The organism is Streptomyces sp. NPDC001770 (genome assembly GCF_053596135.1).
The window spans coordinates 173,015-219,939 of the sequence record NZ_JBSFFN010000009.1 but is presented as its reverse complement, the minus strand read 5'-3'; the positions used below and the strand labels follow the sequence as shown (position 1 = coordinate 219,939).

General features: G+C 72.1%; 33 protein-coding genes and 1 pseudogene (1 of these 34 cut by a window edge). 20 read left to right on the top strand and 14 right to left on the bottom strand.

Features of this window, described 5'->3' with window-relative positions; all coding sequences use genetic code 11:
• Positions 1-304, bottom strand: a pseudogene (locus tag ACWCSV_RS11310) (hypothetical protein); the annotation flags it as partial.
• Between ACWCSV_RS11310 and ACWCSV_RS11305 the strand changes: the two are divergent.
• The 3 genes from ACWCSV_RS11305 to ACWCSV_RS11295 all read left to right on the top strand — a co-directional run bounded on the left by ACWCSV_RS11305 (position 279) and on the right by ACWCSV_RS11295 (position 2,597).
• Entirely contained in the window at positions 279-1,646 is a 1,368-nt protein-coding gene (locus tag ACWCSV_RS11305) for an FAD-binding oxidoreductase (RefSeq protein WP_451140822.1), read from the top strand. The pseudogene ACWCSV_RS11310 and the gene ACWCSV_RS11305 sit on opposite strands and share 26 nt — an antisense overlap.
• A gap of 134 nt (positions 1,647-1,780) precedes the next feature.
• The gene (locus ACWCSV_RS11300) at positions 1,781-2,275 is read left to right on the top strand and encodes a hypothetical protein (RefSeq protein WP_451140820.1); all 495 of its coding nucleotides are present in this window, start codon (positions 1,781-1,783) and stop codon (positions 2,273-2,275) included.
• 94 nt (positions 2,276-2,369) lie between these two features.
• Positions 2,370-2,597: a hypothetical protein gene (locus ACWCSV_RS11295; RefSeq protein ID WP_327179840.1), complete on the top strand. Its 228-nt coding sequence runs from the start codon at positions 2,370-2,372 to the stop codon at positions 2,595-2,597.
• 78 nt (positions 2,598-2,675) lie between these two features.
• On the opposite strand, the gene ACWCSV_RS11290 is transcribed toward ACWCSV_RS11295, so the two are convergent.
• Positions 2,676-3,737, bottom strand: a complete 1,062-nt coding sequence (locus ACWCSV_RS11290; protein ID WP_451140818.1) for an enoyl-CoA hydratase/isomerase family protein — start codon at positions 3,735-3,737, stop codon at positions 2,676-2,678.
• 225 nt (positions 3,738-3,962) lie between these two features.
• Between ACWCSV_RS11290 and ACWCSV_RS11285 the strand changes: the two genes are divergently transcribed.
• Positions 3,963-6,101 (top strand): SpoIIE family protein phosphatase, encoded by a 2,139-nt coding sequence (locus ACWCSV_RS11285; protein ID WP_451140816.1) that lies wholly within the window; start codon positions 3,963-3,965, stop codon positions 6,099-6,101.
• A gap of 138 nt (positions 6,102-6,239) precedes the next feature.
• Here ACWCSV_RS11285 and ACWCSV_RS11280 read toward each other — a convergent pair whose 3' ends face one another.
• On the bottom strand, positions 6,240-6,644 hold the full coding sequence (locus ACWCSV_RS11280) for a roadblock/LC7 domain-containing protein (protein ID WP_390963823.1): 405 nt from the start codon (positions 6,642-6,644) through the stop codon (positions 6,240-6,242).
• Positions 6,645-6,783: 139 nt separating this feature from the next.
• Here ACWCSV_RS11280 and ACWCSV_RS11275 point away from each other — a divergent pair, with 139 nt between their 5' ends.
• Positions 6,784-7,212: a PPOX class F420-dependent oxidoreductase gene (locus ACWCSV_RS11275; RefSeq protein ID WP_327179836.1), complete on the top strand. Its 429-nt coding sequence runs from the start codon at positions 6,784-6,786 to the stop codon at positions 7,210-7,212.
• A 49-nt stretch (positions 7,213-7,261) separates the two neighbouring features.
• Here ACWCSV_RS11275 and ACWCSV_RS11270 read toward each other — a convergent pair whose 3' ends face one another.
• Together ACWCSV_RS11270 and ACWCSV_RS11265 are read right to left on the bottom strand one after the other, a co-directional pair.
• Positions 7,262-7,924 carry a GTP-binding protein gene (locus ACWCSV_RS11270; RefSeq protein ID WP_451140813.1) on the bottom strand — a complete coding sequence of 221 codons (663 nt, stop codon included), beginning with the start codon at positions 7,922-7,924 and terminating at the stop codon, positions 7,262-7,264.
• A 282-nt stretch (positions 7,925-8,206) separates the two neighbouring features.
• Positions 8,207-10,330 (bottom strand): MMPL family transporter, encoded by a 2,124-nt coding sequence (locus ACWCSV_RS11265; RefSeq protein WP_451140811.1) that lies wholly within the window; start codon positions 10,328-10,330, stop codon positions 8,207-8,209.
• Between the two features lie 222 nt (positions 10,331-10,552).
• Between ACWCSV_RS11265 and ACWCSV_RS11260 the strand changes: the two genes are divergently transcribed.
• Positions 10,553-11,056: a MarR family winged helix-turn-helix transcriptional regulator gene (locus tag ACWCSV_RS11260; protein WP_451140809.1), complete on the top strand. Its 504-nt coding sequence runs from the start codon at positions 10,553-10,555 to the stop codon at positions 11,054-11,056.
• Between the two features lie 203 nt (positions 11,057-11,259).
• Here the strand turns inward: ACWCSV_RS11260 and ACWCSV_RS11255 are convergent, their stop codons facing one another.
• From ACWCSV_RS11255 to ACWCSV_RS11235, 5 genes are all read right to left on the bottom strand, one after another.
• The gene (locus ACWCSV_RS11255) at positions 11,260-11,661 is read right to left on the bottom strand and encodes a DUF742 domain-containing protein (RefSeq protein WP_451140842.1); all 402 of its coding nucleotides are present in this window, start codon (positions 11,659-11,661) and stop codon (positions 11,260-11,262) included.
• 97 nt (positions 11,662-11,758) lie between these two features.
• Positions 11,759-12,193 carry a roadblock/LC7 domain-containing protein gene (locus tag ACWCSV_RS11250; RefSeq protein ID WP_451140807.1) on the bottom strand — a complete coding sequence of 145 codons (435 nt, stop codon included), beginning with the start codon at positions 12,191-12,193 and terminating at the stop codon, positions 11,759-11,761.
• Positions 12,190-14,916, bottom strand: coding sequence for a nitrate- and nitrite sensing domain-containing protein (locus ACWCSV_RS11245; protein WP_451140805.1), 2,727 nt, complete (start codon positions 14,914-14,916; stop codon positions 12,190-12,192). The genes ACWCSV_RS11250 and ACWCSV_RS11245 overlap by 4 nt, the downstream gene beginning before the upstream one ends.
• A gap of 55 nt (positions 14,917-14,971) precedes the next feature.
• Positions 14,972-15,799, bottom strand: a complete 828-nt coding sequence (locus tag ACWCSV_RS11240; protein ID WP_451140803.1) for an MHYT domain-containing protein — start codon at positions 15,797-15,799, stop codon at positions 14,972-14,974.
• 329 nt (positions 15,800-16,128) lie between these two features.
• Positions 16,129-17,034 (bottom strand): oxygenase MpaB family protein, encoded by a 906-nt coding sequence (locus ACWCSV_RS11235; protein ID WP_451140801.1) that lies wholly within the window; start codon positions 17,032-17,034, stop codon positions 16,129-16,131.
• A gap of 193 nt (positions 17,035-17,227) precedes the next feature.
• On the opposite strand from ACWCSV_RS11235, the gene ACWCSV_RS11230 reads away from it, so the two are divergent.
• Entirely contained in the window at positions 17,228-18,073 is an 846-nt protein-coding gene (locus ACWCSV_RS11230) for a hypothetical protein (RefSeq protein WP_451140799.1), read from the top strand.
• Between the two features lie 38 nt (positions 18,074-18,111).
• Here ACWCSV_RS11230 and ACWCSV_RS11225 read toward each other — a convergent pair whose 3' ends face one another.
• The 3 genes from ACWCSV_RS11225 to ACWCSV_RS11215 all read right to left on the bottom strand — a co-directional run bounded on the left by ACWCSV_RS11225 (position 18,112) and on the right by ACWCSV_RS11215 (position 20,087).
• Entirely contained in the window at positions 18,112-18,654 is a 543-nt protein-coding gene (locus ACWCSV_RS11225; RefSeq protein ID WP_451140840.1) for an MOSC domain-containing protein, read from the bottom strand.
• On the bottom strand, positions 18,651-18,833 hold the full coding sequence (locus ACWCSV_RS11220; RefSeq protein ID WP_451140797.1) for a hypothetical protein: 183 nt from the start codon (positions 18,831-18,833) through the stop codon (positions 18,651-18,653). Before ACWCSV_RS11220 ends, ACWCSV_RS11225 begins: the two co-directional genes overlap by 4 nt.
• 99 nt (positions 18,834-18,932) lie before the next feature.
• Positions 18,933-20,087: a fatty acid desaturase family protein gene (locus ACWCSV_RS11215; protein ID WP_451140795.1), complete on the bottom strand. Its 1,155-nt coding sequence runs from the start codon at positions 20,085-20,087 to the stop codon at positions 18,933-18,935.
• 295 nt (positions 20,088-20,382) lie between these two features.
• On the opposite strand from ACWCSV_RS11215, the gene ACWCSV_RS11210 reads away from it, so the two are divergent.
• On the top strand, positions 20,383-20,964 hold the full coding sequence (locus ACWCSV_RS11210; RefSeq protein WP_451140793.1) for an N-acetylmuramoyl-L-alanine amidase: 582 nt from the start codon (positions 20,383-20,385) through the stop codon (positions 20,962-20,964).
• A gap of 84 nt (positions 20,965-21,048) precedes the next feature.
• On the opposite strand, the gene proP is transcribed toward ACWCSV_RS11210, so the two are convergent.
• The gene (gene proP, locus ACWCSV_RS11205; RefSeq protein ID WP_451140838.1) at positions 21,049-22,542 is read right to left on the bottom strand and encodes a glycine betaine/L-proline transporter ProP; all 1,494 of its coding nucleotides are present in this window, start codon (positions 22,540-22,542) and stop codon (positions 21,049-21,051) included.
• A gap of 844 nt (positions 22,543-23,386) precedes the next feature.
• On the opposite strand from proP, the gene ACWCSV_RS11200 reads away from it, so the two are divergent.
• From ACWCSV_RS11200 to ku, 12 genes are all read left to right on the top strand, one after another.
• The gene (locus tag ACWCSV_RS11200) at positions 23,387-24,205 is read left to right on the top strand and encodes a sterol desaturase family protein (RefSeq protein ID WP_451140836.1); all 819 of its coding nucleotides are present in this window, start codon (positions 23,387-23,389) and stop codon (positions 24,203-24,205) included.
• 77 nt (positions 24,206-24,282) lie between these two features.
• Positions 24,283-33,684 (top strand): non-ribosomal peptide synthetase/type I polyketide synthase, encoded by a 9,402-nt coding sequence (locus ACWCSV_RS11195; RefSeq protein WP_451140791.1) that lies wholly within the window; start codon positions 24,283-24,285, stop codon positions 33,682-33,684.
• Positions 33,674-35,356, top strand: coding sequence for a phytoene desaturase family protein (locus ACWCSV_RS11190; RefSeq protein ID WP_451140789.1), 1,683 nt, complete (start codon positions 33,674-33,676; stop codon positions 35,354-35,356). The genes ACWCSV_RS11195 and ACWCSV_RS11190 overlap by 11 nt, the downstream gene beginning before the upstream one ends.
• A gap of 50 nt (positions 35,357-35,406) precedes the next feature.
• Positions 35,407-37,131, top strand: a complete 1,725-nt coding sequence (locus ACWCSV_RS11185) for a phytoene desaturase family protein (RefSeq protein WP_451140834.1) — start codon at positions 35,407-35,409, stop codon at positions 37,129-37,131.
• The gene (locus tag ACWCSV_RS11180; RefSeq protein ID WP_451140788.1) at positions 37,128-38,183 is read left to right on the top strand and encodes an MDR family NADP-dependent oxidoreductase; all 1,056 of its coding nucleotides are present in this window, start codon (positions 37,128-37,130) and stop codon (positions 38,181-38,183) included. Before ACWCSV_RS11185 ends, ACWCSV_RS11180 begins: the two co-directional genes overlap by 4 nt.
• Positions 38,184-38,262: 79 nt before the next feature.
• Positions 38,263-39,465, top strand: coding sequence for a cytochrome P450 (locus ACWCSV_RS11175; RefSeq protein ID WP_451140786.1), 1,203 nt, complete (start codon positions 38,263-38,265; stop codon positions 39,463-39,465).
• 94 nt (positions 39,466-39,559) lie between these two features.
• On the top strand, positions 39,560-40,186 hold the full coding sequence (locus tag ACWCSV_RS11170; protein ID WP_451140784.1) for a hypothetical protein: 627 nt from the start codon (positions 39,560-39,562) through the stop codon (positions 40,184-40,186).
• Between the two features lie 179 nt (positions 40,187-40,365).
• Positions 40,366-41,340: an alpha/beta hydrolase gene (locus tag ACWCSV_RS11165; RefSeq protein WP_451140782.1), complete on the top strand. Its 975-nt coding sequence runs from the start codon at positions 40,366-40,368 to the stop codon at positions 41,338-41,340.
• Positions 41,341-41,382: 42 nt separating this feature from the next.
• Positions 41,383-42,105, top strand: coding sequence for an alpha/beta fold hydrolase (locus ACWCSV_RS11160; RefSeq protein ID WP_451140780.1), 723 nt, complete (start codon positions 41,383-41,385; stop codon positions 42,103-42,105).
• Between the two features lie 565 nt (positions 42,106-42,670).
• Positions 42,671-44,929, top strand: a complete 2,259-nt coding sequence (locus ACWCSV_RS11155; protein WP_451140778.1) for an ATP-binding protein — start codon at positions 42,671-42,673, stop codon at positions 44,927-44,929.
• A 215-nt stretch (positions 44,930-45,144) separates the two neighbouring features.
• Positions 45,145-46,542 carry a histidine-type phosphatase gene (locus tag ACWCSV_RS11150; RefSeq protein WP_451140776.1) on the top strand — a complete coding sequence of 466 codons (1,398 nt, stop codon included), beginning with the start codon at positions 45,145-45,147 and terminating at the stop codon, positions 46,540-46,542.
• 177 nt (positions 46,543-46,719) lie between these two features.
• Positions 46,720-46,925, top strand: partial view of a non-homologous end joining protein Ku gene (gene ku, locus ACWCSV_RS11145; protein WP_451140775.1) — the 5' end (the start) only. It continues 757 nt past the right edge of the window; the window shows 206 of its 963 coding nt (coding positions 1-206); it begins with the start codon at positions 46,720-46,722; its stop codon lies off the right edge, out of view.

The window sequence follows — 46,925 nt, the reverse complement described above, 5'->3', positions numbered from 1 at the left end:
GGCGTCCGGACGCCGAGCGGCCGGCCACGGTGGCGCGGGCGAGGGCGCCGGCCTCGCGCAGCAGGGGCGCGACCGTCTCCCGGTGCGCCGTCACGTCGAGTCCGGCCAGCTCACCGGCGGGTTCCCGGGTGAGGCGCTGCGTGGCCTCGTGCGCCCGACGCAGCTCCCCGTGTATCGGCTCGGCGGCGGGGACGTGCACCGGGGTCCGCTTCCGCGCCCTCGATCCGCGCACGCCATGATGGGTGGCCCATACATCGTTGTAGGAGGTGGCCACCGAGATGGCGAACGCACCGGTCGACAGCATCCCGGCCAGGCGAGTGCTCACGGACCCGGCGGGTCTGGCCCGGTATCAGCACGACGAGGCCGAGTGGGCTCCGTACGGGATGCCCAGGGCGGTGGTCAGGCCGCAGAACACGGACGAGGTGCGCGCGGTGGTGCGCCACTGCGTCGAACACGGAATCCCGTTGGTGTCGCGCGGCGCGGGTACGGGCCTCTCGGGCGGGGCCAACGCGGTGGACGGTGCGATCGTGCTCTCCTTCGAGGACATGAACGCCGTGCTGCGGATCGATCCCGCCGAGCGCCTGGCGGTCGTCCAGCCGGGAGTCGTCAACGACGACCTTCGGGCCGCGTGCGCGGAGCACGGCCTCTGGTACCCGCCGGATCCGGCCAGTTCCCCGTGGTCCACCATCGGCGGGAACGTGGCCACCAACGCCGGCGGCATGTGCTGTGTGAAGTACGGCGTGACCCGTGACTACGTGCTCGGCCTGGAGGTCGTGAACGGCCTGGGCGAAACGGTCCGGCTGGGGCGGAGCACCGCCAAGGGCGTGGCCGGGTACGACCTGGCCGGGCTGATGGTCGGCTCCGAGGGCACCCTCGGCGTGATCACGGAGATCATCGTGCGGCTCCGGCCGCGGCGGCCCGCCGAGCGGACCGTCGCGGGGTACTTCTCCTCGGTCGTGGCGGCGGGCGAGGCGGTCAGTGCCGTGACGGCCTCGGGCGTCATTCCCTCGGCGCTGGAACTCGTCGACCGGCACTGTCTCGCCGCCGTCGACGCGTGGAAGAACATGGGGCTGTCCGCCGACGCCGAGGTGGTCCTGCTGGGCAGGGTGGACACTCCGGGAGCCGAGGGGGACGCGGAGGCGGAGCTCGTGCGGGACTGCTTCGAGCGCGCCGGGGCGACCTGGGCCGCCGTCTCCACCGACCAGCAGGAGGCCGACGCGCTCTTCGAGGCACGTCGCCTCGCCTACCCGGCGCTCGAGCGGCTGGGCCCGGTGCTCACCGAGGACGTGTGCGTGCCCCGGACGGCGGTGCCGGAAATGCTGGCGAGGATCGAGCGTACGGCCGCCCGGCACGACATCCTGGTGGCCAACATCGCGCACGCGGGCGACGGCAACCTGCACCCGCTGATCATCACGCCGCCCGGTGACGAGGCCGCCCGGGCCAGGGCGCAGCTGGCGTTCGAGGACATCCTCGACGACGCGATCGCGCTGGGCGGCACGGTGACGGGTGAACACGGCGTGGGGCTGCTGAAGATGGGGGGCCTGGGCAGGGAACTCGGTCCGGCCGTGCTCGCCATGCACCGGGCCGTGAAGTCCGCCCTGGACCCGCACGGCATCCTCAACCCCGGCAAGATTCTGGCCGGCTGACTCCTCGACGGCTGGTCCGCCGCCGGCGGCCGGGCGGCGGTGCGCACCGGGCGCCTCAGGACTGCCGGTGCCGGTGTCAGTGGGTCACGGCACACTGGTCCTACGGGGGACGGGACTTCGGAACGGGGCGACGGATGACGGCGACTGGGGACACGGGCTTCGAACCGGCAAGGGGGGACGGGCCTCCCCTCCCGGAGTCCGCCGCTGCGGCCCGCGCAGCCGCCGTGGCCACCGCCCTCGATGGCCTGTTGCAGATCCGGCGCCTGACCAACACGGAGCACCCCGCCCCGGAGTCGGTGCCCGCGGCCTGGGAACTCCTGCGGCCCGAGCGCGCGGTGGCGCTGGCGCTGGAGGCGGCCGGCGTCCGGCCGTCGGCCGTGCACGCCTCGGGCCTGCGGGCCTCGGCGGGCTACCTGGTGGACGCGGGCTCCGCATCCGGCACGGTCCGGGTGGAGTGGGTGGGCCCGGTGGGGAGCGGCGCCGCCCTGGACGAGGAGGAGTCGCTCACCCGGTGCGCGGGGGTCCTGCGCGGGCTGGGCTGGACGGCCCTGCTCTACCGGGGGCCGCGGCGGCGGCGCTTCCTCGAGGTGGAGGCCCCGTCCGGGCTCCGTCGGCCGGCCGGACGGTGACCCGGTTCGCCGTCGGCGGGACATGGGTTGCGGAGCGTTGTCAGACCCATGGGAGATGCTGATGGCCCGACACCTCTGACCAGGAGAAGCCGAGATGGAGAAGGACGAGCTCGCCGCTGCCCAGGCTTACGTCAGGCTGCTGGAGGCCACCCGGTCCGTGCTCACGGAACCGCAGGAAGCGCCGTTGTACCTGCCGTTGCTCACCGCGCCGATGGAGGAGGCGGACCGGGCGCTCCGGGACGCCGATCTCTCGGGGAACGAGGAACGGCTCTTCGCGCTCGTACGGGCGCTGCGGCCGAGCCTCTCCGCGAGCAGCCGGTGACCCCCGCGGCTCCCTGGCGCGGCGCGCGGGTCCGTCGGCGTACGTGAGGCACCGCGCACCGCCGGGGCCGGCCGGGGGTCAGGCCTGGGGTGCCAGTCCGAGTTCCCGGGCGCCGAGCGGTGCGAAGTACCGGGCCACGTCGGTCTCGCGCACGTCCTCGGTACGGGCCGGGGCCCATCGGGGCGCGTAGTCCTTGTCCACGATCCTGGCCCGCACGCCCTCGACGAAGTCGGGGTGGGCGAAGGCGCGGGTGGAGACGCGGAAGTCCTGGTCGAGCGATTCCTCCAGGCTCCCGGCCGTTCGTGCACGGCGTACGGCTGCCAGGGTCACCGCCAGTGCGGTGGGCGACAGGGTGAGGAGGGTCTCGGCGGTCTCCTTCGCGGCGGTGGCCCCGTGGTCGCGCAGCCGGTCCACGATCGCGCCCACGGTACCGGCGGTGTAGCAGCTGTCGATCCAGTCGCGCGCGGCGTCGAGTTCCCCGGCCTCCGGGTCGGTGGCGTGGCCGCGGACGGTGCGCGCCACGTCGGCGGGCGTCGTGCATCCGGCGAGCGCGGCCATGAGGGCAGGGAGGTCCTCGGAGGGGACGTGGTGGTCGGCGAGGCCGCACAGCAGCGCGTCCGCCGCGCCGACGGACCGGCCGGTGAGCGCGAGGTGGGTTCCGAGCTCTCCGGGCGCCCGGGACAGCAGGTATGTTCCGCCGACGTCCGGCACGAACCCGATGGCGGTCTCCGGCATCGCGACGCGCGAGCGTTCGGTCACGATCCGTACGCTGCCGTGCGCCGAGATCCCGACCCCTCCGCCCATCACGATGCCGTCCATGCAGGCGACGTACGGCTTCCGGTACCGGTGGATCCGCGCGTTCAGCCGGTACTCGTCGCGCCAGAAGTCCAGGGACGCGGTTCCGCCCGCCCGGGCGTCGTCACGCAGGGCGCGGATGTCACCGCCCGCGCACAGACCCCGCGTCCCGGCTCCCGAGACCACCACCGCCGTGACGGTGTCGTCGTGTTCCGCCGCCACGAGGGCCGCGTCGAGGGCGCGTACCGACGCGTGGTCGAGGGCGTTCAGCACGCGCGGCCTGTTGAGGGTGATGCGGCGGACATGGCCGTCGGTGTGCAGGAGGACAGGGGCGTCGTCGGTCATGGATCGCTCCGGTACGGTTCCGCGGCGGCGCCCGCAGGGTGTGCGGGCCTTCGGTTTCCGCCATTCTGCGATGCCGCGCGGCATCGCCCGCGGGCGGGGCGTCGCGATACGCGGCGGGCCCACCAGCATCTGTGGCACTCCCACCGGACCGGCTCGACAATTGGACGACCAGGGTCTTTCCTCGCAGCCCGTAGGGCCCGCCGCCGGACGACCTCCGGAGCCGCAATGAGCGATCACACCGAGTCCGTGGATCACCCGACCCCGCCGTCGCATCCGGATGCCCCGGCCCACGACAGCGGGATCGATACGGTCCAGCGGCTGGCGATGAACCGCACCGGGAGCTTCGACTGGGACCTGGAGACCCGGACCATGAACGTGGACGACGCGGGGCTGCTGGTGTTCGGGGTGGATCCCGAGACCTTCGACGCCAGCCGTCCGGGGACCCTGGTCGAGCTGCTGGAGCCCACGGAGCGTGAGCGTCTGAACCTGTCCGTCGACGAAGCCGTCACCAGTGGCGCGCATTCGTACAGCGTTCATTTCCAGGTGCCGATGCCGGACGGGGAGATCCAGTGGACGCACGCTCAGGCCCGCATCCTGCGTTTCCCGGACGGGCGGGCCCACCGGATCGTCGGAGTGGTCCGGGACGCGACGGCGGAGGTCACGCACTCGGAGTTCGTCCAGGAACTGGAGAAGCGCCGGCAGCGTCAGACCAGCATCGTCGAGCGGACGACCAGTGCCATGTCGCGTGCCGCCTCCGTGGACGACGTGACGGCGGCGCTGTCCGGGCCCGGGGGAACGGCGAGGCTGGGTTGTGACGGGGTGACGCTCGGGCTGGTGAAGAACGCGTCACTGAACGTCGTCGCGGTGAGCGGGCACACGCTGGAGGGGTTCGACGGACTGGGCTCGGGCGATCTCGGCCGGAAACTGCCGCTGGTCGACACCATCCTCAGCGGCCGTCCCCGGTTCATCACCTCCCCCGCGGACCTTGTCCGGCGCTATCCGGTGCTGAAGCCCTACGAGGACCGACTGGGCTTCACCTCCGCCGCCTATCTTCCGCTCGTCGCCCAGGCGCGTTCGCTCGGCGGGCTGGCGATGTTCTACGGCAACCGGATGTCGTTCAACGCGGACGAGCGGATTCTCTGCCTGGGCCTCGCCGCCATCCTCGCGCAGAGCCTGCAACGGGCGATGCTGTTCGACGAGGAACGGGAATTCGCGACCGGGCTCCAGGCGGCGATGCTGCCGCGACGCATCCAGGACGTCGAGGGCGGCGAGATCGCGGTGCGCTACCACGCGGCGCGGAACGGGCGCCAGGTCGGCGGCGACTGGTACGACATGATCGCGCTGCCCAACGGCCGGTACGGCCTGGTCGTGGGTGACGTGCAGGGACACGACACCCACGCGGCGGCAATCATGGGGCAGCTCCGGATCGCCCTGCGCGCCTACGCCGCCGAGGGGCACCCGCCGGCCACCGTGCTGGCCCGGGCCTCGCGCTTTCTCGCCGAACTGGACACCGACCGCTTCGCGACCTGCACCTACGCACAGGTCGATCTGGGATCGGGTGCCCTGCGCGTGGCGCGCGCGGGCCATTTCGAGCCGCTCATCCGGCACGCGGACGGGCGGGTCCGCAGCCCTCAGGTCAGGGGTGGCCTCCCGCTCGGGATCTCGACGTACTTCGAGTACGAGGAGTTTCCCGAGACCCGTCTCGATCTCGTACCGGGCGAGACCCTCGTACTCTTCAGCGACGGGCTGGTGGAGGAGCCGGGCGCCGACATCGACACCGGGCTGGCGGCGTTGGCGCAGGAGGTGCGGACCGGGCCCCCGGAGGCCCAGGCGCTTGCCGATCATCTCTCCGAGCGGCTCTGGGAGCGCTGGGGGGCGGGTGACGACGTCGCTCTGCTGGTGCTGCGGCGCAGTCCGGACATGGGGTCCTCCCTGGCGCCCCGGCTGCACCAGTACATTCACCAGGCCGACCCGGAGGGCCTCTCGGACGCCCGCTCGATCGTCCGGCAGGCGCTGGCCGACTGGGACATGGAGGAGTTCGCCGACGACGCCGAACTCGTCACCGGGGAACTCCTGGTCAATGTGCTGCTGCACACGGAGGGAGGGGCGGTGCTCACGATGGAGGTGCTTCCCGAGCCCCTACGCCGGATACGTCTCTCGGTCCAGGACCGCTCCAGCGTGTGGCCACGCCGACGCTCCCCCGGCGAGACCTCGACCTCGGGCCGCGGGCTGCTGCTGCTGGACGCGCTCGCCCTCCGCTGGGGCATCGAGCCCCAGGGCGAAGGGAAGGCCGTCTGGTGCGATCTCGGGCCGCCCGGCCCGTCCGCCGAGGACGACGCCCGCGCCGGAGGAGCAGGGACCTGACGACCGGGGGCGCCGCCCGCACGGCGGCGCCCCCGGTCGGCCCGAAATTGGCTCGAAGCGCTCGGTCGTGGGGATCACCGTCGCACTCCGGGAACGTTTCCGACGGGGTCGTGGAGGGGCACGGCAGGCCCTGCGGACTCAGAAGGGATAGGTGTCCTCCTGCCGGACGGCGACGCCGAGGTGTTCACCGACCCGGTTGACCAACAGCGTCATCTCGTACGCCACATGACCCACATCGGCTTCCGCCGCGGTGAGCACGCAGAGGCAGCTTCCGTCCCCGGCCGCGGTGACGAACAGCAGCGCCTCGTCGAACTCCACCATCGTCTGCCGTGCCCTGCCCGCCTTGAAGTGTCTGCCCGAGCCGCGTGCCAGGCTGTGCAGCCCGGAGGAGACCGCCGCCAGGTGTTCCGCGTCCTCCCGGGCGAGTCCCGTGCTGGCTCCTGTCACCAGTCCGTCGTTCGAGAGCACCAAGGCGTGCTGTATGTGCTCCACCCGGCTGGTGAGATCGTCGAGAAGCCAGTCGAGTCCCCGGTCCAACGCCATGCGTGCCCTCCCCGTTGCCACTTCCCCGTACCCCTCGTCGCGCGTAAGCCTTGCGCACACCTCTCCTGCGGGCAAGCGGCCCACGGGTTCCGGGGCGTCGCTTCGCGCCACTCGCGTTCCGGCGGCGCAGGATGGGCCCATGGCACACCACATGACCGAGGAAGAGTGGCGGGCGTTCCTCTCCGCCGGGACCCGCACCGGCAAGCTGTCCACCGTACGGGCCGACGGGAGTCCCCACGTCGCGCCCGTCTGGTTCCTGCTGGACGGGGAGGATCTGGTCTTCAACACCGGCAGGGACACGGTGAAGGGGCGCAACCTCGCCCGGGACGGCCGGGTGGCGTTGTGCGTGGACGACGAACGGCCGCCGTACTCGTTCGCCGTCGTCCAGGGACGGGCCGGGCTCAGCGAGGACCCCGACGAGCTGCTGACCTGGGCGACGCGGATCGCCGCCCGGTACGTGGGTGAGGAGGCGGCCGCGGAGTACGGCCGGCGCAACGCGGTTCCGGGCGAACTGGTCGTACGGGTGCGGATCGAGAAGGTGGTCTCGATGGCCGACATCGCCGGCTGAGGTCCCGCCCTGCCCGGTCCGGCCGTCCGGGTCGGGCCCGGTCGGGGCCCTATCCCACGGAGTCGAGCAGCCGGGCGGTGTGCATCCGCCCGGCGTACTCGACCATCCGGATCAGGACCTCCTTGCCGGAGGCGCGGTCCCGCGCGTCGCACAGGACGACGGGCGTCCCGGGGTCCAGGTCGAGCGCGCGCGACACGTCCTGCTCGCCGTAGGAGCGGGATCCTGAGAAGCAGTTGACGGCGACGACGAACGGGATGCGCCGGTGCTCGAAGTAGTCGACGGCGGGGAAGCAGTCCTCCAGCCGCCGGGTGTCGGCGAGGACGACCGCCCCGAGCGCCCCCTGTGACAGCTCGTCCCAGAGGAACCAGAAACGGTCCTGCCCGGGCGTCCCGAAGAGGTAGAGGGCGAGTCCGGACCGGATGGTGATCCTGCCGAAGTCCATCGCGACCGTGGTCGTGGTCTTGCGCTCCACGCCTTCGGTGTCGTCGACGGTCTGTCCGGCTTCGCTGAGCAGTTCCTCGGTGCGCAGCGGGCGGATCTCGCTGACGGCTCCGACCAGGGTGGTCTTGCCGACGCCGAATCCTCCGGCGACCAGGATCTTGAGGGCGAGGGCCGTGTTCTCGCCACCGGCCTCCCCCGGTGCGGCGCCCCCGTCCGCGTTCACCCCGTCACCGTCTTCACGGACCGCACCGCCTGCGTGCTCGGAGGACATCGATCACTTCTCTCACCCATGAGCCCTCGGGTGCGCCCCGGTGGAGCGGGCGCACCCCTTCGGGCTCGGTCGAGTAATTCCCGGCACGGTGCCGGTCAGGTCCAGAGCAGCATGACAAACCGGTCGGCCGATCGAGAGAAGCGAGCGCAATTTGATCGTTGCGGCCGGAAGGTGGCCGGACGGTGCGCGTATGACGCCCTCAATCGAGCACGTGGGTCCGAGGACGACGTTCCCTTCCGGCCAGAATGGTCCGTACCAACAGGATCCCTCTGGGCCCGCGGCTCAGGAGCGCGTATCCTCCCCGGCCGCCTCCGCGTCCCGCCGTCCCGCCGTCATGCGCCTGTTCGGCCACCACGACGCCGGGCCGATGTCCAGCACCAGCGCGGGCACCAGCAGCGATCGCACCACCAGGGTGTCGAGCAGCACGCCGAACGCGACGATGAAGGCGATCTGCACCAGGAAGGCCAGGGGGATGACGAGCAGCGCGGCGAAGGTCGCGGCCAGCACCACGCCCGCCGAGGTGATGACTCCACCGGTGGTGATCAGGCCACGCAGCACCCCCTCGCGGGTGCCGTGCAGCAGGGACTCCTCCCGGACCCGGGACATCAGGAAGATGTTGTAGTCCACGCCGAGGGCGACGAGGAAGACGAACCCGTACAGCGGGACGGAGGCGTCCGTACCGCTGAAGCCGAACGCGTGCTGGAAGACCAGGGCCGAGACGCCCAGTGTGGCGAGGTAGTTGAGCCCCACGGTGGCGACCAGCAGCACGGGCAGCAGGACCGAGCGGAGCAGGGCCATCAGGATGACCAGGATGATCGCGAGCACCACAGGCACGATGAGGGCGCGGTCCTGGGCCGCGGTGGTCTGGGTGTCGAGCCGCTGCGCGGAGTACCCGCCGACCGCGGCCTGCGCGCCGGGAACGGCGTGGACCGCCTCGCGCAGTCGCTTCACCGTCGTGTTGGCGGCGTCGCTGTCCGCCTCGGCCTTCAGCGTGGCGTCGATGCGTACCCGTCCGTCGACGACCACGGGGGCGCCGTCGCCGGGGCGCCCGGACGCGGTGACCGGGGTGACGGCCGCGACTCCTTCGGTGTTCCGGGCGGCGGCGACGACCTGGTCGGTACGGTCGGCCCGGGCGATGATCACGGCGGGGTTTCCGGACCCGCCCGGGAAGTGCTCACTGAGCGTGGCCTGCGCGGAGACGGACGGCGCGTCGTTGACGAAGGTCTCGTCCAGCGGCACGCCCTGCGACTTCAGGGTGGGGGCGAAGAGCGCGCACGCCACCAGGACGAGCAGAGTGCCTGCCCAGACCTTGCGCGGGGCGCGGTCCACGAAGGCGGCGACGCGCCGCCAGATGCCGTGCCCGCCCGTGGCGGCGTCGGCGGGGCGGGGCTTGGCCGGCCAGTAGGCGGCGCGTCCGGTCAGCACGAGGACCGCCGGGAGGAACGTCAGGGTGGAGAGCACGGCGCAGACGATCCCGATGGCGCCGACCGGGCCCAGCGCCCGGTTGTTCGTCAGATCGCTGAGCAGCAGCGCGAGGAGTCCGAGGGCCACGGTCGCCGCGCTGGCCGTGATCGCTCCGGCCGAGCGCCGGAGGGCGGCGAGTGCGGCTGTCGCGCGGTCGCCGCCCCGGGTGAGTTCTTCCCTGAACCGGGCGGTGAGCAGCAGCGCGTAGTCCGTGGAGGCGCCGATGACGAGGATCGAGAGGATGCCCTGCACCTGGCCGTCGACGCGTACGACCCCGTGGTCGGCGAGGACGTACACGATCGCGCAGGCGAGCCCCAGGGCGAACACGGCACTGATGATGATCAGGAAGGGGAGAAGCAGGCTGCGGTAGACCAGCAGCAGGATGACGAGGACGGCGATGAGGGCGACACCGAGGAGCAGGCCATCGATGCCGCCGAAGGCGTCCTTGAGGTCCGCCTGGGCCGCCGCGGGTCCCGCGATGCCCACTGTGGTGCCGGGCACGGACCGAGCGGCCTCGCGCACCCGGTCGAGTGCGCCGGGCAGGGCGTCACCGAGGCCGGAATCGAGCTGGACAATCCCTTCGAGTGCCTGGCCGTCCTCGGAGGCGAGCGCGGGGGTGGGCGTTCCCTCGACGCCGGGCGTGCCCCGGAGCGAGGCGAGCGCGCGGGTGGCGGTCCCGGCCGTGCCCGCCGGGAGCGCGCCGCCGTCGCCGGTCCAGACGACGATGGCGGGCACGGTGCCGGACTTCTGGAACGCCTTCTGGTCCTCGGAGACCTCGGTCGATTCGGCGCTGCGCGGCAGGAACGCCGCCTGGTCGTTGGTGGAGACCTCGCCGAGTTTCCCCGCGTAGGGGCCGAATACTCCCCCGATGCCGAGCCAGACGAGGACGAGTACTGCGGGCACCAGCCATCGGAGAGTGCGGTGCCGTGATGCGGACGTCATTGGTTCCCCAGGAGTCGACACGTTCGGAACGACGGGACGGGCTTGCGAGGTGACAGTGGTGCGGAGAGAGACAGTGGCCTACGAGGCAGCGCCGCGACGCGACGACGCCGAGAGGCGGGACACCTTCCCCGGATCGGGGCGCGTACGGCGGCCCGACACGCGGCCGAACATGTCTCTCAACGATCAACTATCTCAATCATCAAGAGATATTACCCTGGACCCATGCGCAGCACAGAGGGCGGCCCGGACAGAGGCACGGACGAGGACGCGGCCGGGCTCCAGAGTTTCGCCGTGCTGCTGCGGCGGATGAACAGTGAGTTCAACCGCATCGCACACGAATTCGCCCACGAGCAGGATCTCCACCCGACGGATGTGCAGGCGCTCATCGCGATCCTCGACGCGGACTACGGCGAGCCCGGCACCGCCATGACGCCGGGGCGGCTGCGGGAGCAGCTGGACCTGACCTCGGGCGCGGTGACGGCCTGTCTCGACCGGCTGGAGCGGACCGGTCACATCCGGCGCGTCCGGGACAGCGGCGACCGCAGGGTGGTGCACCTCCACTACGCGGCCGCGGCGATGGCGGTGGCCCGCGACTTCTTCCGGCCGCTGGCCGAGAGCACCCGGGCGGCGCGGGGTCAGTTCGACGCGGCGGAGCTGCGCACGGTCGCCCGTTTCCTCGAAGCGATGAACGACGAACTCGGCCAGGTCCGCCGGGCGCGGAAGTGACCGCAGGGGACGACTCCTGGACCCCGGCCGCGGGAAGAGAGCACCGGGACTGCCGAACCCCCGCGCGGAGGCGACCCTCCGGAAGTCCTGCGCTCCCGGGTGGCCCGGATCCGGCCGCAGGGCGCTGACGTCCTGCGGTCCGGACCGTGACGGGTCGCCGCGCCGGCGGGCTCCCCGGGATCTCCTCGCCCCCCGGGATTCCGTCAGAGCGCCCGCAGCCCGTCGATGACCTCGCGCAGGATGTGCTCGTCGGGCAGCTGCGCCGGCGGGACGGGGCGGCAGACCGACACGTGACCGCCCTCCAGCAGGTCTCCCAGCAGCACCCGCACCACGCCCACCGGGAGATCGGCGTCGGCGGCGAGCTCCGCGACCGACTGGGTCTCGTCCTGGCACAGGGCGAGCAGCGCCCGGTGCTCCGGGCCGAGCATCGTCTCGGCGTCGGGGTCGGCCGCTCCGTCGACGACGACGAGGGCGATCAGGTCGAACCGCACCCCGCTCGGGCCCGGTTTCGTACGTCCTCCGGTGACGGCGTACGGGCGCACCAGCGGTCCCGCGTCCGCGTCGTACCACTGGCTTCCGCGCAGGGCGTCCGCGCCGGTGCCCATCTCCCGGTCCCGGTAGGGATCGTGGAACCCGTAGAGGTCCCCGCCGCCGTACGCCGCGTCGGGGTCGTCGGACATCCGCACCGTTTCCTCCCCTCCCTCAGCCCGCGGCGGGGGGCTGTGCGAGCCGTGCCGGCGTCCCCAGATGCTCGCCGACCCGTGCGACGAGGCGTGCCATCTCGTACGCCACCAGGCCGATGTCCGCCACGGCGTCGCTCAGTACGGCCAGGCAGGAGCCGTCCCCGGCCGCGACGACGAACAGGAAGCCGTCGTCCATCTCCACCATGGTCTGGCGTACCCCGCCCGCCCCGAAATGGCGGCCGGCGCCCTTGGCCAGACTATGGAAACCGGAGGCTACGGCGGCCAGGTGTTCGGCGTCCTCGCGGCTGAGCACGCTGGAGGCGCCGACCGCCAGTCCGTCGCCGGAGAGGACGACGGCGTGCCGTACCTCCGCGACCCGCTTCACCAGGTCGTCCAGCAGCCAGTCGAGTTCGCCCGAGCGGTGGTTCAATTCCGTCCTTCCGTTCGCGGTCATCCGGGATCTCCTACGTCGATGGGGTGGGCCGCCGGGGCCGGTGCGGGGGGCGTTGCCAGTGGCGGGGGTACCGCCGCCGGGCCGGGTGTGTCGCCGCTGCCGCGCCGCCATCCGTCGCGGTAGGCGGTCATGCGGTCGCGGACCTGTTCGGGCGTGCGCCCGGCTGGTTCCCCGGCGCCCGTGATCCGCTGTTCCTGCGGCGTCCGGGCCTGTTCATCGCGGAGCTGGGGCACCAGGTGCGCCTGCCGGACGCGCCGGGGGAGCTCGTCGTCGCCCTCGGCCCGGGGCGCCCGCTCCGGCGGCTCGGCCGCGGCCTGCCTGAGCGGGGTGCGGGGATGGCCGCGCTCGGCTGTCCGGCCGGCCGACGGGGTGCGGGGCCGCCGCCGGAGTGCGGTGACCGGGGCGGTCGGCGCTTCGGGGGTGTGCCCCCCGCCCGTCGCGGGACCCGCCGGCCCCACGGGGTCCGCGCCGGAGCCGGGGTCGGTTACCGCGACGGGCGGCGGGAAGGCCGGCCGGGGCCCGCGGTCGCCGACCGCCGCTCGCGGCGGGAGCTTCTCGCCCCTGGCGGCCTGCGGCGGGAGAGCGGCCTGCGGGGAGTGGGCGGCGTGCGGGGGAAACGCGCCCGGCTCCGCGTTCTCCGGCGGCTCGTCGTGCAGCAGCGCGGTCGGCAGCAGGACCACGGCGGTGGTGCCGCCGTAGGGGGAGGCGCGGAGCCCCACCTTGATCCGATGGCGGTTGGAGAGGCGGCTCACCACGAAGAGCCCGAGCCGGTCGCTGTCGAAGAGGTCGAGCGCCTCGGACTGCTCGATGCGCTTGTTGGCCTGGGCGAGGAGCTCGACGCCCATGCCGAGGCCCCGGTCCTCGATCTCGATCGCGTACCCGTTGCCCACGGGTTCGCCGGTGATCCGCACCTTGGTGTGCGGGGGCGAGAACTGGGCCGCGTTCTCGACGAGTTCGGCGAGCAGGTGGGTGAGGTCGGCGACCGCGGCGCCCGCCACGGAGACGTCGGCGAGCCTGCGTACCTCCACGCGGGCGTAGTCCTCGATCTCCGAGACCGCCGCGCGGACCACCTGGGTGAGCGGTACGGGCCTGCGCCAGGCTCGCCCGGGGGCCGCGCCGGACAGGATGATCAGGCTTTCGGCGTGCCGGCGCATGCGGGTGGTCAGGTGATCGAGGCGGAAGAGGTCGGCGAGCTCGCTGGGGTCGTCGGCGCGCCGTTCCATGCCGTCCAGGAGGTTGAGCTGGCGGTGGACCAGGACCTGGCTGCGACGGGCGAGGTTGACGAAGACTCCGGCGATGCCGCTGGCGAGTTCGGCACGCTCCACCGCTGCGCTGAGCGCGGCGCGGTGCACGATGTCGAGTGCCTCGCCGACCTGGCCGATCTCGTCCGGCGACGGCCTGCGCGCCGGGGATTCGGCCTTCACGTCGATCTCCTCCCCCGCCCGCAGGCGCTCCATCGCGCGGGGCAGTTCGCGGCGGGCGATGGCCAGGGCGCTGTCGCGCAGGCTGACCAGCTCCGTGACGAGCCCGCTGCCGATGCGGACGGAGATGACGAGCGCGGCGGCCACGGCGGCGAACCCGAACAGGACCGCCGCGCCGTCGGGGCTCGTGAGCCCGCTCGTCAGCGGGTCCGAACGGCCCGCCACGCGCTCGGACGCGGCGGCCTCGACGGCGCGCAGCCGGGTGAGGACGGGGCCGCCCGCCAGGGACCAGGCGCCGGCCGGCACCGCGCGGGCGGCCTCGGCCCCGGGCCGCGCGGCGAGCACGGCGTCCTCGGCGCTCTCCACGGCGCGGTACGCGCTGTCCGCGGCGAGCTCCTGCCAGGCGTCGCGTTCGCCGGCGGGCAGGTCGGCGGCGGCCGTCTCCGTGAAGGAGCGCCGCGCCTCCACCGCTCCGGTGAACCGGAGCAGCGCCCGGCCGTCGAGCGTGCCGGTGCGGGCGGCCACGGCGAGGAGGACGTCCTCGCGGGCCAGCATCTCGTCCGCCCTGCCGAGTTCGAGCAGGACGCGTGCCTCGGGGCCGGCCTCGGCGTCCTGGATTCCGGTGAGTGCCCCGAGCACCCCGAAGGCGGCGCTGATGGCGTCGGTGTAGGCGAGGTAGGCGTTCTCCCGGTCGGTGTCGCTGTTCGTGACGGCGTCCGAGAAGACGCGGAGACGGCCGCGCAGAGCGCCGAGACCGTCGGCGCGGGAGAGGAAGACGTCCATGCGGGTGGCGAGGCCCACCGGGAGGTCTCCGGTGTCCGCCACCGTGTGCCCCTCGCCCATCCGCAGCCGGTCGAGGGCCGCGTCGGTACGGGCGGCACGGTTCTGCAGGGTCGCGGCGGCGCCCTCGCCCGGTGCGGCCGCCTGGACGAGCGCCGCCTTCCGTTCGGCCTGGAGCGCGTCGACGGCCTGCCGGACCGGCGTGCGGACCGTGGCGTCCACCCGCTCCGCCTGGCGCAGCCGTGCCACCTCCTGGGCGGTGGTGACGGTCGCGAGCCCCCACAGGGCGAGCAGGGACACCACCGGCACCATCAGCAGGGCGAGCACCTTGGCGCGTACGGTACGGGGTCGCGGGGACCAGCTGCTCCGGCGTCCGGACGGGTCCTGCGGGCGCCGTGAACGTGCGCCGAGCACGACACGCTCGTCGGCCGGGGGTCCCGCGTGCGCGCGCCGGCCTCGTACCGGGGGTATGGGCCGGTCGTCCTGGGCGCCGGGCGCCTGGGTCGTACGGAGTGGGCGCATGGCCTCCTCGTTCCGGTCGGGAAAGGGGTGGTCGGGGGACGGGTGCGGCGGCCGGTCAGCGGGTGGCGGCCGTGGAGGGGTCGCCGGGCGTGGTGAGCCGGTCGGTGTGCCGGGCGCGTTCGGCCGAGGCGGACATGTAGGCGTCGCTCTCGGTGTCGGCGTCCCGCGCCGTGGGAGAGAGCGCGACGAACGCCGAGGTGAGGAAGAGGTAGGAACCGAGCCCGACGGTGAGGGGGAAGATGAACTGCATGGCGGTGGCCCCGGTCAGGGGTGCGGCGGACGGGGCGACCACGACGCCGACCGCGAGCATGCCGGTGTAGTGCATGGAGCTGACGGCGGCGCCCATCACGAGGGAGGCGAGCGCCACGGCTCCGGGTGTGTGGATGTTGAGGGCCGCCCAGAGGGCCGCGGTGGCGGCGACGACGGCGATCACCACGGAGACCGCGACCATCGCGGGGTTGTAGTGGACCTCGCCGTGCAGGTGGATGGCGGCCATGCCGAGGTAGTGCATGCTCGCGACGCCGATCCCGGTGGTGAGCCCGCCGGTCAGCAGGGCTCGTTCGCGGTTGCGGCCGTGGCCCACCGCGAAGACCCCGAGCCCGACGACCACCATGGCCACGATCAGGCTGAACAGGGTGAGGCCCACGTCGTAGCGGATGTCGGTGCCGGTGACCCCGAAGCCGAGCATGGCGACGAAGTGCATCGTCCAGATGCCGGTGCCGAGGGCGGATGCCGAGGTGAGCAGCCAGTTGCGCCGCGAGCGGCCGGTGGTGTGCAGCGCGCGCACGGTGCACCGGAGTCCGAGCGCGGCGCCGGTCGATGCCATCGCGTACGACAGCACGGGTGTCAGCCAGCCGAAGGTTGCGTGGTCCAGGTGTCCCATAAACCGGGGACGCTAGCCCGGCGGGAGGTGCACGCCAGGGGCACACTTCGAAATTCATGGAATATGACGGATCGCCGTTCCGAACCGATCGGAGAGTGGCTGATTCTGTCGCCCAAAGTCAGCGAACGGAGGCGCGGATTGTCGCCATGGACCCGCCAAAACGGAGCGGACCGGGCGGAGCGTCCGCACTTCACGCGGTTCGGTGAAGTATTCCCGGCCCACCGGGAACTCACTCCTCCCGCAGCCCCGTTCCGGCCACCGAACCGCGGTCGTGTCCGTATGAGCGATGGGCGGACACGCGTACGCGGGCACCGCCCCCGTCCATGGGGTCACTCGGCGGCGGCAGCGTCCGGTGCGCGGCGGTGCGGCACCGGGCAGCCCCGGACTCCCGGTGTGGGGAAGGTGCCGAGCGCCGTCACCTCGTACCCGTCCGGGTAGCCCTTGATCTCCGGGTTCTGGCGGGCGAAGTGCGGCTCGGACCGCGGCGGGAACAGCCGGAGCGCCCGCGCCCGCAGGCGCAGCGCTCCCCTGGTCAGGCCGCGCGCGAAGGTGCCCGGACGCCGGTAGCGGAAGGCGTCGATCAGCGCGTCGTCGAGGAGTGCGAGGCTCGCCCGGCGCAGCAGCGGTGCCAGCGGCGCCGGATACCAGGAGGCCATCAGGCCCAGCGTGGCGTCGGAGACCCTCCTGGCGCCCTCGTCCCACCCGAAGTGGGCGCTCTCGTACGCGTCGAGGGTCTCCTCGAACTCCTCGTAGGTACGGGGCAGGTCCTTGATCCCCATGTGCGCGCCGAGCGTGCGGTAGTAGACCGCGCAGGCCTGGCGTTCGTGGGCGGACAGGGCGCGCCAGCCGTACGCGTCCAGCCAGCGCTTGGGGACCACGACGAAGGTGCAGAGCACGTAGCGCATGTCCTCGTTGCTGATGTCGTAGCCGCGGTGCATCGCGTTGATCCGCCGTAGGGCCGTACGGCCTTCCCCGGAGTCGAACCCGTGCTCCACGACGGTGTCCAGCAGGAGCACGGTGTCGTCGTAGCGCTTCTGGGAACGGTCCGTCAGTTCGGCTGTCGTCGCGAGGAGTCCGCCGATGCTGGGCACGGCGTAGGTACGGTAGAGGGCGAGTTCGAGGGCGCGGGTGACGTCCCAGGGGAATTCGAGTGTGACGGACAGCCGGTAGATCCGGAGGAAGTCCCGTTCGGGATCGAGACTCTGGATTTCCTTCAGCCGGTCGAACCTCTTCATGCCCGCGTCCCTCCGTCGGTCCGGAACTCCACTGTAGGGGTGAGGGAAGCGCCCGGCCCTGGCTCACGGGAGCGGCTGGGACCGCGTGACTCCGCGGTCACCTGCCGTGCGAGGTCTCGACGGCGGGGTTACCGGGTGGTTAGGGTGCGCCGACGCATCCCACGAACGAGTTCACAGGCAAGAGGAGGACACCGTGGCCGGGACGGACGACACGATCGCCGCCGACGACGACACGCTGTACGTGCTGACCGCGCTCCTGCTGACCCCCGCGCGTTTCCCCACCGTGCTGGGCGACGACTACCCGGCCGCGTGCCGGTCGCTCTCCCTCGAACCGTACGAGGAGGGGTACGGCCTCGTTCTGGGGCAGGACGGTGCGGGTGCCCGCTGGACCGTGGTGACCGAGGACGCCACCACGGTCGCCGGCGCCATCGCCGCCTGGGACTGCGGCATCGCGTACGAGCTCTCGCCCGACGACCGCACGGTCGTCTGCGCTTTGCCGGGCTGGCCCCTCGCCCTCGCTGTCGCCGCGCCCGGAGTGCCCGCGCCCCACGACCCGGAGCCCGTCGAGGACGGTTCTGGCAGGACGCTCCTGCTGACGCCCCCTTCGGAGAGCGGCTGGGGCCCGGAGCAGCGGCGGATGGGGGCGGACGAGATCGCCGCACGGTGGGGGTCATGGCGCGAACAGGTCGATGCGGCCGGCTCCGGTCCCGGAGCGCCCGCGACTCCGGGACCGGAGCCGGAGCCGGAGCCGGAGACTACGGGGACGCCGGGAAACCCCGGCGTGCGCCGGGCGTTGGAGGAGGCGCGCGACTACCTGGACTCGCCACCGCCGCCGGGACGCATCAGGTCCTCCTTCGCCTCCGCGGACGCCCGGACGCTGCGGGTCGACGGGCCCGGGTGGTCGCTGGTCGCCCGGACCGACGACATGGCCTTCGTCCTGCTGGACGACGAGCCGCGTGAGGTGTTGCAGGTGAGGCGGGGTACCCAGCTTCTCGGGCTCCTGGCCGCACTCGACGGGCTCGCCACCCGGCCCGCGTGAGGCCTCCTCGGCCCCCGCCTCACGGCAGGCCCCGGGGGTCAGACCCGGTCGAGGGCCTTGTGCGGCCCGACGGGGAGCTCGGCCCGGACGGTGTCTCCGGCTCGCACAGGTCCGCCGTCCACCACCACTCCCATGATCCCGGCCCGGCGGACCACGCGTCCCGCGTCGTCGCGCCCGACGACGCGTTTGAGCAGTCCGCTCCGGAAGGCGTCGATCTGGAGGCACGGGTTGCGCAGGCCGGTGACCTCGACGACGGCCCGGTCCCCCAGGTGCAGCAGGGTGCCCACGGGAAGGGCGAGCAGATCGAGGCCGCGCGTGGTGACGTTCTCCCCCAGGTCGCCGGGGGCCAGGTCGTAGCCGTCGGCGCGCAGTTCGTCGAAGAGTTCCTGCTGGATCAGGTGGACCTGGCGGAGGTTGGGCTGGGTGGGGTCCTGCGCGACCCTGCTGCGGTGCTTGACGGTGACGCCCGCGTGGATGTCGCCTTCGACCCCGTGTCCGGCCCGGAGCGTGATGCTCTCCCGGACCGGCTTGGTGAAGGTGTACTCACCGCTGCTGCTCACCGCGACGACTGTGCCGTTCAGCGTCCTGTCTCCTTGCGTCGTAGGCGCCGGATCCTCCGGCGCTGCGAGGGGTCGAGCAGCAGATAGCCCGCGGCAGGCACCCCGATCAGCACCACCAGAGCCCACCAGAACCCGATGAACGGGATCAGGACGGCTGCCACGACGACTCCCCCGATGGCGATCTTCGCACCGTTCGACATGATCGTGCCTCCTCCGCGGCACGCGGCCGCTTCACCTCTGACAACGCCTTCACGGCGCGTACGGTTCCCCGCCGGGCGCCGTCGTGGCCGGGTCCCGGATCACCGCAGCGGGGCGCCCACCTCGTGCATGTGGGTCAGGCCCTGGCGGTAGGACTCCACGAGCCCCGTCTCCGTGTACGGCATCCCGATCCGGCGGCAGTACTCCTTGACCAGCGGCTGGGCGAGGCGCAGGTGGGGGCGCGGCATGCTCGGGAAGAGGTGGTGCTCTATCTGGTAGTTCAGCCCGCCGAGGAACCAGTCGGTGAGGACGGCGCCCCGTACGTTGCGCGAGGTGAGGACCTGGCGCTGCAGATGGCCCCAGCGGTCGCCGTCCGGGTCGGGCATCTCCATTCCCTTGTGGTTCGGGGCGAAGGCCATCCCCAGGTGCAGCCCGAAGAGCGCGTGGAGCAGCAGCGCGAAGACGACCGCCTTTCCGGCCGGCATGGCGGTGAGGAGCAGCATCGCCCAGAGCGCGAGGTGGGCGACCATCAGCAGGCCGGACAGCACGCCCTCCCGGCCGGGCTGCCGGCGAAGGAACTGGAAGCCGGAGACCTTCAGCGCGATGCCCTCCAGCAGCAGCATGGGGAAGAAGAGGCGGGCCTGGTGGCGGGTGAGCCACCGGGCGAAGCCCTCCCGCCGGACCGCCTGCTTCTGGGTCCAGACCAGGGCCCCGACCCCGACATCGGGGTCCTTGTCGATGTGGTTGGGGTTGGCGTGGTGCCGGACGTGCTTGTCGTTCCACCACGCCTCGTTCATGCCGAGGAGAAGGTTCCCGTGGACGAGGCCGATGATCCGGCTCGCTCTGCGGTTCCCGGTGATCTGGGCGTGCCCCGCGTCGTGTCCGAGGAAGGCGGTACGGGTCCACAGGACGGCCAGCGGCACCGCGAGGAGCAGCGTCCACCAGGTGTCGCCGAGGAGTTCGATGCCGGTGGCGACCGCGGCCAGGCAGAGGGCGTTCACCGCGATGCCCGCCGCGTACCAGCCGGTGCGCCGGTCCAGCAGTCCCTGCCCCTTCACGGTCTTCAGGAGCGGTGCGAAATCGCTGCCGCCGGGGGCGCCTCCGGTGGGACCCCGCTGGGCGGGCACGGCCTCCGGGGCGGGCCGGGCGCCGGGTCCGGCCGGCCGGTCGCCGTCCGTGTCCGGCGAGGACGGGGCGACGGAGGTCGCGGCCCGTGCTCCGGACGGGTCGGTGGCGGTGGTGGTCGCCTGGGGCATGGCATCTCCAGCTCTCTGGACGGGTGCGCCTACCCGAAGAAACGTAATGAAGGGGGACATGCGGCAGCCATGGCGCCACCATCCCGATGAGCAGGGGGTATTCCCCCTGCTTCCGTGGTGGTGCTGCCCCCCGTACGGCCCGCACGGGGGATCCCCGGGCCGCCGGTCGACGACGTGACACCTCGCCGGGAACCGGACGGCCGTTCACCTCGTCGTTCGTGTCGGGGCCCGCCCGCCGGGAGACGGTTTCCGCGCGCCCCGCCCGTGATCCGCACCCGTCACCTGGAGAGCACCGATGCACCGCAGAAGGATTCTCCAGGCGGCGGCCGGCACCGCGGCGGGGCTTCTTCTGCCGGCGTCCGTGCGCGGGGTGGACGCGCCCTCGGCGGGGACGGACAGTACGCTGGCCCGCTGGGCACCCGCCTCGGCCGCCAACTACACCGCGTCCGGGGGTGCCTCGCCCCGGCGAGTCGACCGGGTGGTCGTCCACGTCACCCAGCAGACCTTCACACAGACGCTCGGCATCTTCAGCGACCCGGCGAAGAAGGTGTCGGTCCATTACGTGGTGCGGTCCGGCGACGGCTACACCGCCCAGTGCGTGCCGGAGCGGGACATCGCCTGGCACGCGGGGAACTGGGACCAGAACGTCCGCTCCGTCGGCATCGAGCACGAAGGCTGGGTGGACCGCCCGGAGTACTTCACCGCGGCGATGTACGAACGGTCCGCGCTGCTCACCGCCGACATCTGCGACCGTCACGACATCCCCAGGGACCGTACGCACATCATCGGCCACTACGAGGTGCCGGGGACGGACCACACCGATCCCGGTCCGCTCTGGGACTGGGACCGCTATCTGCGGCTCGTGCGCCGCGCCTGAGGGGATCAGGTCCCCGGCCGCTCGCCGGCCGGGCCCCGGCGCCGGACCGGGGACCGCCCGTGCCCCCTCGTCAGCCCCGTCGCGTCATCCCCGTCGCCGCCCGTGGCGCAGCCGGAACCAGACGTCGCGCGCCTGCCGGCCCGCGGTGGTGCGGCTGGCCGAGACCAGCCGGTGCGCCTGCTGGCGCGTCTCCACCATGGGCCCGGAGCCGCGCAGCGGGCGGCCGGCCGTCTCGTGCAGGAAGAGGGTGGAGATCAGCCCGATGACGCCCGCCACCATCAGGTAGTAGGCGGGCACCATGTCGTTGCCGGTGGCCTCCACGAGCCCGGCGGCGAACAGCGGTGTGGTTCCGCCGAAGAGCGATACGGAGATGTTGAAAGCGATCGAGAGCGCGCCGTACCGGATGCGGGTGGGGAAGAGCGCCGGAAGGGTGGAGGCCGAGGTCCCGGCGAAGCAGACGAGCAGCAGGCCGAGGATCGCGCAGCCGAAGGCCGGGAGCAGGATTCCGCCCTGCCGGATCAGCAGGAACGCGGGGATGGAGAGCGCCACCAGCGCCACGCTCCCCGCCATGAACACCGGCCTGCGGCCCCACCGGTCGGAGCTGCGGCCCACGGTGGTGATGGTCAGGACGACCAGCAGCATGGTGCCGAGAACGAGCAACTGCGCGGTGGTCTCGGGTTCGCCGAGAGTCTCGGACATGTAGGTCGGCAGGTAGGACGTGACCATGTAGTTGGTGACGTTGTACAGGAGCACCAGGCCCATGCAGATCAGCACGGCCTCCCAGTGCTCGGTGAAGATCTCCTTGAGCCGGCCCTTGCCCGACTGCCTGGCCTCTTCCACCGGGTCGGCCTCTGCCAGCGCCTCGGCCTGTTCCTCCTCCTGCCGCTGGAAGACGGGGGTCTCCTCCAGCTTCATGCGCATGTAGAGGCCGATCAGCCCCAGTGGTCCGGCGACGTAGAAGGGGATGCGCCAGCCCCAGTCCGTGAGCCCGTCGGTACCGAGGACGGCGGTGAGCACGGTGACCAGGCCGGAGCCCAGCGAGTATCCGACGAAGGTGCCGAAGTCCAGCCAGCTGCCCAGGAACCCTCGCCGCTTGTCGGGGGCGTATTCGGCGATGTACGTGGTCGCTCCGGCGTACTCCCCTCCCGTGGAGAAGCCCTGCACGAGCCGGCACACCAGGAGCAGCAGGGGGGCCGCGAAGCCGACGGCCGCGTAGGTGGGGAGGAAGCCGACGGCGAAGGTGCTCGCCGCCATCATGATCATGGTGAGTGCGAGGACCTTCTGCCGTCCCACCCGGTCCCCGAGCGGACCGAAGACGAGTCCGCCCAGCGGCCGTACCAGGAACGCGGCGGCGAAGGTGGCGAACGTCGACACCACCTGGGCCCCGGGCGAGCTGGACGGGAAGAACACCTTGCCCAGCGTTCCGGCCAGATAGGCGTAGACGCCGAAGTCGAACCACTCCATGGTGTTGCCGAGCGCTGCGGCCGTGACCGCCCGGCGCACCTTCGGCGGATCCGTGACGGTGACGTCCTCGGCCCGGACCGATTTCTTGCGGCGGCGTACGACCGTGCGCATCATGCGGTCCACGGCCTGGGTGTCGCGCCGGGGCCGCCCTCCCGGCTGTTTCCTGGTTCCGGCCATGCGTCCGCCCCTTTCCGAGGGCTCTCGGCGCCTCACCTTCCGCGGCCCGTCACCCGGACAGGGGACTGAAGATCATCGGTGCCTCCGAGTCTGGGGCAACCGCCCGCCGGAAGCCTCCCGGACGGCCCGCACGGGTGACGGCCGCGCGGGGACGTCCCCGGTCGCCCCACTCTCCGCACGACCGCGGGTGGCGGCATTCCCGGGACCGCCGCCGGGCGCGCGCATGATTCCCGGACGATCCATAAAAATGATCTTCCGAATACTGCACAAGAACGCCAAAATGACTAAGTCACTCACATCGGCGACAGAAGCCCGAACCCTATTCCGCGCCGACCGGAGTCCCTGTTCAATGACCGTGAGGCCGACTACGGCACTCCGGGGGACAAGCTCAATTCATCGTCGGTCGAGGATTGAATCCGCAGGAAGCGGAAAAGAATCAACCGAGCTCGCACAGGGTGGAAAAGGAGAGGCGACCACACCGGTCTCCGGCTCCGCGGGAATTCCTTTCCGTCGCCCGTGTCGCCGACTTCGCACGGGCGCCACCACAGACGACAGCGCACCCACTCGTACGCCCCCTGAGACTTCCGCATGCATTCGACGGCCCCATCCACCTGCAACGACGCAGGACCCGAGGCTGATTCCGCATTCCTACGGAGGATTTCAGGTGCACGAAAACGAATGGCCCACCGATGACACCGTCCGCTCCGCAGCGACTCCGCCGCAGCCCACCCCCCTTCCGCTCGGGCGGCGCGTTCTCAGCTCCCTCGCCTATCCCGTACTACTGACGGCCACCTTGCTGGTGGCTACGGCGGCACTTTCGCTGGACTGGAATCCCGAACGAGTGAGTCCACTTTTCCTCCTCGGCACCCTGGCCTATCTCACCGCACTCGAAAGACTGATTCCGCACCGGCGCGACTGGCACCCCGACGGAGCGGAATGGCGCTGGTACGGCGTTTATTTCCTGCTGACCATGGCCGGGAGCGCGCTGGCGCAGTTCTCGGTCACGACGGCGGTGGGAAGAATCGCGCCGGCCGATCCGGCGCTCCCGCTGGGCGCCGAGATCCCGGCCGCGCTGCTGAGCGGTTCGCTCGCCGGCTATCTGGTCCACCGGCTGGGGCACACCAACCCCGTTCTGTGGCGGTTGCACGGAGTCCACCACGTCCCGCAGAAGGTCAACGTCGCCAACAACGGCGTCAACCACGTCCTCGACATCGTCCTCGCCCAGGGCGTCGTGCAACTCACCCTGGCTCTCGCCGGATTCTCCCAGCGGTCCGTGCTCGCGACGGGGCTCTTCGTCGCCGCACAGGGCTACTTCGTCCACGCCAACATCGACGTGCGGATCGGCCGGCTCAACCACGTCCTGGCGAGCCCGGAACAACACCGCCTGCACCACAGCACGGACCTCGCGGAAGCGGGCCACTACGGCTCCGACCTGTCCTGCTGGGACCACCTCTTCGGAAGTTTCACCTGGCGTCCCGGCCGTGAGCCGGCCGCGGTCGGGCTCAGCGATCCCACCTCGTTTCCCGGGACCGGCGAGATCCTCGGCAGTCTCCTCCGTCCGTGGCGCCGCGCGAAGCGGCCCGGGGGCGGCATCGCCTGAAAGGGCCTTCGGGCCCCGCACCGCTGACTCGGGCGCCGCCCGTGGCAGCGCGACCACTTGATGAGGAGTGTGCGAACTTGGCTGACGCGACCAACGACGTTTCGACGGGCAAAATCGCGATCATCGGCATCGGCTGCCGCTTGCCCGGCGGAGCTTCGGACCACCGTGCTTTCTGGCAGAACCTGTTGGACGGCAAGGACTGCGTCACCCCCACGCCGCCGGACCGCTACGACGTCACGACCCACCGGAGCGGTCACCGGGACAAGCCCGGCCGGCTGGTGGGCGGCCGGGGCGGATACATCGACGGCTTCGACGAGTTCGAACCCGCCTTCTTCGGCATCAGCCGTCGCGAGGCCGACCACATGGACCCCCAGCAGCGCAAGCTCCTGGAGGTGGCCTGGGAGGCCCTCGAGGACGGCGGTCAGCGGCCGGCGGACCTGGCGGGCAGCAACACCGCCGTGTACGTCGGCGCGTTCACGCTCGACTACAAGATCCTGCAGTTCGCCGACCTGAGCTTCGAGACGCTCGCGGCCCACACCGCGACCGGCACCATGATGACGATGGTCTCCAACCGGATCTCGCACTCCTTCGACTTCCGGGGCCCCAGCCTCTCCGTCGACACCGCGTGCAGCTCCTCCCTGGTCGCCGTGCACCTGGCCTGCCAGAGCCTGAAGCGCGGGGAGAGCGATCTGGCGCTCGCGGGCGGGGTGCTGCTGCACATGGCGCCGCAGTACACCGTCGCGGAGTCCAAGGGCGGGTTCCTGTCACCCGAGGGCCGCTCCCGCACGTTCGACGCCCAGGCGGACGGATACGTGCGCGCCGAGGGGGTCGGCCTGGTCGCGCTGAAGCGACTGGAGGACGCGGTACGCGACGGGGACCCGGTCCATGCGGTGATCCTGGGGAGCGGGGTCAACCAGGACGGCCGGACCAATGGCATAACCGTCCCCAACGGGGATGCCCAGGTCTCCCTCGTGCGGCAGGTCTGCGCCGAGGCCGGCATCACCCCGGGCGATCTGCAGTACATGGAGGCGCACGGCACCTCCACGCCCGTGGGCGACCCGATCGAGGCCAACGCCCTCTCGCGCGCCCTCGCCATCGGGCGCGCCCCGGGAGCTCCTTGCTACGTCGGTTCCGTGAAGGCGAACATCGGGCACACCGAGTCGGCCGCCGGAATCGCCGGGCTGATCAAGACGGCCCTCTCGCTCAAGCACCGCACCATCCCGCCGCACATCAATCTCGAACGCGTCAACCCCGCCATCGACCGGGACTCCTCTCCGTACGAGATTCCCGACCGGGTCACGCCGTGGCCCGCCCACGAGGGACCGGCGCGGGCCGGTGTGAACTCCTTCGGCTTCGGCGGCACCAACGCGCACCTCGTCATGGAGGAGGCACCGGAGCGATCCCCCGCCCAACCGGTGTCCCCCGCGCCCGAGCGCGGCTGGAACATCCTCCCGCTGACCGCACGCCACCCCGACGCGCTCGTGCGGATCGCGGAGGGTGTGCGCGGCGAGCTCGCGGGCGAGCAGCGCCCGGCGGTCTCCCTCGCCGACCTCGGACACACCCTGGCGCACCGCCGCCAGCACCTGGAGTCCCGGCTCTCCGTGGTCCACTCCTCGCGGGAGTCGCTGGACCAGGCGCTGGCCGCGTACCTCCGGGGCGAAGCACACCCCCGGGTGGTCCAGTCGAAGCAGCTGGACCCCCAGGACGGCCGCCTGGTCCAGGTGTTCACCGGCATGGGCCCCCAGTGGTGGGGCATGGGACGCGGGCTGCTGGCGAGCGAGCCCGTGTTCCGGGACACGGTCGCCGCATGCGACAGGGAGATCAGAAGGATCGCGGGCTGGTCCCTCCTCGACGAGATGACGGCCGGTGAGGACCGGTCCCGGATGGCGGAGACCTGGCTGGCGCAGCCGGCCAACTTCGCGGTGCAGATCGGGCTGGCGGCCCTCTGGCGCTCGTACGGCGTGCGCCCCGACGCCGTCGTGGGGCACAGCACCGGCGAGATCGCGGCCTTCTACGAGGCGGGCGTCTACTCACTGGAGGACGCGGTCGCGATCGCCGTCCACCGCAGCCGCCTGCAGCACACCCTGGCCGGGGCGGGCACCATGCTCGCCCTCGGTATGCCCGAGGACGAGGCGGAACGGCGGGTGCGCCCCTTCGGCTCGCGTATCTCGGTGGCCGCCGTCAACAGCCCTGCCTCGGTCACCCTCGCCGGGGACGAGGAGGCGCTCACCGCACTGGCGGAGTCGCTCCGGGCCGAAGAGGTCTTCGTGAAGTTCCTGTCGGTCGAGGTCCCGTACCACAGCGCCGCGATGGACCGCATCAAGGACGAGCTGCTGGAGTCCCTCGCGGACATCACGCCCCGCCGGGCGCGCGTTCCCCTCTACCTCACCGGTCGGGACGGAGTCGCCGAGGGCACCGAGCTGGACGCGGGGTACTGGTGGAAGAACGTCCGCGACCGGGTGCGTTTCCGCGCCGCCGTGGACCGTCTCGCCGACGACGGCTACCGGCTCTTCCTGGAGGTGGGCCCGCACCCGGTCCTGGGGCACGCGATCCGCGAATGCCTGGAGGCCGGCGGCCGTACGGCCCTCTCCGTCCCCTCGGTCCGGCGCGCGGAGGACGAGAACGAGCGCTTCGCCCTCTCCCTCGCCACCCTGCACAACCTCGGCGTCCCCATCGCGTGGGACGTACTCCACCCCGCAGGCGAGACCGTCCCGCTGCCCCGTTATCCCTGGCGCCGCGACCGCCACTGGACGGAGCCGAGCTCCGTCGCCCAGGTCAGGCTCGGCCTGCTCGACCACCCGTTGCTGGGCCGCCGCACCAGCCACGCCCAACCCACCTGGCAGTCCCGGCTCGACACCGAGACCCTGCCGTACCTCGCCGACCACCGCATCCAGGACACCGTGGTCTTCCCCGCCGCCGGCTATCTGGAGATGGCGGTCCAGGCCGTACGGACCCTCACCGGGGGCACCCACGTGGTGCTCGCCGACATCGACCTGCGCAAGGCGCTCTTCCTCGCGGAGGACGAGGCGAGGACCGTCCAGCTCTCCGTGTCCCTGGAGAACGGGGACTTCACCATCGCCTCCGCGCCCGCCGGGCCGGACGCGGAGCGTGCCGTGCACGCGAGCGGAGTGGTCCGCTCCGCACAGCGGCGCTCGGCCGGTCCCGCGCTGGACACCGACGCGGTCAGGGGACGGAGTACCCGCCGGCTCGGCGCGCAGGAGTGCTACGCCGGGCTGGCCGCCCTGGGCTACCACTACGGCCCCGCCTTCCAAGCCATCCAGGAGGTCTGGATCGGCACCGGCGAAGTGCTGGCACGGATCGTCCCGACGGCGGTCATCGGCGACGAAGCCTCCCGCCACCACATTCATCCCACCCTGCTGGACGCCTGCTTCCAGAGCCTGCTGACGCCCCAGATCCTGGCGCCGGAGGCGTCCTCACCCGGTACCGGGATCAGGCTGCCGCTCTCGCTCGACGAGATGAGTCTCTCCCCCGTCGGCGACCGGCCGCTCTGGGTGCACGGCACGGTGTCGCGCAGCGACGGCGACGAACTCGTCGGCGACCTCGCGTTGTACGCGGAGGACGGCACGGCGCTCGGGGCTTTACGCGGATTCCGCGCGGCGGACGTGGAGAAGGCGTCGGCCGCCGTCTCCCGGAGCACCATCGACTCCTGGCTCGCCGAACCCGCCTGGATCGACCGCCCGTGGGCCGAGGTCCCCGAGGAATCCGGCTCCCTCGTCGCGGGGGCCGGTGAACAGGAGTGGCTGGTTCTCGCGGACAGCGGCGGCGTCGGGGACGCCTTCGCCGATCTGGTGACCGCGCGGGGGGAGCGCTGCCGAGTGGTGCGGGCGGACACGTCGCGGGGGCGGCCGGTCCGGGACGGCGAGTTCGCGGTCGCGCCGGAGTCCGCCGAACATCTGGAGCGGCTCTTCGCCGATCTGGACCGGGACGGCACGCCCTTCCGGGGCACGGTCGTCCATCTGTGGAACCTCGATCTGCCGGGGCTCCCGGCCTGTGAGCGCAAGGGCCTGGCACGGGCGGCCGGAACGGGCGCCTACTCCCTGGTCGCGCTCGCCCGGATCCTCGCCGCACGGCGGACCGGCGGCCGGCTCCACGTCGTCACCCGGGGCGCGCAGCCCGTGTCACCGGGCGAGACGGTCGAGCCGCTCGCGGCCCCGGCCTGGGGCGTCACGCGGGTGCTGCGCCACCAGGAACTGGTCGGACACCGCGGCAAGCTGGTCGACCTGGACCCCGCGCGGGAGCCCGGCGCGCCCGGCCTCCTGGCCGACGCCGAGGCTCTGCTGCGCGAGTTCCTGACCGACGACGAGGAGGAGATCGGGCTGCGGGGCGACCGCCGCGCGACCAGCCGCCTCCGCCCCGCCGAAGGACTGACCAGACCGCTGCCGCTGAGGCTGCGCGCGGACGGGAGCTATCTGGTCACCGGTGCGTTCGGGGCGCTGGGCCGGCTCCTGTGCCGGACCCTCGTGAAGCGCGGCGCCCGCCGGCTGATCCTGATGGGCCGCACCCCGGTCCCGCCGCGCAAGGAGTGGGCCGCGGCCGGCCCGGCCACCGCCGCCGGCCGGGCCGTCGCGCTCCTCCGGGAGCTGGAGGCCCTCGGCGCGCAGCCGGTCCTGGCGCCGGTGGACGTGACCGACGAGGACGCGCTCACCGGCTGGCTCGACGCCTACCGGCGCCGGGGCGGCGCCCCGGTGCGCGGCGTGTTCCATCTCGCCGGGCAGGTGCGCGACACGCTCGTCGCGGACATGGACCGGACCACCTTCGACGCGGTGCTGGACCCGAAGGTCATGGGCGCGTACCTGCTCGACCGGCATCTGCGGGAAGAGCCGCTCGACCACTTCGTGCTCTTCGCCTCGATCGCCTCGCTGCTGACGACGGCCGGCCAGACCAACTACGCCGCCGGCAACGCCTTCCTGGACGCGCTGGCGCACCGGCGGCGTGCCCAGGGGCTGCCCGCGCTGAGTCTGGACTGGGGTCCGTGGGCGACCGGCATGATCGAGGAGCTCGGCCTGGTCGACCACTACCTGCACAGCCGGGGCATGAGCTCGCTGTCCCCGGACGCCGGGATGAGCGTGCTGGAGCGGGTCATCGGGCAGGACCGGGCCCAGTTGCTGGTCGCGACGGTCGTCGACTGGCCGACGTTCCTGGCCTGGTACGACTCGCCTCCCCCGCTGGTCTCCGAGCTCGCCGCGACCGCCCGTGACCAGGTGGCGGAGGAGGGCAACGGCTTCCTCGACACCTTCCGGCGCGCCGGGGAGGCGGAGCGGCGCGCCCTGGTGGTCGAGCGGTTCACCTCGCTCACCGCCACCGTGCTGCGTACGGCGCAGGAGGAGATCGACCCGTCCGGCGGACTCGGCGGTCTGGGTCTCGACTCACTGCTCGCGATGGAACTCCGTGCCCGGGTGCAGGCCGATCTCGGCATCGCGCTGCCGGTGGTCGCCCTGCTGAGCGGAACCCCTGTCGGCCAGTTGGCCGACCAGTTGTACGAGGGGCTGCTGGAACGCGTCGCGGCGGACGCCGCCGGGGAGGGCGAAGCGGCGAGCGCCGTGGCGGTGTTCACCGACGAGAGCAGTCACCCGCTGACCCAGAACCAGAAGGCGCTCTGGTTCCTCAAGCAGCTCAACCCCGACGGGTACGCGTACAACATCGGCGGGGCGGTGGAGGTACGCGCCGAGATCGAACCGGACCTGATGTTCGAGGCCGTGCGCCGGCTCATCGCCCGGCATCCCGCGCTGCGCACCAACTTCCACCTGGAGGAGGGGCAGCCGGTGCAGCGGACGACGTCCGGTGCGGAGCCCGATCTCGCGCTCTTCGACGTCCAGGGCCAGGAGTGGGGGGAGATCCGGCGGACGATCATCCGCGAGTACCGCAAGCCGTACGACCTCGAACGCGATCCGCTGGTGCGGTTCCGCCTCTTCAAGCGTGAGCCGGGCCGCTGGGTCATCATGAAGGCGGTCCACCACATCGTCTCGGACGCGATCTCGACCTTCACCTTCATCGAGGAACTGCTCGCCGTCCACGAGTCCCTGAAGCAGGGGCGGGAGCCCGCGCTGCCGCCGGTGGGCGCACGCTATCTCGACTTCCTCAACCAGCAGAACCGCTTCCTGGCAAGCCGGGAGGCCGGCGCGATGCTGGAGTACTGGCGGTCTCACCTGCCCGCCGAGGTCCCCCTGCTGGACCTGCCGGTGGACGGGGCGCGCCCGGCCGTGCAGACGCACAACGGCGCCTCCGAGTTCTTCGTCCTGGACGACGGCCTCAGCGCCCGGGTGCACGCGCTGGCGCAGCAGCACGGGGTGACGCCGTTCATGGTGCTGCTGAGCGCGTACTACGTCCTCCTGCACCGCTACTCCGGGCAGGACCACGTCGTGGTCGGCAGCCCGGTGACCGGCCGCACGCAGCAGGAGTTCTCCTCGGTCTACGGCTACTTCGTCAACCCGCTCCCCCTGCACGCGGACCTCTCGGGCGCGCCGACGGTCGCCGAGTTGCTGGAGCAGGTCCGCTCCACCGTGCTGAACGGCCTGGACAACCAGGAGTACCCGTTCGTGCTGCTGGTCGAGGAGCTGGGGCTCCAGCACGACCCGAGCCGTTCCGCGGTCTTCCAGGCGATGTTCATCCTGCTCACCCACAAGGTGGCCACCGAGCAGTACGGCTACCGGCTGGAGTACATCGAACTGCCTGAGGAGGAGGGGCAGTTCGACCTGACCCTGTCGGCGTACGAGGACGAGGCGGAGGGGCGCTTCCACTGCGTGCTGAAGTACAACTCCGACCTCTTCCGGCCGGAGACGGTCCGCCGGATGGCCGCGCACTACGTCCAGTTGCTGGAGAGCATGACCCGTGCGGCGGCGGAACTGCCGACGCCCCGGCTGGAGATGCTGGACGCCCCGGAGCGTGAGCGGCTGGTGGGCGAGTGGAGCGGCGCCCGTGCGCTGCCGGCCCGTACCGGGCCGACGGCGGCCGGCGCCCGCCCGGTCCACCGGCTGATCGAGGAGGCCGCCGCCGCACGGCCCGCCGCGGTCGCGGTCTCGATGCCCTCCCTCTCGGGGGAGACGGCGCGGATGACGTACGGCGAGCTGGACCGGCGGGCGAACGCGCGGGCGCGGCGCCTGCGCGACCTGGGGGTCTCCGCCGGGTCGGTCGTCGGGGTCTGCCTGGACAAGTCGCCGGAGCTGATCGTCACGCTGCTCGCCGTGCTGAAGGCGGGAGGCGCCTACCTTCCGGTCCATCCGGACCAGCCTGCCGACCGGGTCGCGCACGTGCTGCGCGGCGCCGAGGCCGCTCTGCTGGTCGTCGAGAACACCCGCGCCCCGTGGGCGGAGGGCCTGCCCCTCACCGTGACGACCCTGGACGGTCTGCGCGGGACGGAGTCGGACGGGCCGGCCCCTCAGGTGGAGGCCGACCCGGACGCCCCGGCCTACGTGATCAACACCTCGGGCTCCACCGGCCGCCCCAAGGCGGTCCGGGTCAGCCACCGGAGCCTGGCCTCGGCGTACGCCGCGTGGCTGCGGGAGTACCGGCTCGACGGGTCGGGCGTCCATCTCCAGATGGCGGAGCCCTCGTTCGACGTGTTCACCGGTGACCTGGTGCGGGCGCTGTGCTCGGGAGGCAGCCTGGTGCTGGCCGACCGGGACCTGATCTTCGACACGCCCCGGCTGTACCGCACCATGCGGAGCGAGCGGGTGGACTGCGCGGAGTTCGTCCCCGCCGTCGTGCGGGGCCTGATGGACCACTGCGCGAGGGAGGGCGCGCGGCTCGACTTCCTGCGGCTCCTGGTGGTCGGTTCCGATGCCTGGAAGGTCGCGGAGTACACGCGGCTGCGCGAGCTCTGCGGGCCCGGGACCCGCGTGATCAACTCCTACGGTCTCACCGAGGCCACGATCGACAGCGCCTTCTTCGAGGGGCCCGCCGACGACCTGGAGCCGGGTCTGATGGTGCCGATCGGCCGCCCGCTGCCCAACAGCACGCTCCATGTCCTCGACGCCCACGGTGAACCGGTGCCGCCGGGTGTGCCGGGCGAGCTGTGGATCGGGGGCGAGGGTGTGGCCCTGGGGTACGCCGGCGACCCGGAGCAGACCGCCGTGCGTTTCGTCACCCGGCTCCTGAGCCGGGAGTCCGGGGCGCTGCCGGAACGCCTGTACCGGACCGGGGACCTGGCGCGCTGGGACACGGAGGGCCGGGTGCATCTCCTCGGGCGCGGCGACCACCAGGTCAAACTGCGGGGCCACCGGATCGAGATCGGCGAGATCGAGGCGCACCTGGCGGGCTGGCCGGGTCTCGCCCGGGCGGTGGTGGCCGTCCGCCCGGACGCCGCCGGGGACGCCACGCTCTGCGCGTACTGCGTGGCGGAGCCGGGGGCGGTGCTCGACCGACGGGCGCTGCGCCGCCATCTCGCGGGCGCCCTGCCCTCGTACATGGTGCCCTCGCACGTCACCGAGCTCGACGCGCTGCCGCTCACCCCGCACGGGAAGGTCGACGTCACGGCACTGCCGGTGCCGGTGAGCGGGGACCGGCAGCAGACGTACGAACCGCCGGTGACCCTGTACGAGGTGAGCATGGCCCGGCACTGGGGGGCTCTGCTCGGGATGGAGCGGGCGGGGCTCGGGGACGACTTCTTCGAGTCCGGCGGGAGTTCCATCAAGCTGATCGAGCTGCTCCACCAGCTGCGGACGGAGTTCGGCGTCAGCATCCCGGTGAGCCGGCTCTACCAGGTCACCACGTTGCACGGGATGGCCGCGGCGGTGGAGGAGCTCGTCAACAGCACGTCCGCCGAGGAGCTGCCCTATCTGACCTTCAACCCCGGCGCGGGGCGGCCCGTCTTCTGCTTCCCTCCGGCGGGCGGGCACGGGCTGGTCTACCGGGGTCTCGCGGAGCACCTCGCGCGGTACCGGCACCGCACCGTCGCCTTCAACTACGTGCCGGGCGACGACAAGGTGGCCCGCTACGCCGACCTGGTGGAGTCCGTCGAACCGGACGGCCCCTGCCTGCTGCTCGGCTATTCGCTCGGCGGCAACCTCGCGTTCGAGGTGGCGAAGGAGCTGGAGTCGAGGGGCCGCGTGGTGGGCCGGGTGGTGGTACTCGACTCCCGCCGCATCATGGAGACGTACGAGCCGGGAGAGGAAGGGATCAAGACCTTCGAGGCGGAGCTGGGCCGCCACATCCATCTGCACACGGGCTCGGAGGTCGTCACCCGGACCGTCCTGGAACATGCCGCCGAGTACCTGGAGTTCTGCGGGCGGACGCCCAACACGGGGACGGTGGCCGCCCGGGTGGGCGTGGTGACGGACGAGGAGAAGGCCGGCCTCTACGCGGTCGGCGTCCCCGGTGCCTGGCACGGCAGTTCCACCACCGGGACCCGCGTCCTGAAGGGGTCCGGTGCCCACGCCGACATGCTCGGTCCCAAGCACCTGCCCCGCAACGCCGCGCTGGTACGCGCCCTGCTGACGGGAGACGACGGCCATGCGGGATGAGGCGGGCTCCGACTGGGGCCGACGGGAGCGCACTCCCGGCAGCAAGCCCCGCGTCATCATCGTCGGCGCGGGCGTGGCGGGGCTGTCCACCGGCGTGTACGCGCAGATGAGCGGGGCGCGGACCAGGATCTTCGAGAAGCACGTGCTGCCCGGGGGCTGCTGCACGGCCTGGTCCCGGGACGGCTACATCTTCGACTACTGCATCGAGTGGCTGATCGGCACAGCCGCCGGCAACGACGCGAACCAGGTGTGGCGTGAACTGGGCGCGCTGGACGGCAAGTCGATCACCAACTTCGAGCTGTTCAACAAGGTGGTCGACGAGAACGGCCGGTCGGTGACCTTCTGGAACGACCCGGACCGGCTGGAGGAGCATCTGACCGGCCTCTCCCCGGCGGACGCCAGGCTGATCCACTCGTTCTGCCGGGACCTGCGGCGGTTCACCAGGATCGAGCTGTATCCGTTCCTGACCGCGCCCGCCCTGCGGACCGTACGGGAGAGGGCGGCGACGCTGCGCACGGTGCTGCCGGCGTTCCGCCTCTTCTGGCGGACCGCGGCGACGCCGATGCACCGGTTCGCCGACCGGTTCGAGGACCCGCTGCTGCGCAGGGCGTTCCGGAACATCTTCTTCCAGGACCCGGAGGGCTTCCCGCTGCTGCCGTACCTCTTCAACATGGCCAGCGCGTACCACGGCAACGCGGGCTTCCCCCAGGGGGGTTCGCTCGGGCTCGCCCGGTCGGTGGAGGAGCGGTACACCGGGCTGGGCGGCACGGTCACCTACCGGGCCCGCACCGAGAAGGTGCTGGTGGAGAACGGCCGGGCGATCGGGGTCGAACTCCGCAACGGCAGGAGGTACTACGCCGACCACGTCGTCTCCGCCTGCGACGGGCGGACCACCATCCAGGGACTGCTGGAGGGCCGTTGGACCAGCCCGCGGATCGACCGGCTCTACGAGGAGCTGCTGGAGAAGCCGGGCACCCTCTTCCCCGCGGTGGTCTCGGCCTTCGTGGGTATCCGGGGCCCGCTCCCGGCCGAGGACGCCCACAGCACCACGTACCTGCTGAGGCCCGAGGACGCCGCCCGTCTCCCGGGCGCCCTGCAGAGCAGTCTGGTGGTCCAGTTGCGGTCCCGCTACTCCGACGGTTTCGCACCGCCCGGCAAGTCGGTGGTGCACTGCACCTACTTCAGCGACTACACCCACTGGCAGGAGCTGCGCCGCAGCGACCGCAAGGCGTACCGCGCGCAGAAGCAGCAGGTCGCCGACTTCGTACGGGGCTTCCTGGCCCGGCGGTGGCCGGACGTGGCCGGGCGGATCGAGCTGGTGGACGTGGCCTCGCCGGCCACGACCCGGCGTTACACCGGCAACCACAACGGTTCGATCCTGGCCTGGAAGGCGTTCTCGGACGCCGACGACGTGGCGTCCGATCTGGTCGGCAAGGACCGGATGCGGCTGCCCGGGCTCAGCGGTTTCTCCATGGCCGGCCAGTGGGTCGGCATGGGCGGCCTGATCCGTGCCGCTTCCACCGGCCGGTTCGCCGCGCAGTACCTCTGCGAGGAGCTGGGCATCCCGTTCAGGGCGTGGGAGAGCACCCCCTCCGGTCCCTGGCACACCGGGAAGCTGGGGCGGCTGCCGCAGCTCGACCGGTGGACCGCCAAGGAGGGCACCGGCGCGTGACGACCGAGAAGGGCAGGTCCATGGCGCGTTCACCGCGCGGCAGGGAAACCATGATCATCATTGGTGCGGGGCTCGGTGGTCTCTCCACCGGGGCATACGCGCAGATGAACGGTTACCGCACCGAGGTGCTGGAGATGCACGAGCTCCCGGGAGGGTGCTGCACCGCCTGGGAGCGCGGGGACTTCACCCTGGACGCCTGCGTCAGCTGGCTGCTGGGCAGTGGTCCGGGCAACGAGATGCACCAGATCTGGCTGGAGCTCGGCGCGTTGCAGGGCAAGGAGATCCGCCACTTCGAGGTGTTCAACATCGTGCGCGTCCCGGACGGCCGGGCGGTCTACTTCTACTCCGATCCGGACCGGCTTCAGGAGCATCTGACCGAGCTGTCGCCCGCCGACGCGAAGCAGATCAGGGACTTCTGCCGCCAGTTGCGCGCCTTCCGCAAGGCGCTGGCCGTCTACCCCTTCCTGAAACCGGTCGGGCTGATGGGCCGGCTGGAACGCTGGCGGATGCTCGCGTCGTTCCTGCCGTACTTCAACGCGGTGCGCAAATCGATCTCGGTGCTGATGTCGGAGTACTCGGCGCGGTTCAAGGACCCGCTGCTGCGGCAGTCGTTCAACTTCGTGCTGTACGAGAGGCATCCGGGGTTCCCGGTGCTGCCGACCCACTTCCAGCTCGCCTCGCACGCCAATCTGTCGGCCGGGGTGCCCGAGGGCGGGTCGCTCGGTCTGGCCCGGTCGATCGAGCAGCGCTATCTGAAGCTCGGCGGAAGGGTCTCGTACAACACCAAGGTGGAGGAGATCCTCGTCGAGCGGGACCGTGCGGTCGGGGTGCGGCTCAGCGACGGCCGGGAGATGCGCGCGGACATCGTGGTGTCGGCGTGCGACGGTCCCACCACGATGATGAAGCTGCTGAAGGGGCGCTATCTCGACGACGCCTACCGCCGGCTCTACACCCGGACCCTGTACGAGCCGGGCATGGTGTTCCCGGGGTACTTCACTCTCTTCCTCGGGCTCAAGCGCCCCTTTCCCGAGGGTGATCCGTGCACCACCTATCTGCTGGACGAGGCGCAGGCCGCGGAGCTGACCGGCATCCGCCATCCGAGCGTCAACGTCCAGTTCCGCAGCCGCCATTACCCGGAGCTGTCGCCGAGCGGGACCTCCGTCGTCTACGCCACGTACTTCTGCGACATCGCGCCCTGGCGGGCCCTGGACGAGGGGCCGGAGCAGCTCACCCGGACCCGGGGCGGCGAGCGGCTCCACACCCTCCCGGTCCGGCACGGGCGCGGTTACTACGCGGCGAAGCGTCGGGCGCGCACGGCGCTCGTTCGGTTCCTGGAGGAGCGATACCCGGGCATCGAGGACGCCATCGTGGTACGCGACGTGTCGAGCCCACTCACCCAGGTCCGGTACACGGGCAACCACGACGGGACCGTGCTGGGGTGGCAGCCGTTCGTGGAGAGCGGCGAGACCCTGGAGGAGCTCGTCAAGAAGCACGGCCCGGGGCTGCCGGGGCTGGAGAACTTCTACCAGTCCGGTGTCTGGGCGACCACCGGCGGGCTGATCCGCGCCGCCGCCGCGGGCCGGCACGTCATGCAGTTCGTCTGCCGCGACGACGGCCGCGGGTTCACCGCGTCGGTCGACGACAGCGGGCCCCTGCCGACCCACCTCGTCGTCCCGGTGCCGAGGCGTTCCCAGTCTCCCTCCGTCACGGCCCCCCTCACCTCCACCGGCACTTCCACCGGCACTTCCACCGGCGTGGACAAGGAGCACCTGTGAAGACCAAGAAGTGGGTCGTTCGGGAGCACGTCGAGGGGACTCCCGACGTGGACCGGATCTACGAGCAGGTCGTCGAGGACATCGACGTGGATCTGGCGCCCGACGAGATGCTGCTGCGGACGCTCTACGTGTCGGTCGATCCCTATCTCCAGGGCATCGCCCTGGACACCCCGCTCGGCAGCCACATGGGCGCCGATTCGGTCATGGAGGTGCTGGAGGCCGGGCCGCTCGCCCCGCACCGGCCGGGCGACCTGGTGCAGGGCTTCGGCGGCTGGCGCTCCCATCTCGTCAGCAAGGGCACCCAGTGGCTCTGGCAGACGGGCACCTTCCCGATGGTGTTCCCCGCCTACCGGCGTCTCGACCCGGGCTGGTTCGACGAGGCGCTCCCTCTCGCGACGGCGCTCAGCGCGATGGGCGGCCCCGGCATGACCGCGTGGGGCACGCTCACCACCTTCCTGACGGTCCGGCCGGGCGACACCCTGGTCATCAGCGGGGCGTCCGGCGCCGTGGGGACGCTGGTCGGGCAGATGGCGCGGCTGGCCGGCGCCCGGGTGGTCGGTACGACATCGAGTCCTCGGAAGGCCGAGTACCTCACCGGGCTGGGGTTCGACGCGGTCGTCCTGTACCGCCAGGGCGACAGTGCCGGGAGTGTGCGCGAGGCGCTGGCGTGGGCGGCGCCGGACGGTGTCGACCGCTACTTCGACAATCTGGGCGGCGCGGTCACCGACGCGGTGTTCTCGCTGCTCAACGTCAACAGCCAGGTGGCGGTGTGCTGGCAGTGGGCGACCCAGGTGGGCCGGGACGCGGTCGGGCCGAGGCTGCTGCCATACATCATGTTCCCGCGGACGACGGTGCGCGGGATCTTCTCCCTGGAGTGGTTCACCGACGAGAACTGGCGGGCCCTCCACACGGAGCTGGGCGGCCGGATCCGGCGGGGGGAGATCGTGTGCGACCACACACTTCACCACGGTTTCGACTCCATCCCCGCCGCCTACCGGAGCCTCTACCACGACCGTGCGTCCAACCTGGGCAAGGTGCTGGTGGAGCTGTGACCGTCCCGTCCCCGCCCGTATCCCTCCCCCTGTCCCACCCGCTGTCTTCCCCGTCGGTCCCGTACAGCCAGGAGGTCGTGTGTCCGCCGCAGTCAGTGACAACGCCGGTCCCGAGCGGGCTCTGCTCCCGCTGCACCGACTGGAGTTCGGGGTCCCGGGCCCTCCGGAGCGCGTCGAGCTGTCCGACGGTTCGCCCGCCTGGCTGGTGAGCCGGTACGCGGACGTCCGGCAGGTGCTCGGCGACAGCCGGTTCGGGCGGGCCGGGCTGTACACGCCGGACGGACCGTCCCTGCCGGACCAGCCGGTCCTCGTGAACGATCCGGACCTGCTCTTCAATCAGGACGGTCCCGAGCATCTGCGTCTGCGCCGCACCATGCACCGCGCCTTCACCCCGAGGGCCGTCGCACGCTGGCAGCCCTGGATCGCGGCGATCGTGGAACAGCTCCTGGAGGAGCTGTCCCGCCGGGAGGCCCCCGTGGACATCGTCGCCGAGTTCGCGCTGCCGCTGCCGGCGGCCGTGATCAGCCGGCTGATGGGTCTCGACGCCTCGGCGCGGGAGCGGATGCGCCACTGGAGCGAGTACGCCCTCTCGGACGGTTCCTGGCCCGCGGAGGAAGTCGGCGCGGCCATGGCCGAATTCTCGGCGTTCGGTGCCGAGCTGCTGGCCCTGCGGCGGCGCGAGCCCGGGGACGACCTGGTGAGCGGGCTGGTACTGGCCGCCGACGAGGAGGGCGGCATCCCGGAGGCGCAGTTGGTGAGTCTGGTCTGCGGGCTGGTGGTCGGAGGCCATGACAGCACGATGACCATGCTGAGCAACTCGCTGTTGTACCTGCTCGGCGAGCGGCCGGAGTGCTGGCCCCGGCTCGCCTCGGGCGAGGAGGCGGCCGGGCGGCTGGCGGACCGGTTGCTGCACGGCATTCCGCTGGGCGACGACCGCGGCACCACCCGCCGTGCGCACGAGGACGTCGAGGTGGGAGGCGTGTTCATCCCGGCCGGAGCGGTGGTGGTCGCGGACTGCGGCATGGCCAACCGGGACCCGGCGGTCTTCCCGTCGGAGTGGTCCGCGGACCTGTTCGCTCCGCTGGCGGCGCCCACCCTGTCGTTCGGGGCGGGGCCGCACTACTGCCTGGGTGCGTGGCTGGCCCGGACGGAGCTCCAGCTCGCCCTGCACCGTCTGGCGGCCCGCCTCCCCAAGCTCCGGCTCACCGAGCCGGCCTCGTCCGTCCAGTGGCGTCTGGGCTCCACCTCGCGTGGTCCGGTGCGGCTCGGGGTGACCTGGTAGGAGCACCGGGGTCCTGTGCCCGGACCGGGCCCAGCCCTATCCGGATGAGGGGCCCCACAGGCAGTTTCCGCGTCCTCGGGACAGACTGGCGGGTATGACGCGGCGGCGCTGGTACTTCGACGGATGGATCGGGGCCGTGGGTACCGCCTCGGGGACGCGGCTGGTGCTGGGGCACTGGCCGCGCTCGCCGTTCGGGGCGTTCAGCGACGTCATGATCGAGCACCCCGGCGGTGAGCGCCGGCTGCTGGCACCCACCCCCCGTATCGCCGCCTTCGTCGCACAGACGTACACCTTCGACCGGGTCGACGTGGTGCCGGTGGCCGTCCGGCGGTACGGGGCCCGTTGGTGCGTCGGGGCGGGCCCGCTCGCTCTGGACCTCGTCACCGGCCCCCGGACGGCGCTGGGATGGCTGCTGCGGACGGTGCCCGCGCCGCTCGCGCGCAGCCACACGTGGGCCGCCGTGTGCGACGTACCGGCCCGTCTGCTGCCCGGCGTCCGTACGCTCGGCAGCGCCGGTCCGGGCCGGCGCGAGTGGTACGGGGCGCGGGACCAGCACCGCGTCCTGTCGGCGAGCGCCTCCCTCGACGGGGCGGATCTCGGCGGACTCGCGCCCGTCGACCCGCCGGTGATTTTCGGGTTCGGCTCGGCACCCCGCGATCCGTCGGTCGTGCGGATCACGTCGACGGTGGAGACGTCCGAGGAGCGGCGGGCGCCGGGCTGACCGGTCCTGTACGGGGGCGCGTCCGCGCACGGAGAGGACAGAGCCGGGGCGTTCACGGGCAAGGCGCCCATGGTCCGGGGCCGTAGCGTCCCTGTCGTCACCCCCTTTTTTCCACACCGGGCCCCCTGCCCCGTGGGCCGACCGGCCCCGGCCGGAGCCCGGACGACAGGAGACGAGCCATGTCCGAGATCCCCGCCGCGCCGACCGCCCCCGTGCTGGAGCCGGCCGCCGCCGCGTTCGCCGAGGCGACCGCGAACCCGCCGTACCTCTTCGAGCTCGCCCCGGCCGAGGGCCGCAAGGCGGTGGACGAGGTGCAGTCGGGCGACATCGAGAAGCCTGAGATCACCGAGGAGTGGATCACCGTCGAGGGCGGTCCCACCGGATCCGTCAGGGCACGCATCGTCAAGCCCGCCGGGGCCACCGGCACGCTTCCGGTCGTCCTCTACATCCACGGCGCGGGCTGGGTGTTCGGCAACGCGCACACCCACGACCGGCTCGTCCGCGAGCTCGCGACCGGCGCGGGCGCGGCCGTCGTCTTCCCGGAGTACGACCTCTCCCCCGAGCACCGCTACCCGGTCGCGATCGAGCAGAACTACGCGGTCGCCCGCTGGGTGGTCACCGAGGGTGCCGGCAAGGGTCTGGACGGCGGCCGCATCGCAGTGGCCGGCGACTCGGTGGGCGGCAACATGACCGCCGCCCTCACCCTCATGGCCAAGGAGCGGGGCGACGTACCGCTGGTCCAGCAGGTGCTGTTCTACCCCGTCACCGACGCGTCCTTCGACACCGCGTCGTACCACCAGTTCGCCGAGGGGTACTTCCTCCGCCGCGACGGCATGCAGTGGTTCTGGGACCAGTACACGACCGACCCGGCCCAGCGCGCCGAGATCACCGCCTCGCCGCTGCGCGCCACCACGGAGCAGCTCACCGGGCTGCCGCCGGCTCTGGTCATCACCGGTGAGGCCGATGTGCTGCGCGACGAGGGCGAGGCCTACGCCAACAAGCTGCGCGAAGCCGGTGTCGCCGTCACCGCGGTCCGCTACCAGGGCATCATCCACGACTTCGTGATGCTCGACGCGCTGCGCGGAACGCACGCGGCCGGGGCGGCCATCGAGCAGGCGATCGGCACGCTCCGCGCCGCTCTGCACGCCGCCTGATTTCCTCGTTCACGGAACCACGAAGATCCAAGGAGTTCTCCCATGTCATCGTCCGACAGTCCGACGATCGTCCTGGTGCACGGCGCCTTCGCCGATGCCTCCAGCTTCGCCCGGCTCATCCCGGTGCTGACGGACCGTGGCCTCGGCGTCGTCGCCCCCGCGGTGCCCAACCGGAGCCTGATCGGTGACGCCGCCTACGTCGCCTCCGTGGTGCGGTCGATCGCCGGTCCGGTGATCCTGGTCGGCCACTCGTACGGCGGGGCGGTCATCACCGTCGCGGGCGAGGAGGAGAACGTGAAGGGCCTGGTCTATCTGGCCGGGTACGCGCTCCAGGAGGGCGAGAGCCTGGGTGAGCTGCAGGGCCGCTTCCCGGACTCCGACCTCGCCTCCGCGCTCGTGTACACCCCCTTCCCGGTCGAGGGCTCGGACGAGCCGGGCACCGACGTATCGGTGGCGCCGGAGAGCTTCCCGGCCGTCTTCGCCCACGACATCGACCCCGGACTCGCGAAGATTCTCGCGGTCTCCCAGCGCCCCCTGGCCGCCCAGGCGTTCGCCGAGGCGGCTCCCGTCGCCGCGTGGAAGACGAAGCCCTCCTGGGGTCTGGTGGCCTCCGCCGACCACACCATCAACCCTGAGGTGGAGCGTTACGGTTACCGGCGCGCGGGCATGTCGACCGTGGAGGTCGACTCCTCGCACCTGGTGATGCTCTCCCACCCCGAGGACGTCGCCGACCTCATCGAGAAGGCCGTCCTGTCGGTCGGCTGACGCCGCGGGCCCCGCCCCGCCCGCTGTCCTCGCATGCCCGCGAAGGACGGCACTACGGATCCCGTCCGGTCACCGCGCCCGGACGGGATCCTTGTGCGTCCGGGCGCGGTGGCCGCACGTTCGTCCTCCTCGTTCCGCAGCAGCGGCAGCACGGAGGGCGCGCGGCCGACCCATCGGGGCGGAGTGCCGCCGCCTCTCCCGAATCAGCGGCGACATCGGGACCACGGCGATGACGGCGAGTCGGCTTTCCACTCGGGGGCCGGACTTTCCTGCTTTCCGGGGCAGTCGCTCCAGATATCCGGCGATCAGCCCGCTGCCGGGCTCGGCCCGGTCGAACGCCGTGGCGGTGACGGCCCGCACGTCCCGTCCAGCACCCCGGGAAGCCCGCCGCGGCAGACGGAACGCCGCGAAGGAGGCCTTCGCCGGGGCGGAGGAACTTCGTCGCCGGAAGACGGCGACCGCACGACGACAGTGTCGGCAGGGGACCGCCACTCGTCCGTCCGGCTCCGGTCTGTAGGCTCGAGAGACCTGAAGCGACAGTCCGGAAGGCGAGAAAAGGGTGCAGGTGGGGAGGCCGGAACTGGGTACGCTGCTGCGCAAGTTGCGGCACGGCGCGGGTCTTACGCTGGAAGAGCTGTCCGAACTCTCGGGTGTGAGTGCCCGGGCGATCGGTGACATGGAGCGCGGTCGCAGCCGGAGTCCGCAGGCACGCACGGTCCAAGCGCTCTCCGACGGCCTGCGGCTCGGCGAGGACGACGCCTCGGCGTTGAAGGCCGCGGCCCGTGCGGGACGCCGCCTCTTCCCGGAGCCACCCGCCACCCGCCTGTGCGGACTGCCTCCGTCCGTACCCGACTTCGTCGGCCGCACGGAGGAGAGCGCCTGGCTCGCCGGGGCCGCCGGCTCCGATCCGCGGGTGTCGATCGTGTCGGGGGCGCCGGGGCTGGGGAAGACGGCGCTGGTCGTGCGCACCGCCGCGCTCGTCGCCGACCGCCACCCGGACGGATGCTTCTTCTTCGACCTGCGCGGGCTCGATCCCGAACCGGTCGAACCCGATCAGGTCGTGCGGCGTCTGCTGCGCGCTCTGGAGGTACGCGAGGAGGCCGTGCCCGCCGACGCCGAGGACCGGTTGAGCCTCTACCACGATCTTCTGCGTGAGCGAAGGGTCCTGATCGTCCTCGACAACGCCGCCCATGAGCGTCAGGTCCGCCCGCTGCTGCCGGGACCGGGTCCCGCCGAGGTGTGGATCGCCTGCCGCCGCGCTCTCACGGGGATCGAGCACGCCCGAAGGCTGCCGCTCCAGCCGCTGCCCGCGGGTGCCGCCGCCGACATGCTCGCCGTGATCGTCGCCGGCCGGACGGACGGCACGGACGCGTCCGGCGACCAGGACACGCTGCGCGAGATCGCCGACCGGTGCGGCCACCTGCCGCTCGCCCTGCGCATCGCCGGGAACCGGCTCCTCACCCGGCCCCGCTGGACCACCCGCGACCTGGCGAACCGGCTGGCAGCCGAGGACCTGCGACTGCAACGCCTGAGCGCGGGCGACCTCCACGTCCGGTCGGCGTTCACCCTGTCGTACGAGCAGCTCACTTCGCCGCTGCGGATTCTGTTCCGCCGCCTGTCGCTGGTGCCCGGCCCCGACTTCGGCCCCGCGGTGGGCGCCGTACTCACCGGGCTGCCCCCGCATCGGACCGAGGAGATGATCGACGAGCTCATCGAACTGGGACTGCTCGTCCCCACCACGGGTGACCGGGCCGGATTCCACGACCTGATCCGGCTCTACGCCCGGCAGCGTCTCATGGAGGACGAGAGCGCCGCGGCCGGCCGGGATGCGGAGGACCGTCTGCGGACGTGGCTGCTGACCACCGCCCGTGCCGCCGGCGATTGGTTCGAACCCGGGCACGTACCGGTCGCGACCGTCGAGGGCGACCTCATCGTTTTCGACGACCAGGCGGCCGCCCAGCGCTGGCTGACCGCGGAGGACCAGAACTGGTTCCGCTCGTACCAGCAGGCCGCGCAGGCCGGGGACCACGCCACCGTGGTGGCCGTGGCCGAGGCCATGCACTGGTACTCCGACCGCTGCGTGCCCTGGGGCCACTGGCACGAGGTGTTCGCGCTCTCGCACGCGGCCGCCCACGCGCTCCACGACGTCCGGGAGGAAGCCGTGCACCTCAACTATCTGGCGTGGGCCCAGCGCGCTTGTCTGGGCGATTTCGCCACGTCCGAGGCCATGGCCCTGCGCGCCGAGGTCCTGGCCCGGCGGGCGGACGACCCGGCGCAGCGCGGCTGGGCGCTGCTCTACGCGGCGGCGGCCACCACCGACCAGGGCCGGCACGAGCAGGCGCTGTCCCGCTACCGGACCGCGGACGCCTTCTTCCGCGAATCCGGCGAGCGGGAGGGGCGCTCCCAGGCCCTGATCTGCATCGCGACCGTCCTGTCCAAGCTGCAACGGCACGAGGAGGCCGTGGAGCGGCTGGAGAGTCTGCTGTCCCTGCTCACCGATGCGCAGTGGGCTCCCGCTCCGCACATCGCCGACTTCTCCCGGATGAACGCGCTGCGCTGGCTCGGCATATCCCGCGCGGCGCTCGGCGACCGGCAACGGGCCGTCGCCGCTTACCGGTCGGCGCTGGAGATGGCGCCGAGGGTCGGCATCCCCTATCTGAAGGGGCTGGTCCTGCACCAGCTGGGTGCGGTCCTCGCCGAGCACGCCGACCACGGCGCGGCACGTGTCGTCCTCGAGGAGGCGCGGGACATCTTCGAGCGTGCCGGGAACCAGGTGAAGGTGAGCCTGGTGGACTCGATGCTGGCCTCGGCGCACGCCGGCTGACGGTCGGTGGGACACGCCCCTAGGGCCGGAGAGCCTGATGGGGGGTACCTCGCAGAGCCGGTCACCGCCCCGTTCGGGCCGCACCGGAAGACGACTGTTCACCCGCACAGCACCACACGCACAGGCAGCGGACGGCCGGCGTTCGGCTCGGCTTGTGAACCTGCGTCGCGTCGCACCCGCCCGGTCGGCAGTCCCGAAACACCCGAGGAACCCCTGTGAAGCGCACGCTCTCCTCCATGGCCGCCCTGGTCCTGGCCGCCGCGGTGGTCACCGCCGCCGGCGGTTCCGCCTCCGCGCACGCCCCGGCCCGGGCCCTCGGTTCCGTTCAGCACTTCTCCACGACGAAGACGCCGTACGCCCCTCAGCAGGACCCGCGTGACTACGAGGCGGTCCCCGCGTCGTTCACCCCGGTGTTCACGGAGAGCGTCTCCCGTCACGGGTCCCGTGCCATGTCCGACAGCGAGGACGGCGACGCGGTGCTCGCGGTGCTGCGGGACGCGGAGGGCGAGGGCGGACTGACCCGGCTCGGCGCCCGGCTCGGCCCGCAGGTCGAGTCGCTGCTCGCGGCCGCCTCGTCCGTGGGTTACGGGCAGCTGTCCGGCCGCGGCGTCCAGGAGCAGCGGCAGACCGCGCAGCGCATGGAGCGGCGTCTGCCCTCCCTCTTCCGCCGTATCGTCGCCGGGCAGGAGCCCGTCGAGGTCAAGACCTCCGGGGTGGCCCGGGCGACGGCCAGCGCCAACGCCTTCACCGGCGGTCTCACCGCCGCCGATCCGAGGCTGACGAGCCTCGTCCAGGCGCCCGTGACCGACAAGGACCTGCTGTACTTCCACAAGCAGCCGCAGAACGCCGACTACCAGGAGTACGTGGAGAGCGACCCGGATCTGGCGGCGGTGCTCGCGCGGATCGGCGGTGCTCCGGACACCGCGCGGAACGCGAAGGACGTGGTGGCGCGCCTGTTCACGTCCCGGTACGCCGCCGCCCTGACCGCCGAGGACCGGGTCGCCTTCGCGCGCTCGCTGTACGAGCTGTACGCCGCCGCGCCCGACCTGCGGGTGGAGGCCCCGGACGTGGACCTCGACCCGTTCGTGCCCGCCCGGAACGCCGAATGGTTCTCCTACCTCGACGACGCCGAGGAGTTCTACGAGAAGGGCCCGTCGTTCAGCGGGCGCACCATCACCTACGGCATGGCGAACGTGCTGCTCGACGACCTGTTCGACCAGGTCGAGGCGAAGGCCGCGGGCACCAGCGCGAAGGGGGCCGTGCTCCGCTTCACGCACGCCGAGGAGATCATGCCGCTCGCGGTCCTGCTGGGGCTGCCCGGAAGCACCAGGTCCGCGGACCTGGACGAGCCGTACACGTACAAGAACAACGCGTGGCGCGGCGCGCAGGTCGCGCCGATGGGCGCGAACGTGCAGTGGGACCTGTTCGCCGGGCCGCAGCGTGCCGGGAAGAGCGGGAAGGACGGCAAGAAGACTTCGGGCGGCACGCGTTACCTGGTCCGGATGCTCTACAACGAGAAGGAGACGGCCTTCAAGGCGTCCTGCGAGCCGGTCTCCCGGGGCAGTCACTTCTACGACCTGGACGAGCTGAAGAGCTGCTTCGGCCGGAGCTGACATCCGCGCTCCCCCGGATGCGCGGGAGTGTTCCGCGCGCGAGGATCGGACCGGAGGGCGTGTCCGGGGCGGAAGTCCGCCGGACGGGCCCGGAGGGGCGCGCGCACGCCGCCCCTCCGCCGACCGATACCCGTCCCGTTCGCCCTCGACCGGGGGCGGGGCGCCTGGAGGTAGTCGATGCCGCGACCCCTGTGGACCGGTGCCATCAGCTTCGGGCTGGTGACCATCCCGATCAAAGTGGTGTCCGCGACCGAGGATCACTCCATTCACTTCCGGCAGGTGCACCTGGAGGACATGGGCCGTGTCCGCACCCGCAAGGTGTGCGAGGTGGACGGCGAGGAGGTGCCCCAGGACGAGATCGCGAAGGGGTACGAGGTCGCCAA

Excerpts from the sequence above, each read along its gene's own strand:
- ACWCSV_RS11240 (WP_451140803.1), bottom strand. The coding sequence starts at position 15,799 with ATGGGACACCTGGACCACGCAACCTTCGGCTGGCTGACACCCGTGCTG.
- ACWCSV_RS11210 (WP_451140793.1), top strand. The coding sequence starts at position 20,383 with ATGCACCGCAGAAGGATTCTCCAGGCGGCGGCCGGCACCGCGGCGGGG.
- ACWCSV_RS11215 (WP_451140795.1), bottom strand. The coding sequence starts at position 20,087 with ATGCCCCAGGCGACCACCACCGCCACCGACCCGTCCGGAGCACGGGCC.
- ACWCSV_RS11185 (WP_451140834.1), top strand. The coding sequence starts at position 35,407 with ATGATCATCATTGGTGCGGGGCTCGGTGGTCTCTCCACCGGGGCATAC.
- ACWCSV_RS11190 (WP_451140789.1), top strand. The coding sequence starts at position 33,674 with ATGCGGGATGAGGCGGGCTCCGACTGGGGCCGACGGGAGCGCACTCCC.
- ACWCSV_RS11305 (WP_451140822.1), top strand. The coding sequence starts at position 279 with ATGGCGAACGCACCGGTCGACAGCATCCCGGCCAGGCGAGTGCTCACG.
- ACWCSV_RS11245 (WP_451140805.1), bottom strand. The coding sequence starts at position 14,916 with ATGCGCCCACTCCGTACGACCCAGGCGCCCGGCGCCCAGGACGACCGG.
- ACWCSV_RS11160 (WP_451140780.1), top strand. The coding sequence starts at position 41,383 with ATGTCATCGTCCGACAGTCCGACGATCGTCCTGGTGCACGGCGCCTTC.
- ACWCSV_RS11265 (WP_451140811.1), bottom strand. The coding sequence starts at position 10,330 with ATGACGTCCGCATCACGGCACCGCACTCTCCGATGGCTGGTGCCCGCA.
- ACWCSV_RS11290 (WP_451140818.1), bottom strand. The coding sequence starts at position 3,737 with ATGACCGACGACGCCCCTGTCCTCCTGCACACCGACGGCCATGTCCGC.
- ACWCSV_RS11270 (WP_451140813.1), bottom strand. The coding sequence starts at position 7,924 with ATGTCCTCCGAGCACGCAGGCGGTGCGGTCCGTGAAGACGGTGACGGG.
- ACWCSV_RS11250 (WP_451140807.1), bottom strand. The coding sequence starts at position 12,193 with ATGACCGCGAACGGAAGGACGGAATTGAACCACCGCTCGGGCGAACTC.
- ACWCSV_RS11300 (WP_451140820.1), top strand. The coding sequence starts at position 1,781 with ATGACGGCGACTGGGGACACGGGCTTCGAACCGGCAAGGGGGGACGGG.
- ACWCSV_RS11255 (WP_451140842.1), bottom strand. The coding sequence starts at position 11,661 with ATGGGCACCGGCGCGGACGCCCTGCGCGGAAGCCAGTGGTACGACGCG.
- ACWCSV_RS11165 (WP_451140782.1), top strand. The coding sequence starts at position 40,366 with ATGTCCGAGATCCCCGCCGCGCCGACCGCCCCCGTGCTGGAGCCGGCC.
- ACWCSV_RS11260 (WP_451140809.1), top strand. The coding sequence starts at position 10,553 with ATGCGCAGCACAGAGGGCGGCCCGGACAGAGGCACGGACGAGGACGCG.
- ACWCSV_RS11280 (WP_390963823.1), bottom strand. The coding sequence starts at position 6,644 with ATGGCGTTGGACCGGGGACTCGACTGGCTTCTCGACGATCTCACCAGC.
- ACWCSV_RS11285 (WP_451140816.1), top strand. The coding sequence starts at position 3,963 with ATGAGCGATCACACCGAGTCCGTGGATCACCCGACCCCGCCGTCGCAT.
- ACWCSV_RS11220 (WP_451140797.1), bottom strand. The coding sequence starts at position 18,833 with ATGTCGAACGGTGCGAAGATCGCCATCGGGGGAGTCGTCGTGGCAGCC.
- proP (WP_451140838.1), bottom strand. The coding sequence starts at position 22,542 with ATGATGCGCACGGTCGTACGCCGCCGCAAGAAATCGGTCCGGGCCGAG.
- ACWCSV_RS11170 (WP_451140784.1), top strand. The coding sequence starts at position 39,560 with ATGACGCGGCGGCGCTGGTACTTCGACGGATGGATCGGGGCCGTGGGT.
- ACWCSV_RS11235 (WP_451140801.1), bottom strand. The coding sequence starts at position 17,034 with ATGAAGAGGTTCGACCGGCTGAAGGAAATCCAGAGTCTCGATCCCGAA.
- ACWCSV_RS11295 (WP_327179840.1), top strand. The coding sequence starts at position 2,370 with ATGGAGAAGGACGAGCTCGCCGCTGCCCAGGCTTACGTCAGGCTGCTG.
- ACWCSV_RS11275 (WP_327179836.1), top strand. The coding sequence starts at position 6,784 with ATGGCACACCACATGACCGAGGAAGAGTGGCGGGCGTTCCTCTCCGCC.